The organism is Candidatus Villigracilis vicinus (genome assembly GCF_016702885.1).
GTDB lineage: Bacteria > Chloroflexota > Anaerolineae > Anaerolineales > Villigracilaceae > Villigracilis > Villigracilis vicinus.
The window spans coordinates 160001-217671 of record NZ_JADJDD010000006.1; the positions used below are offsets into that span (position 1 = coordinate 160001).

At 50.5% G+C, this 57671-nt stretch carries 44 protein-coding genes, 1 tRNA gene, 2 rRNA genes and 1 pseudogene (2 of these 48 running past the window's edge); 14 read left to right on the plus strand and 34 right to left on the minus strand.

Annotated features, from left to right (window positions below; all coding sequences use genetic code 11):
• From IPG80_RS06770 to infA, 5 genes are all read left to right on the plus strand, one after another.
• Window positions 1-2171, plus strand: a 23S ribosomal RNA gene (locus tag IPG80_RS06770); it begins 781 nt to the left of the window's first position.
• A 78-nt stretch (window positions 2172-2249) separates the two neighbouring features.
• Window positions 2250-2366 (plus strand): 5S ribosomal RNA (rrf, locus tag IPG80_RS06775).
• Window positions 2367-2456: 90 nt separating this feature from the next.
• Complete coding sequence (gene recQ / locus IPG80_RS06780; protein ID WP_345104250.1) at window positions 2457-4634, plus strand: DNA helicase RecQ; 2178 nt, start codon at window positions 2457-2459, stop codon at window positions 4632-4634.
• Between the two features lie 219 nt (window positions 4635-4853).
• Entirely contained in the window at window positions 4854-5051 is a 198-nt protein-coding gene (gene rpsU, locus IPG80_RS06785) for a 30S ribosomal protein S21 (RefSeq protein WP_345104253.1), read from the plus strand.
• A 12-nt stretch (window positions 5052-5063) separates the two neighbouring features.
• Window positions 5064-5315, plus strand: coding sequence for a translation initiation factor IF-1 (gene infA, locus IPG80_RS06790; RefSeq protein WP_345104255.1), 252 nt, complete (start codon window positions 5064-5066; stop codon window positions 5313-5315).
• A gap of 65 nt (window positions 5316-5380) precedes the next feature.
• On the opposite strand, the gene IPG80_RS06795 is transcribed toward infA, so the two are convergent.
• From IPG80_RS06795 to IPG80_RS06895, 21 genes are all read right to left on the minus strand, one after another.
• Complete coding sequence (locus IPG80_RS06795; protein ID WP_345104257.1) at window positions 5381-6382, minus strand: dihydroorotate dehydrogenase-like protein; 1002 nt, start codon at window positions 6380-6382, stop codon at window positions 5381-5383.
• A 59-nt stretch (window positions 6383-6441) separates the two neighbouring features.
• A complete protein-coding gene (gene nifJ / locus IPG80_RS06800) occupies window positions 6442-10005 on the minus strand; it encodes a pyruvate:ferredoxin (flavodoxin) oxidoreductase (protein WP_345104260.1) in 3564 nt (1187 codons plus the stop codon).
• Window positions 10006-10192: 187 nt separating this feature from the next.
• A complete protein-coding gene (locus IPG80_RS06805) occupies window positions 10193-10567 on the minus strand; it encodes a DUF4406 domain-containing protein (RefSeq protein ID WP_345104263.1) in 375 nt (124 codons plus the stop codon).
• Between the two features lie 23 nt (window positions 10568-10590).
• Window positions 10591-11502 carry a DMT family transporter gene (locus IPG80_RS06810; RefSeq protein ID WP_345104266.1) on the minus strand — a complete coding sequence of 304 codons (912 nt, stop codon included), beginning with the start codon at window positions 11500-11502 and terminating at the stop codon, window positions 10591-10593.
• Window positions 11503-11521: 19 nt separating this feature from the next.
• Complete coding sequence (locus IPG80_RS06815) at window positions 11522-12052, minus strand: NUDIX hydrolase (RefSeq protein WP_345104269.1); 531 nt, start codon at window positions 12050-12052, stop codon at window positions 11522-11524.
• A 65-nt stretch (window positions 12053-12117) separates the two neighbouring features.
• A complete protein-coding gene (locus IPG80_RS06820) occupies window positions 12118-12870 on the minus strand; it encodes a LysM peptidoglycan-binding domain-containing protein (protein WP_345104272.1) in 753 nt (250 codons plus the stop codon).
• A gap of 68 nt (window positions 12871-12938) precedes the next feature.
• Complete coding sequence (locus IPG80_RS06825; protein WP_345104275.1) at window positions 12939-14921, minus strand: hypothetical protein; 1983 nt, start codon at window positions 14919-14921, stop codon at window positions 12939-12941.
• A 164-nt stretch (window positions 14922-15085) separates the two neighbouring features.
• Window positions 15086-15292 (minus strand): hypothetical protein, encoded by a 207-nt coding sequence (locus IPG80_RS06830; RefSeq protein ID WP_345104278.1) that lies wholly within the window; start codon window positions 15290-15292, stop codon window positions 15086-15088.
• Between the two features lie 72 nt (window positions 15293-15364).
• Window positions 15365-16408, minus strand: coding sequence for an adenylate/guanylate cyclase domain-containing protein (locus IPG80_RS06835; protein ID WP_345104281.1), 1044 nt, complete (start codon window positions 16406-16408; stop codon window positions 15365-15367).
• A 7-nt stretch (window positions 16409-16415) separates the two neighbouring features.
• Window positions 16416-16748, minus strand: coding sequence for an Hpt domain-containing protein (locus tag IPG80_RS06840; protein ID WP_345104283.1), 333 nt, complete (start codon window positions 16746-16748; stop codon window positions 16416-16418).
• A gap of 42 nt (window positions 16749-16790) precedes the next feature.
• On the minus strand, window positions 16791-23195 hold the full coding sequence (locus IPG80_RS06845; protein WP_345104285.1) for a GAF domain-containing protein: 6405 nt from the start codon (window positions 23193-23195) through the stop codon (window positions 16791-16793).
• A 116-nt stretch (window positions 23196-23311) separates the two neighbouring features.
• Entirely contained in the window at window positions 23312-24466 is a 1155-nt protein-coding gene (locus IPG80_RS06850) for a SpoIIE family protein phosphatase (protein ID WP_345104289.1), read from the minus strand.
• Window positions 24467-24489: 23 nt separating this feature from the next.
• Complete coding sequence (locus IPG80_RS06855; protein WP_345104292.1) at window positions 24490-24843, minus strand: response regulator; 354 nt, start codon at window positions 24841-24843, stop codon at window positions 24490-24492.
• The gene (locus IPG80_RS06860) at window positions 24840-30476 is read right to left on the minus strand and encodes a GAF domain-containing protein (protein ID WP_345104295.1); all 5637 of its coding nucleotides are present in this window, start codon (window positions 30474-30476) and stop codon (window positions 24840-24842) included. The genes IPG80_RS06855 and IPG80_RS06860 overlap by 4 nt, the downstream gene beginning before the upstream one ends.
• Window positions 30457-30801 (minus strand): hypothetical protein, encoded by a 345-nt coding sequence (locus tag IPG80_RS06865; protein ID WP_345104299.1) that lies wholly within the window; start codon window positions 30799-30801, stop codon window positions 30457-30459. Before IPG80_RS06865 ends, IPG80_RS06860 begins: the two co-directional genes overlap by 20 nt.
• A gap of 83 nt (window positions 30802-30884) precedes the next feature.
• On the minus strand, window positions 30885-31868 hold the full coding sequence (locus tag IPG80_RS06870; protein ID WP_345104302.1) for a uroporphyrinogen decarboxylase family protein: 984 nt from the start codon (window positions 31866-31868) through the stop codon (window positions 30885-30887).
• Window positions 31869-31964: 96 nt separating this feature from the next.
• Window positions 31965-32846 carry a homocysteine S-methyltransferase family protein gene (locus tag IPG80_RS06875; protein WP_345104305.1) on the minus strand — a complete coding sequence of 294 codons (882 nt, stop codon included), beginning with the start codon at window positions 32844-32846 and terminating at the stop codon, window positions 31965-31967.
• A 78-nt stretch (window positions 32847-32924) separates the two neighbouring features.
• On the minus strand, window positions 32925-34958 hold the full coding sequence (locus tag IPG80_RS06880; protein WP_345104308.1) for an ASKHA domain-containing protein: 2034 nt from the start codon (window positions 34956-34958) through the stop codon (window positions 32925-32927).
• A 73-nt stretch (window positions 34959-35031) separates the two neighbouring features.
• Window positions 35032-35316, minus strand: coding sequence for a virulence factor (locus tag IPG80_RS06885; protein WP_345104311.1), 285 nt, complete (start codon window positions 35314-35316; stop codon window positions 35032-35034).
• Between the two features lie 78 nt (window positions 35317-35394).
• Window positions 35395-36435, minus strand: coding sequence for an ATP-binding protein (locus tag IPG80_RS06890; RefSeq protein ID WP_345104314.1), 1041 nt, complete (start codon window positions 36433-36435; stop codon window positions 35395-35397).
• On the minus strand, window positions 36432-37139 hold the full coding sequence (locus tag IPG80_RS06895; RefSeq protein ID WP_345104317.1) for a response regulator transcription factor: 708 nt from the start codon (window positions 37137-37139) through the stop codon (window positions 36432-36434). The genes IPG80_RS06890 and IPG80_RS06895 overlap by 4 nt, the downstream gene beginning before the upstream one ends.
• Window positions 37140-37443: 304 nt before the next feature.
• Between IPG80_RS06895 and IPG80_RS06900 the strand changes: the two genes are divergently transcribed.
• Window positions 37444-38382, plus strand: coding sequence for an alpha/beta hydrolase (locus IPG80_RS06900; RefSeq protein WP_345104320.1), 939 nt, complete (start codon window positions 37444-37446; stop codon window positions 38380-38382).
• 46 nt (window positions 38383-38428) lie between these two features.
• On the opposite strand, the gene IPG80_RS06905 is transcribed toward IPG80_RS06900, so the two are convergent.
• A complete protein-coding gene (locus tag IPG80_RS06905; protein WP_345104323.1) occupies window positions 38429-38542 on the minus strand; it encodes an NAD(P)/FAD-dependent oxidoreductase in 114 nt (37 codons plus the stop codon).
• Window positions 38520-39667, minus strand: a pseudogene (locus tag IPG80_RS06910) (aminoacetone oxidase family FAD-binding enzyme). The gene IPG80_RS06905 and the pseudogene IPG80_RS06910 overlap by 23 nt, the downstream one beginning before the upstream one ends.
• A 114-nt stretch (window positions 39668-39781) precedes the next feature.
• Here IPG80_RS06910 and IPG80_RS06915 point away from each other — a divergent pair.
• Window positions 39782-40636 carry a 4Fe-4S binding protein gene (locus tag IPG80_RS06915; protein WP_345104326.1) on the plus strand — a complete coding sequence of 285 codons (855 nt, stop codon included), beginning with the start codon at window positions 39782-39784 and terminating at the stop codon, window positions 40634-40636.
• Entirely contained in the window at window positions 40633-41367 is a 735-nt protein-coding gene (locus IPG80_RS06920) for a hypothetical protein (protein ID WP_345104329.1), read from the plus strand. The genes IPG80_RS06915 and IPG80_RS06920 overlap by 4 nt, the downstream gene beginning before the upstream one ends.
• Before the next feature lie 90 nt (window positions 41368-41457).
• On the opposite strand, the gene IPG80_RS06925 is transcribed toward IPG80_RS06920, so the two are convergent.
• Both IPG80_RS06925 and IPG80_RS06930 read right to left on the minus strand, forming a co-directional pair.
• On the minus strand, window positions 41458-42702 hold the full coding sequence (locus IPG80_RS06925) for a cytochrome c peroxidase (protein ID WP_345104331.1): 1245 nt from the start codon (window positions 42700-42702) through the stop codon (window positions 41458-41460).
• 2 nt (window positions 42703-42704) lie between these two features.
• On the minus strand, window positions 42705-43244 hold the full coding sequence (locus tag IPG80_RS06930) for a FixH family protein (RefSeq protein WP_345104333.1): 540 nt from the start codon (window positions 43242-43244) through the stop codon (window positions 42705-42707).
• 178 nt (window positions 43245-43422) lie between these two features.
• Here IPG80_RS06930 and IPG80_RS06935 point away from each other — a divergent pair, with 178 nt between their 5' ends.
• From IPG80_RS06935 to aceA, 4 genes are all read left to right on the plus strand, one after another.
• Window positions 43423-44106 carry a response regulator transcription factor gene (locus IPG80_RS06935; protein WP_345104335.1) on the plus strand — a complete coding sequence of 228 codons (684 nt, stop codon included), beginning with the start codon at window positions 43423-43425 and terminating at the stop codon, window positions 44104-44106.
• A gap of 15 nt (window positions 44107-44121) precedes the next feature.
• Window positions 44122-45288 carry an ATP-binding protein gene (locus IPG80_RS06940; RefSeq protein ID WP_345104337.1) on the plus strand — a complete coding sequence of 389 codons (1167 nt, stop codon included), beginning with the start codon at window positions 44122-44124 and terminating at the stop codon, window positions 45286-45288.
• 316 nt (window positions 45289-45604) lie between these two features.
• On the plus strand, window positions 45605-47182 hold the full coding sequence (aceB, locus tag IPG80_RS06945; RefSeq protein WP_345104340.1) for a malate synthase A: 1578 nt from the start codon (window positions 45605-45607) through the stop codon (window positions 47180-47182).
• A gap of 20 nt (window positions 47183-47202) precedes the next feature.
• Window positions 47203-48498 (plus strand): isocitrate lyase, encoded by a 1296-nt coding sequence (gene aceA, locus IPG80_RS06950; RefSeq protein WP_345104342.1) that lies wholly within the window; start codon window positions 47203-47205, stop codon window positions 48496-48498.
• 72 nt (window positions 48499-48570) lie between these two features.
• On the opposite strand, the gene rsfS is transcribed toward aceA, so the two are convergent.
• The 3 genes from rsfS to IPG80_RS06965 are packed head-to-tail and all read right to left on the minus strand — an operon-like array spanning window position 48571 to window position 49880.
• Entirely contained in the window at window positions 48571-48915 is a 345-nt protein-coding gene (gene rsfS, locus IPG80_RS06955) for a ribosome silencing factor (RefSeq protein ID WP_345104384.1), read from the minus strand.
• A 3-nt stretch (window positions 48916-48918) separates the two neighbouring features.
• A complete protein-coding gene (gene thpR, locus IPG80_RS06960; protein WP_345104344.1) occupies window positions 48919-49497 on the minus strand; it encodes an RNA 2',3'-cyclic phosphodiesterase in 579 nt (192 codons plus the stop codon).
• Window positions 49494-49880, minus strand: coding sequence for a response regulator (locus tag IPG80_RS06965; RefSeq protein WP_345104347.1), 387 nt, complete (start codon window positions 49878-49880; stop codon window positions 49494-49496). Before IPG80_RS06965 ends, thpR begins: the two co-directional genes overlap by 4 nt.
• A 128-nt stretch (window positions 49881-50008) precedes the next feature.
• On the opposite strand from IPG80_RS06965, the gene IPG80_RS06970 reads away from it, so the two are divergent.
• The gene (locus tag IPG80_RS06970) at window positions 50009-50515 is read left to right on the plus strand and encodes a DUF1684 domain-containing protein (protein WP_345104349.1); all 507 of its coding nucleotides are present in this window, start codon (window positions 50009-50011) and stop codon (window positions 50513-50515) included.
• A gap of 25 nt (window positions 50516-50540) precedes the next feature.
• Here IPG80_RS06970 and IPG80_RS06975 read toward each other — a convergent pair whose 3' ends face one another.
• From IPG80_RS06975 to IPG80_RS07000, 6 genes are all read right to left on the minus strand, one after another.
• On the minus strand, window positions 50541-50852 hold the full coding sequence (locus IPG80_RS06975; RefSeq protein ID WP_345104352.1) for a hypothetical protein: 312 nt from the start codon (window positions 50850-50852) through the stop codon (window positions 50541-50543).
• Window positions 50853-50888: 36 nt separating this feature from the next.
• Complete coding sequence (locus tag IPG80_RS06980; RefSeq protein ID WP_345104354.1) at window positions 50889-51527, minus strand: RNA polymerase sigma factor; 639 nt, start codon at window positions 51525-51527, stop codon at window positions 50889-50891.
• Window positions 51528-51649: 122 nt separating this feature from the next.
• Window positions 51650-51726 (minus strand) — tRNA-Val (locus IPG80_RS06985).
• 46 nt (window positions 51727-51772) lie between these two features.
• The gene (locus IPG80_RS06990; RefSeq protein WP_345104357.1) at window positions 51773-53275 is read right to left on the minus strand and encodes an LCP family protein; all 1503 of its coding nucleotides are present in this window, start codon (window positions 53273-53275) and stop codon (window positions 51773-51775) included.
• A gap of 34 nt (window positions 53276-53309) precedes the next feature.
• Complete coding sequence (locus tag IPG80_RS06995; RefSeq protein ID WP_345104360.1) at window positions 53310-54107, minus strand: LysM peptidoglycan-binding domain-containing protein; 798 nt, start codon at window positions 54105-54107, stop codon at window positions 53310-53312.
• 3 nt (window positions 54108-54110) lie between these two features.
• Window positions 54111-56453, minus strand: a complete 2343-nt coding sequence (locus IPG80_RS07000; RefSeq protein WP_345104363.1) for an ATP-binding protein — start codon at window positions 56451-56453, stop codon at window positions 54111-54113.
• 50 nt (window positions 56454-56503) lie between these two features.
• On the opposite strand from IPG80_RS07000, the gene IPG80_RS07005 reads away from it, so the two are divergent.
• Window positions 56504-57671: the 5' portion of a tetratricopeptide repeat protein gene (locus IPG80_RS07005; RefSeq protein WP_345104366.1), read on the plus strand. The gene runs 227 nt beyond the window's last position; 1168 of the gene's 1395 nt are visible here — the first part of the coding sequence; the start codon lies at window positions 56504-56506; the stop codon falls past the right edge of the window.

The following is a 57671-nucleotide window of genomic DNA, read 5'->3' on the forward strand; positions in this document are numbered from 1 at the left end:
GTGAAGCGAGTCTAATCACTCGTGGAGGCCCGAACCCACTAACGTTGCAAAGTTAGGGGATGACCTGTGGGTAGAGGTGATATGCCAATCGAACACGGAGATAGCTGGTTCTCCCCGAAATAGCTTTAGGGCTAGCGTCAAGCGTTTAGTACTGGAGGTACAGCACTGAATGGGCTAAGGGGCTTACAGCTTACTGAACCCAATCAAACTCGGAATGCCAGTACTCCATAGCTTGGCAGTCGGACTCCGGGAGATGAGTTTCGGGGTCGAAAGGGAAACAGCCCAGATCATCGGCTAAGGTCCTCAAGTCTATGCTAAGTGGTGAACGAGGTGAGATTACTTAAACAACCAGGAGGTTGGCTTAGAAGCAGCCACCCTTTAAAAAGTGCGTAACAGCTTACTGGTCTAGTGATTTTGCGCGGAAAACTTAACGGGGCTAAGCATAGCACCGAAGCCATGGGTCTCAGCGCAAGCTGGGGCAGTAGGGGAGCGTTCTGTCAGCGGTGAAGGTCGATCGTAAGGGCGACTGGAGCGGACAGAAGTGAGAATGCAGGCATGAGTAGCGTACAAATACGTGAGAACCGTATTCGCCGTATATCTAAGGTTTCCGACGCCAGGTCATTCCGCGTCGGGTTAGTCGAGTCCTTAGTCGAGGCCGAGAGGCGTAGATGATGGACATCCGGTTAATATTCCGGAACCGCTTGAAAGTGCGATGGGAGGACGCAACGAGGTAGGCCAGCCCATTATTGGATTTGGGTTCGATCCATCTAGGCGTTGAGACTGGTAGGCAAATCCGCCAGTTGAGCTGAGGTGAGAGCACACCGCAAGGTGTAGTGGCTGAGCCTTGTTGCCCAGAAAAGTCTCTAAGCATAACTTTCTAGCGCTCGTACCGCAAACCGACACCGGTAGATGGGTAGAGTATACCAAGGCGAACGGGAGAACCCTCGTTAAGGAATTAGGCAACATGACCCCGTAACTTCGGGAGAAGGGGTACCCTCTAGGGTGTTAAAGCCCCGGAGGGTCGCAGTGAAATGGCTCTGGTGACTGGTTAACAAAACCACAGGTCTCTGCTAAGCCGTAAGGCGATGTATAGGGGCTGACGCGTGCCCAGTGCCGGAAGGTTAAAGGGAGAGGTTAGCGCAAGCGAAGCTTTGAACTGAAGCCCCGGTGAACGGCGGCCGTAACTATAACGGTCCTAAGGTAGCGAAATTCCTTGTCGGGTAAGTTCCGACCCGCACGAACCGCGTAACAATTAGAGCACTGTCTCGACGAAGGACCCGGTGAAATTGAAATGGCTGTGAAGATGCGGCCTACCCGCAGCAGGACAAAAAGACCCCGTGGAGCTTTACTGCAACTTGGCATTGTATTTGGGCATAATCTGTGTAGCATAGGTGGGAGGCTTTGAAGCTGGCGCGTCAGCGTCGGTGGAGCCACCAGTGAAATACCACCCTGATTATGTTTAGATCCTAACCCCATTCCGTCATCCGGATGGGGGACCGTGCCAGGTGGGCAGTTTGACTGGGGCGGTCGCCTCCCAAAAAGTAACGGAGGCGCCCAAAGGTTCCCTCAGGTGGAATGGAAACCCACCATAGAGTGTAAAGGCATAAGGGAGCTTGACTGTAAGGCCAACGCGCCGAACAGAGACGAAAGTCGGGCTTAGTGATCCTACGGTACCGAGTGGAAGGGCCGTAGCTTACCGGATAAAAGCTACCCCGGGGATAACAGGCTGGTGAGATCCAAGAGTTCACATCGACGATCTCGCTCGGCACCTCGATGTCGGCTCATCGCATCCTGGGGCTGGACAAGGTCCCAAGGGTCGGGCTGTTCGCCCGTTAAAGCGGTACGCGAGCTGGGTTCAGACCGTCGTGAGACAGGTCGGTCTCTATCCGCTGTGGGCGTAAGGGATTTGAAGGGAGCTGCTCCTAGTACGAGAGGACCGGAGTGGACAGACCTCTAGTGTGCCAGTTGTTCCGCCAGGAGCATCGCTGGGTAGCCATGTCTGGCAGAGATAACCGCTGAAAGCATCTAAGTGGGAAACTCGCCCTAAGATTAGATCCCTGTATTCCCGTAAGGGAGTAAGACCCCAGGTAGACTACCTGGTATATAGGCAGGGTGTGTAAGCACAGCAATGTGTTCAGCTAACCTGTACTAATGGTCGAGGGCTTCATCCTGTGATGCGGAGAAATTGGTACTTTTCCAAAAAATTACATCAATTTGTTATTCAGGACAATTCACTTGTGAATTAGTCCCTTGGTGATTTGAGCGATGTGGGTACACCCGGTCCCATCCCGAACCCGGCAGTTAAGCACATCAGCGCTGATGGTACTTGGAGGGCAGCCTCCTGGGAGAGTAGGTCATTGCCAAGGGGCTTTTCTTTACTTATTTGCCGTCTGCAGAAATGTAGGCGGCTTTTTGTTTTCCTGTGCTAAAATCCTTCATCTGAAAAGGGAGGCAATATGCAGACAACCACTTCCATTCTTAAAGACACTTTTGGCTATGATTTTTTTCGGCCGCTTCAACAGGAAGTAATCGAAAATGTACTTGCACGCCGCGATACGCTGGCTGTTATGCCGACTGGTGGGGGGAAGTCGCTTTGTTATCAGATCCCATCATTGATGTTCGAGGGTTTGACGGTGGTTATCTCTCCCTTGATCTCCCTGATGAAAGATCAAGTAGAACAACTGCGTGCTTTTGGCGTACCCTCCGTTTTCCTTAATAGCTCGCTCTCCCCTCAGGAATACCAGGAGAATATGGACTACGTGAAGCGTGGTGAGGTTAAATTACTTTATGTCGCGCCGGAAACTCTCCTTACTCCACGGATACTTGCGCTTCTTTCCAGCCTGAAAGTGGATCTGATAACCATCGACGAAGCCCACTGTATCTCAGAGTGGGGGCATGACTTTCGCCCGGAATACCGCCAAATTGTAGAAGTCCGCAAAAAATTCCCGGAAGCTGTCTGTATGGCGTTGACAGCTACTGCCACCTCGCGCGTCCGTCAGGACATTCGGCATACACTTAAGTTCCCGACCACAAATGAGTTTGTGGCCAGTTTTAACCGCGAGAATTTATTTATTGAAGTTTTGCCGAAGCAGGAGCCAAATCGGCAGGTCCTTGAAATTATTGATCGCCACAAAGATCAGTCGGGTATTATTTATTGTTTTTCTCGCAAACAGGTGGACGAACTTTCTGCTTTCCTCAGTGTAAAAGGATATTCGATTCGCCCATATCATGCCGGATTGAATGATGCCGAACGCCGCCGTAATCAAGAGTTGTTCATCCGTGACGATGTACAGATCATTGTGGCTACGGTTGCTTTTGGAATGGGAATCAATAAACCAAATGTTCGCTTTGTCATTCACTATGACCTGCCAAAAAGTATTGAGGGGTATTATCAGGAAATCGGACGTGCTGGGCGTGATGGACTGCCTGCGCAGTGTACATTGCTCTATAGTTATGCGGATGTTGCTAAATTAAATTACTTTATCGATCAAAAGGAAGGCGACGAAAAGCGTGTAGCCATTGAGCATTTGAATGCCATTGTTCGATTTGCCGAGGATGAGCGTAATTGCCGCCGTAAGCCGTTACTCAACTATTTCGGCGAAGCTTACTCCGCCGAGAACTGCTCCAACTGCGATAACTGCAACTCTGCCCCGACCCCGCTGACCGATATTACGATCCCTGCGCAAAAGTTCCTTTCCTGCGTTAAGCGCGCGGACGAGAAGTTCGGTGCTGGGCATATTGTGGATATATTGCTAGGCTCAAAGAATGAGAAGGTGTTGCGTTGGGAGCATGAAAAACTCTCCACATATGGGATCGGTAAGGAGTGGGACAGGAAACAGTGGATGCATCTTGCCCGTCAACTACTTTCTCTGGGATATCTAAAGCAGGATGGGGAGTTTCATACGCTCAGCCTGACGGTAAAGGCGTTGGAGTCGCTGCGGAAGCGCGAACCCATTTTCGGTGTTATGCAAGAGGCGATGGAACGCGTCAAGAATGATGGAAAGAAAAAAGAAGCAGAGTTGGAGTATCATCGCGGGCTTTTTGCCATTTTGCGCCAGAAGCGCAAGGAGTTGGCGGACGAGGCTGGGGTGCCACCGTATGTGATCTTTCCGGATCGGACTTTGATAGAAATGGCGGCGTATTTTCCGCAATCACAAGATAGTTTGCTGGCGATTTCGGGGGTAGGGCAGGTAAAGGCACGCCAATATGGTGAGGCATTTTTGCGTGTTATTCAAGATTTTTCTGGAAAGCATGGGCTGAGCGAAAGGAAAAAGGAGGCTCGTCGGGATAAAAGTGATGCAGGGCGCAGGTATGTGCTGATCGGTGAGTTGTATAACGGCGGTGAGACGGTACCAGGGCTGATGGACCGTTATAAGGTGACCAACGCGACTATTTTGGATCATCTGACGCGTTTTGTTTTGGCTGGCAATGAATTGCGTAAAGGCAATGATCTTGAGACTTTGACGACTGCCACCCCAGACCAAAAGCAGGCTGTGTTTAAGGTATTTGATGAGGTTGGGACGGCAATGCTGAAACCAGTCTTTGACAGGCTGGATGGGGCTTTAAGCTACGATGACTTGAAGGTTTTGAGGCTTATGTATCAGGTTTTGGGGCGGGGGGACGTTGGGAAATGAGAGGCTAATCGTCTTCTCATCTTTGGACGAATCGTGTATAATCCTGTCCGCAGGTTCGGCAGTGGATCTATTCCGCTTGGTGTCACAAGGAGAATTGAAGCGCAATTATTGATCGTAGGATCATGGAGTTCGTTTCAGGTTTTTTGAAGGACGCTTTCGGCTGAGTCTGTGAATGACAGCCGATTTTTTATTTCCATAACGGAAAGGAGGTGACAACCAGTGGCAAGTGTCAATTTAAGAAATGGTGAATCTCAGGATTCACTGCTCAAGCGTTTCCGCAAAAAGGTCGTGAAGAGCGGTGTTCTCAGCACGGTTCGCCGCAAACGCTGGTTCGTTTCCAAGAGCGAAACCCGCCGTATGGAGAAGAAGAAGGCAATCCGCCGCATTAAGCGTCGCTCCTTCAAGGACAATGAATAGGAAGAGGCATGTATGACTAAAGAAGAAGGCAAAATCAGAGTGGACGGTGTTGTGATTGAAGCATTGCCCGGCACCCAGTTCCGCGTGAAGCTCGATAATGGTCACGAGGTTCTGGCGTACCTTTCGGGTAAGATGCGCAAGCACTACATCCGTATTTTGTTGGGCGACCGTGTTGCCCTCGAAATGTCCCCTTATGATATGGCTCGCGGACGCATCACGTTCCGCCAGCGCAAGCAAGCTGCCGCCGCTCCTGTTGAAGAATAGTCCTTGCAAATAGAATAAAAAAAGCTCTCCGTTCGGAGAGCTTTTTTGTTGCTTATTCATGTTTACTAAGGAAGATCGCGCCAAGAACTGAGTACTTTCATGTAGTTTGCGCGTTCAAATGCTGCTGGTTCTTTGACGTTTTTCTGGCTCATGCTGCCCTGCATCTGTTCGATGGAGGTGTATTCATGCGATTCCATCCACCAGCTTAATTCATTCAGCATTTCGGGCAGGATCTTTTCGCCGTTATGGAGGAGGTTGGATGCCATCATGGCGACCTTGGCGCCTGCCATCATGGCTTTGAGCACATCGGTATGGGTGTGGATGCCGCTGGTTAGGGCATAGTCTGTGTTGACCTTGCCGTACAAGATCGAGATCCAGCGTAGGGGGAGGCGCAGGTCGGCGGATGTGCTCAGGTCGAGGCTGTGAACGATATCCAGTTCTTCGAGATCAAAGTCAGGTTGGTAGAAGCGGTTGAAGAGGACGAGTCCGCTTGCGCCTGCATCCACGATGCGTTTGGCAAAATTGGGCAGGGATGTTACGAACGGACTGAGTTTCACAGCCAGGGGAATCTTGATGGAAGATTTTACTTCTGCTACCAGTTCTACTTGTGCATTTTCCAGGTCGATTGCGGTCAGGTTCGGGTCGGTGGAGAGGAAGTACAAGTTCAGTTCGAGTGCATCGGCTCCGGCTTCTTCGATGCGTTTGGCATAGCTGGTCCAGCCGCCTTTGGAGACGCCGTTCAGGCTGCCAATCACCGGAATGTTCACGGCTTTTTTCAAGGCGGCGAGCTGATTAAGGTATTTTTCCGGGCTGACGCTGTACATGCCGCCGTCCGGCAGGTAGGTGAGGGCTTCGGCAAAGGAGTCGGTGCCGCGTGACAGAAAATGGTCCAGTTCTAGGCTTTCGTGGATGATCTGTTCTTCGAAGAGTGAGTACATCACAATGGCAGAAATGCCCGCTTCTTCCAATTTTTTGGCTGTATCTAATTTCTTTGAGAGCGGCGAAGCCGAAGCAACGAGCGGATTCTTTAATTTTAGTCCGAGATAAGAGGTGGATAGTTCAGTCATAAGAGTGTCCTTTGTTAGGGGTAAAAATGGGCGAGAGGTTATCTCGCCCATTGTAAAACCTATTCTTTTTTATCGCTGTCTTTTTCGTAGTGCATCGAAGCCATCTGTTGGTATAGCGTCCAGCGAGACTTGGCGTCATGCTGGGCTTCCTTCATCAATTCCTCGGCACGCTCTTCGTTCATTTGAGTCAGCATCTTGTAACGGGTTTCATTGTATGCATATTGTGTGAATGGGATGCTCGGTTCTTTCGATTCCATCACGAGCGGATTTTGTCCGTTCAGTGCGAGGCGCGGATCGTAGCGGAACATGGGCCAGTGACCGGATTGTACTGCAAGTTTTGTCTGATCTAGGCTGCGCGCCATATCATAGCCGTGTGCGATACAGGGGCTGTATGCAATGACCAGAGAGGGACCATCATAGGCTTCGGCTTCAAGCAGAGCTTTTAGCGTTTGCTGGTCGTTGGCGCCCATCGCCACTTTGGCGACGTACACATACCCGTACGACATGGCGATCAGCCCAAGGTCTTTCTTTGGCATGCCTTTTCCGCTCATGGCGAATTTGGCAACTGCCGCCCGCGGCGTGGATTTGCTGGATTGACCGCCGGTGTTTGAATACACTTCGGTATCGAGCACGAGAATGTTCACATTGCGTCCACTGGCAAGGACATGGTCCAAACCACCGTAGCCGATGTCGTATGCCCAACCATCGCCGCCAATGATCCAAACGGATTTCTTGACGAGGTTGTCGGCAAGACTAATGAGATCTTTCGCGCGGGTGTCACTGGATTTACTGAGTTTATCCTTCAATTGGGCAACTCGTTCACGTTGAGCGCCAATTCCTGTTTCGTCTTCCTGATTGGCATTCAAAATGGCGGTTACCAACTCGGTGCCCACGGTCTGTTCGAAAGATTTGAGCAATTCCTGAGCATATTCATGTTGTTTGTCGATGGTCAGGCGCATGCCCAAACCAAACTCGGCGTTATCTTCAAAGAGCGAGTTCGACCAGGCAGGTCCGCGACCTTCGGCATTCTTCGCCCACGGGGTGGTGGGCAGGTTGCCGCCATAGATGGACGAACAGCCAGTGGCATTCGCGATCACGGCGCGGTCGCCGAATAACTGCGAAACGAGCTTCACATACGGAGTCTCACCACAACCTGCACAAGCGCCGCTGAACTCGAACAACGGGCGCAGCAACTGCGCATTTTTGATGGTGGACGGATTGATCAACTTGCGGTCAAGGTCGGGGATGTTCATGAAGAAATCCCAATTCTTGGCTTCAGCTTCGCGTAACGCTGGCTGCGGTTCCATGTTGATCGCCTTGCGTCCCACCGCAGTCTTATCCTTCACCGGGCAGACTTCCACACACAGCGTACAGCCGGTGCAGTCCTCGGGGGCAACCTGCAAGGTGTAGGCATAGCCTTCGCCAAATTCCTTGAACTTTGACTTGACGTGTTTGAACGTCTCTGGTGCACCGCTAAGTGCGTTCTCTTCATATACCTTGTGGCGGATGACCGCATGCGGACAGATCATGACGCACTTCCCGCATTGGATACAAATATCTTCGTTCCAAACTGGAATTTCCAGCGCGAGGTTGCGTTTTTCCCATTGGGTGGTGCCGGTGGGGAAGGTGCCATCGACAGGGAAGGCAGAGACGGGTATGTTGTCGCCGTCTGAGTCGATGATCTGACCGAGTACATTCCTGACGAAGTCAGGCGCTTCAGCCGGGACCGGGAGCCTGCGAGTCGTCTTTGAGCTAACCTTTGCCGGAACCTTGACCTCATAAAGATTTGCCACAGTTGCATCCACAGCTTCAAAGTTCTTTGCAACCACGGCTTCACCGCGTTTGCCATAGGTCTTTTTGATGGCGTATTTGATCTGTTCGATGGCTTGTTCTCTCGGCAGGATGCCGCTGATGGCGAAGAATGCAGTCTGCATGATGGTGTTCATGCGTCCGCCCATGCCGGTTCTTTCCGCTACGTCATAGCCATTGATAACGTAGAACTTGAGTTTCTTCTCAATGATGTCTTTCTGGACTTCCTGCTGAAGTTGATCCCAGATCTCTTCAGGACCATATAAGCTGTTGAGCAGGAAAATACCGCCCTCTTTGGCATACTTGAGCATATCCACACGTTCAAGGAAGGAATACTGGTGGCAGGCGACGAAATTTGCCTGATTGGCTTCGATGAGATACGGTGCGCGGATGAACTTAGGTCCAAAGCGCAGGTGAGACATGGTCACCGTGCCGGATTTCTTTGAGTCGTAATAGAAGTAGCCTTGGGCAAAGTTCTCGGTTTCTTCGCCGATGATCTTGATCGAGTTCTTGTTCGCACCCACAGTCCCATCTGAGCCGAGACCGAAGAAGACACAGCTGACCATTCCTTCGGATTCGATGAAGAATGAGGTGTCTATGGTGAGGGAGGTGTGAGATACATCGTCGTTGATACCAACGGTGAAGTGATTTTTTGGCTCGGGCTTGCTCAGCTCATCGAAGACGGCTTTAGCCATTGCCGGGGTGAATTCTTTGGAAGATAAACCATATCGTCCGCCGATAACCTTGATGGTGGATCGTTGACCTTCGACCAACGAACTGATCACGTCCATGTAGAGGGGTTCGCCCATGGAACCGGGTTCTTTGGTGCGGTCTAGCACGGCAAGGGATTTGACGCTCTTGGGCAGTGCCTTGATGAAATGTTCTACAGAGAAGGGGCGGTAAAGGCGTACTTGCAATACACCCACTTTTTCGCCTTTTTTGGTGAGGTAATTTGCTGTCTCTTCAGCAACTTCGCCGCCGGAACCCATGATGATAATGACGCGCTCGGCATTGGGGTCGCCGGTGTAATCGAACAGGTTGTAATGGCGTCCGGTAATCTTGGCGAACTTATCCATCATCTCTTGTGTGATGGCAGGAACAGCCGCGTAATATGGATTCGAGGCTTCGCGCATCTGGAAGTAGACATCCGGGTTCTGGGCGGTGCCGCGCAGGGTGGGGTGCTCGGGGGTGAGTCCACGGGCTCGATGGGCGCGGACTAGATCTTCGTCTAGCATGAGGCGCAGTTCTTCATCCGATAATTGGATGATCTTGTTGACTTCGTGTGAGGTCCTGAAGCCATCAAAAAAATGTAGAAAGGGGACGCGTGCTTTGAGGGTTGCGGCTTGAGAGATGGCTGCGAAGTCTTGCGCTTCCTGCACGGAGGCGGAGGAGAGCATTGCCCAACCGGTCTGGCGGACGGCCATCACGTCTTGGTGGTCACCGTAAATGGAAAGGGCGTGGGCGGCGATGGCGCGCGCGGCAACATGGAAGACGGTGCTGGTAAGTTCACCAGCGATCTTGTACATGTTTGGGATCATCAACAATAAGCCCTGAGACGCGGTGAAGGTCGTAGTTAGTGCGCCGGTCTGGAGGGCGCCATGCACGGTTCCGGCTGCGCCGCCTTCAGATTGCATTTCAACCACGAGCGGGACGGTGCCCCAAATGTTCTTCTTGCCCTTGGCAGACCATTCGTCTGAGAATTCGCCCATCGCGGAGGATGGGGTGATCGGGTAAATGGCGATCACTTCGTTGAGACGGTGGGCAACGCTTGCGGTTGCTTCGTTTCCGTCGATCATAATGACATTCTTGTTCATTCTTTGGCTCCTGTAAAAGGCGATTTGCCTTGTATTTCCTCAATGGACAAGTGTATTCCCACGGGATGAATTACGTTAGTTATATATGACTTAAATCCCCCTGCCTGATGTCATATATTGGATAGGATTGGTGGAAATAAAAACACCTCGATGTTTTCGAGGTGTTTTGACGGATTTTGAACGATTGTCATTTTGAGATATCGGCGATCTCATCCAATGAATAGAATATTTTTGCACCTTTTTCTTTGGCTGTACTGACCATTAAATCAGCGCCTGATGATGCGCCGCCAACACGCAGGACGGCATCACATTTTTCAAGTAGACGTACAGCCACAGGGTGGAAGATTTCATTGAATATTTCATCGCCGGTTTCTTTGGACCCTGCCAACGCCAGTAATGGCAATGCGAACCATTCGCCGAGAACTGGGATATGTCCCTTGCGGAAGATTGGCACGGCAAATGACTCCATGAAATGGACGTTGGCTGCGATCTTTTCCGGGTCGTCGTTTGTGCCAGAGCGGTAAGGTCCGGCGATCAGGATCATCATTGGTTTTTGTGACATTGTATTCTCCTAGTTCTACGATTTTATCGTTCTGAAGTGGGTAGATATCGCCACAATTGGACGATCAGTGTACCAATAAGCACGAAAATTAGCCCCAGTATCTCTTTTCCACCAAGTGGTTCGCCAAGAAATATCCATGCGAGGATGGCGATCTGGGGGAGCATCGTTCCATTGATGATGCTGGATTCCACGGCGGTGAGAGTTTGCAGGGACTTGTTCCATAGCGTAAAAGCAATTGCAGTGTTGATTATTGCCAGCCAACCAATGATCGCCCACTGGGTGAGGTTCAGTCTGCCCATGCCCTGGGTAAGGTTGCCAATAATCAGCATGATAATTCCGCCAATCCCCATACTGACACTAGTAACTACGAGTGGATTTAATTTCTCTTGAGTGTTGATGTAACGTCCAAAAATGGATGATGCCGCATTTGCAGACAAGGCAACCAACCCGGCAAGCAAGCCAATGATCTGACCTTCTTCGATGGAAAGGGGAGCAAAATAGATAAGCGCTCCAATGACTGTAACTAAAATCCCGCCCCATTGCGTGAGCGATGTACTTTCACTATGAGAGATCATTCCGTAAATGGCAATGAAGATGGGTGAGAAATTCAATAACAGTGAAAGAGTGGCAGAAGGTAAAAAAGACAAGCTGACGAATTGAGCTCCCTGAGTGAGTGTGTAAAATATGATGCCAAGCCCGGTAAGTTCCCACCAGGTTCGGGCTGGGAGTTCGCGCAGTGTTTGGCGGTGAGTTGGATTAAGTATGGCAAACGGCAATAGGCAAAATGCTGCAAGGGTGTAGCGCAGTCCGGCAAAGGTAACAGCAGGCAATTCAGATTCCAGCCCGATCTTTATAAAAACCCACGAGGTTGACCATAAAAACGTTACCAATAAAGCTTGCGATACGGCAATAAGATGTGTTTTGTTGGTTTTCACTTTGGATTTCGTTTTGGTGTTATTCCAAATAGGATCTAGCCATTAGCAATGCCGCCAATGATTTGGCATCGGGCATTTCGCCTTTTTCTGCCATTCTTAATGCTTCTTTGATGGGAAGCTTTTCTACTGATAAGAATTCATCATCATCTGCTTCGAGGGGGTTGTGTTTGAGGTCTGTGGCTAAAAAGACGCCCATGTATTCAGTGGAGTAGCCCGGCGCAAGGTAGAACGAACCGACATGGATTAATTTGCCAGCCTCCATGCCCGTCTCTTCGCGGATCTCGCGCGCAGCACAATCTTCAAAGGGCTCATCCCCATCGCGGGTTCCGGCGGGCAGTTCAAGCATGTCCATGCCTGCGGCGTGGCGGTATTGCCGGACAAAAAGCAAGTTGCCGTCTCCATCCATTGGCACGATGACGACGGAGCCGCCATGCTCCACGATATCGAATTTTGTGTCACGCCCATCGGGAGTTTTCAATGTGTCACGGCGAATTTTAAATGCACGTCCTTGTAGAATGGTTTCAGATTTGAGTAATTCAAAAGCTGGCATGGGGATATCCTTGTGAAAAATAAAAAGCCCAGGTGTCTTCGACCTGGGCTTTTGGTGGTTCAACGTTATGGGATCTGTAGAACCTGCCCAACCGTTAAACTGGCGGAGGCAGAAATGCCGTTTGCAGAAGCAATTGCGTTCGGGTCTGCATCTCCGTAAAGACAGGCGATGCTGTAAACCGTTTCACTTGATGAAGCAACCGTATATGAAGCCGGATGCGCCTTAAGCGAACGCGCACCGGGGAAAGGACCATTCTGTGGAATGACCAATTTCAGACCTGCATAATAAATATCCGGGCTGGTAAGTCCACTGGCTTGCAGGAGAGCTTCAGGGTCAACGTTGTAACGGCGGGCGATACAGTAGGGATATTCGCCATCGTGTAGGACGTACTCAGAGCCAGATGCAATCACAGGCGGTACAGATGTGGCTGCAGCAGATGTGGATGCCGGTACCGGCGTTGCGACGGAATTGGCATTGGTGGGGGTTCCAACATTTGGAGCAACTGTGCTTGTAACAGTTGCAACTGAGGCTTCTGGAGTGCCTGTGGTGGTCGTAGAAATTGCCTGCGGCGTGCCCGGAGTCCCCGGGGTGCCACCGCCTGCGGCGGCGGTTTGGGCGGCTTCGGTCTGTTTCGCAAATTGTTCGATCATTGCCATGGGGTTCTCAACCGAGGCGATCGGCGAAACAAAGAGCCCGGTTGGGATGAGCGTTGGCGTTTCAACCGGGGCGGACGAAAGGGATTGTGTGCAAGCAGATAATACTACTGCGGCGATGATTAAAAACAAGATCACCTGCACACTACGATGTTTCTGGGTCATATCTTCTCCTGAATCCTTATATTAAAAAAAGATGGTAGCACATGAAGATTAAAGCGTCAAGCCGTGCATTATGGATTGCAACCAAGCTTCAACCGAGCGGAATTAATGGCATTTTCGCTTCCTGCGGGAGCCTTTGCCTGAATCTGCTCCCAAACCGTGCAGACCGCCTTGAGCGTTTTTTCATCCATTTCCAGGGCGGATTCGGAGGCTTTCGAGGCTTGATCAAATTCACCATTCATGGCGTAGGCTTCTACAAATACCAGCCATTCACGCGCATCTTCTGGCTTGAAGCCAGAGGCAAAAACTTCATCGCCCAGCCTGGCAGATGTTTCAAAATCGCCTTGTTGGTTGGCTAGCCCGGCTTTGGCGTAGAAATAACACCATTCCGGCTTCGGTTCGGCGAAGAACATAGGTTGCGCAGGTTGGGGGGCATCTGTAATGATGCGTGCAGGGTCAGAAATGGGAATTGCATTGGTGATCTCTTCCGGCAAATGCGAGTAAATGGTGAGATCGCCACGTGCCGGGTCGAAGACCCGCAAACAGCCATGTTCCGGCATGTATAAAGTCAGCGCATTGGATGTGCTGCTGCTGAAGTTTACTGTGCGGTAGGGGTAGTTGATCTGAACATCTTTTTCGAGAGAGGGTATTGTAAAACCGCCCAGCCGCCGTTTAGTATAAAGAAGGATGTAGGGCAGGTCAGAGCGGGTATAGTCGGGGGCATACATCCAGTTGATGGGGGCGGTGAAGGAGAGATCGGTTTCGTAGTCGATGGGGATCTCGTAGGCAAGCAAGACGGTGTTCTTTTCCAATGCGGGGATGCGCCATGCCATTTGCCAGTAGATGTCACCTTGTCTTTGCCAATCTCGGCGGAAGATGTTGGCGTTGAAGAATTGCTGACCAATGCCAAGTGCGATGAGCGCTGAAAAGATAATGACGCGCGTGCGATGGTTCTTTACGAGCAACTCCAGCAAGCCAATGACAAACATGCATGCACCAAACATCATGGAGATCATGAAGCGGTCGAATGAGGATTGCAGGGTGAGCGGAAGCCCTGCCGCTAAGGAGGGCAGGCGACCAAGCAGGATGGCGAAGATACTGCTGATAAGCAGGGATATGGCAAAGGTGTTATCCGTGACTTCAGGGGGGGCGGAGTGGAGCAGGATGCGGATGAGAAAAATGAACGAGAGTGCAATCAGCCCCAAGGTTAAGAGCGAGGCGGGCGCGGGTAGGGTGGAAAAAGTCAGGACAAGGATTTGTGTCCAGATGTAGAACCCGGCTTTCCATAGAGCATCCAGCGCTTGAACAAGGAAATACATGAAGTCTGGCGATTGTGTGGCAGTGACTTCGTAGGATTCGTATGGACCGAACTTGTAATAATAGAAAAGCCATGCGGCGTTGAGGATCCAAATGAATAAGTAAGGCAGCCAGAGTTTGAACGATCTCGCGAAGCGTTCGGTGAGACTGCCCTGCAGGATGGTGAACAGCAGTAGAAAGCGAATGCCTTCGATACCGAAGAAATATTCAGTGGGGAAGATACCGCAAATTTGCAGCAATAGGGCGATGACGGTGTCTGTGCGTGTTTGTGTACGCAGGGCTTTGAAGGTGTACCCAAAGGATAGCAAGTAAAAAAGGAAAGGGATGAGTTCCTGATTGATATGAGTGTATGCCACCCAATGTTGACTGTACCCCGGGAAGACGAGCATGAGCAAGGCAGCGAAGAAGGCGAGCGTTTTGCGGGTGGGGAGGATCTGGTTGAACATCCACCATGCGGCGATGCCGATGAGGAAGCGGATGATGAGTGCGAATATTTGCCAGTAAAGCGGAACCGGTGGGACGAGGCTGGTGGTGAAATAGAAGATCGGTCCGAGGAATGGTCGGAACGGCATAAAGGCGGGAATAAACTCAGCCGGACCGAGAAATTTTGCGATCCATGCGAAGGGCCAGTCGTCCCAATAGAAACCAGTGAGGGGCAGGAGTAAGCCGTAGGCGATGACTGTAATGATGGCGATCAGAAAGGTTTGACGTGCAGTGGGGGAAAGGCGAAATTGCATTGCGTAATTATAAGGGATTGTTTTGGATGATTTTTAGCAGTGGGAGAAGCAGTTACAGTTTTCAATACTGTGGAAAGCGGGTACGAATTTTTTCGAGAATCTGTTTTGCTTCCACGAGATGTTTGATCAAGAAACCCCGGCAGAACTCTAAAGTGCGGTTGTAATTATACCGATAATCGCAGTAGTATTCCAAAACTTTGAATTTTTGTAACTTTGTCTCTCAGAAAAATGACAGACAGCCGATTGTGTGACCAAAATAGAGACTTGAAAGCCCCGATCTGTTTGGCGAAGATGCCGCCTAAAAAGTCATATATCTTCCAGCCGAACATGCCGCCAATTCCTACTACTGTACTTAAGATGGTTGTGTTCATTTCCTGTTTAGTGATATGGAGTACGGCGCGCAGTTTTGGTGCAGCCTGAACTCGCGTTTTCCATATTGCATTTCATGCTCCCAGCACTGCAAATACATTTACTGCCTGGTTTTTTCCTTTGAAAATGATTCTGCCTAAATCTTCCACCTTTACATCGGCGGATAATCCGTCGCGGGTGTACTCATCTACGATCAGCGGACGCAGGGCTTCCTTTGTATACTCCTCGATCCGGTTGGATAAATTGACCGTATCCCCAATGCAGGTATAGATCGCGCGGTTCTGTGTGCCGGTATACCCCACCGTCATCTTGCCCGATGCAATACCAATGCCAATATGCAGCTGCGTTTTCCCCTGTTCAAGTTGATTACGATTAAACTCCTTTAACCGTTCAAGCATTTTCAACGCAGAACGCACAGCCTTTTCACGATGGTCTTCAAAAAAAATCGGCGCGCCAAAAATAGCCAGCAGACCATCACCCATCATCTGATTTACTGTTCCGCTGTTATCGGTGATCGCATCGAACATCATGCTGAAATACTGGTTGAGCAGGTCAATGGTTTCCACCGGGTTCTGATTTTCGGCAATGGTCGTGAAGGAACGAATATCCGCGAACAGTACACTGGCAGTCACTTGTTTGCCGCCCAGTGAAAATCCTGTACGTAATAGTTCTTCCGCTACTTCCCTGGTTGCAAATGTTCGGAATAATTTTCGCTGTTCATCACGCAGTCGTTTCTTTTCAAGGCTGGCGTTCACCCGCGCGCGCAAAAGGATCGGGTTGACCGGCTTCGTTAAATAATCTTCTGCGCCGAGTTCCACACATTTCACCACTGCGTCCAACTCTTCCATTGCCGAAGTCATAATGATGGGAATTTGACGCAGGTCGAAATCGTTCAGGCAGGCTTCCAATACTTCAAAGCCATTCATCACAGGCATTTCAATATCTAACAGCATCAGGTCGAATAGCCCTGAACGGAATTTTTCCAAACCTTCCTGTCCGTTCTCGGCAGTCTCCACTTGATGTCCTTGTAATTCCAGACTGCGCGAAAGTGCCATACGGTTAACGCGGTTGTCATCCACTACGAGCAGACGGGCGGGTTCAAGAGATGGTATCGTCATTATTGGATTACCTCAACCTATTTAATTGGATTTTTACCTGCTCAAACGCCTCTTGCAAAATCTCAATCTTATTACCCGTTTCAAGGTTTCTTTCACGTCCAAGCATTTCCAACTCTCGTGCCAGTACTGCAAGGTCACCCGCGCCAAAGGTAGCCGCATTCGATTTCAAGCTGTGTGCCGCGCGTCGAAAGGTCTCAGAATCCTGCGCGGCAAGTGCGGACTTCATTTCCGCAATTTGCGTAACGGCGTCTTCAAGGAAGGCGTCGATCAGTTCCTCAATGAAATCTGCGCCGGTGCTTTCTTTTAGTGCATTGAATGTGATCAGATCTAAAACAGACATGGGTCTCCAATAAATAGGCTGATTAAATCGCCCTGAATAGGCTTACGGATTTGCCTTGAATAACGCATCCACCAGTTCCGTCACGCGGATGGGTTTGGGGATGTAGTGGTCCATGCCTGCGTTCAGGCACATTTCACGGTCACCTTGCATGGCATTGGCAGTTAAACCAATAATGAAAGGATGATCATTCACCCAGCGTGCAACGATCTCACGTGTGGCTTCCAGCCCATCCATTTCCGGCATTTGTACATCCATCAAAATGACATCATACCTTTGACGTTCCACCGCCTGGATCGTTTCCCGCCCGTTCGCTGCCACATCGGCGCGATAGCCCATCTGTTCGAGCAAACGCAAGGCGAGCTTCTGATTGACAGCATTATCTTCTGCAAGGAGGATTTTCAATGGATGACGCGTTGCCATTTGCGGGTCGGGTTTGAAGCGGTCTGTATGCACTTTGCGGGCATCATCTTCAGTCTGCACGAAAAGTCCTACCAAGGTATCAAACAACTGCGATTGTTTGATCGGTTTGGAAAGGTAGGCCGAGAAGATATTGTTCTCATCGCCTGCTTCACGCCTGCCAAGCGAACTGAATAGAACCAGGGGGAAATTCGCACTCGTGCGTAATCGCTTTGCCAACTCCAACCCATCCATATCCGGCATGTGCATATCCAAAATCGCAACATCGAAGATTTCACCGTTATCAATCCATTGCAGGGCAATCGTAGGGGACTCCGTGTCGCGTGGTACCATGCCCCACTTGCTGGTCTGCATGTTGAGGATGTAGCGGTTGGTGGCATTATCATCAACGATCAATACACGTTTGTTCTGCAGGGCGGGTTGAATGCCAATGTGAACAGATTTTTTCATGGGCATCAGGTCTGCGATCTCAGCCTTGATATTGAAGGTGAACGTAGAGCCATGCCCCAGCCCATCACTCATTGCCCATAAACTGCCGCCCATCATTTCGGTGAGGCGTTTACTGATGGCGAGACCCAAACCAGTGCCGCCATATTTACGTGTAGTGGATGAATCTGCCTGCGAAAAAGACTGGAACAAGCGGCTCATGCCTTCTGCTGAAAGACCGATGCCGGTATCACGCACAGCGAAGGTTAGCAGTACTTTCTCTTTTGCGCCTCCGTTCTTATAGCGTTGGCTGGATACTGTCAGCACGACTTCCCCTTTGTCTGTGAATTTAACTGCATTACTGAGCAGGTTGGTGATCACCTGCCGCAGGCGTGTTACATCGCCGACGATGGCGGGGGGGATGTCGCCCTCGAAGATGTAGGCAATGTCGATGCTCTTTTCAACTGCGCGTGTTGTCACCAGATCGAGCGAGGCTTCCACGCAGTCCCGCAGATCGAAGGGTTGGTGCTCCATCTCCATACGCCCAGCTTCGATCTTTGAGAAATCGAGGATGTCATTGATGATGGCGAGCAAGGCGTCACTCGAGCCGCGGATGGTCTCGACATAATCGCGTTGTTCATCGTTAAGACTGGTATCCAACAGCAGTCCGCTCATGCCGATCACCGCGTTCATGGGGGTGCGGATCTCATGGCTCATGGTGGCAAGGAAGGCACTCTTGGCTTCGTTGGCTTGTTCGGCGGCGGCGCGAGCCGAACGGGCTTCTTCGAACAAGCGCGCATTTTGAATGGCAGTTGCTGTGCTGGAGGCGATCGATTCCATCAGAGTGATAATGGATTCATCGTAAGCATTTTCATGGTCAAAATTTTGGATCGTGAACCCGCCAATTAGTTCCCTGCCGACGATCATAGGGATCATTACGACCGATTTGGGAATGTCATTCTCAACCGTCATTTTCGAGCCGAGCTTTTTCCACAGGATGGGAGAACGTCGGTTGATGACTAGCGTCTTCCCTTGCATGGATGCTTTGCGTGTAAAGTCATTGACAGGGAAGGGCGGGAATTGCACTCGCTCATTGCCTTTGGTGACATAATGCGCCGTGACGGTTTGGGTTTCCTTATCGAACAACCCAATGCCAATATTATCTTCATTGACCAGTTCGCGAACCTTATCTCCGACCATTTCGATGATTGTGTTGACATCCAACTGCTGGGTGAGCACTTGACCGATGTCGTTTAGGATCTCAAGCTCGGCGGCGCGGCGTTTTGTTTCATCGAAGAGGCGTGCGTTTTCAAGTGCAACACCGGTGGCGCTGGCAATCGTCTCCAATAGACGCAGCGATGAATCAGAAAAATAATCTTCGAAATCCAGGTTTTGCAACGAAATGCCCGTGATCGAATTCTTACGGATCAAGATCGGAATGGCACTCAATGATTTGGGCACTCGAGAACGCGAGGTTCTAAAATCGGGGAAGTTCGCTGCAAATGCTTCAAAATCTTTGTTGATCACAAAACTTTTCCGGGTCGAAACCACCTGTTCCGTGATATAGGTGTGCAGGGACGTTGCCTTTTTGGGTGAAATTTCCCATTCTTTTCCCTGCTCATAAGCAAACTCATAGGTCATGATTTGGGTTTCCAAGTCCACGGTATAAATGACCGCAGAATGGACATTGAATATTTCGGGCAGTTTTCTGCCCACCGATTGGTAAATGGATTTAATGTCAATATTGGAAACCAGTGTCTGTTGAACAGAGTTGATCATACCCAGTTCTGTGTTCTGCTGTTCGGTTTCTTTTAATAGACGTTGGGTTTCGTTGAAGAGGTGGGCGTTTTGAATGGCAACGCCCATATTGGCAGAGAGGGTCTGCAAAATGCGTAGATTATCTTCACTAAAGGCTTCAGCTTTATAGCTTTGCACATCCACAACCCCGAGCACTTGATCGCCGACCATGATGGGGACGCCCATGTAAGATTTTATGTCATCATCATCTTCTGGTGCGGTGATATATGAGGCTGCCCCGTTATCTTCGATCTCTGTGGTTGTGTTCAATAACAAAGGCTGTTTTGTGATGATGATCTTGGAGGTAAGTCCTTCTCCCAGTTCCCAGGGCGGTTCGTTTTCGTAATAAATATTGTCGCTAAAGCTGAAGACCAACCGCACTATGTTTGTCGCGGCGTCGTAGAGCAGGATATCTACGATTTCAGCATTGAAGATTTCATGGATTTTATTGCCTACATTGCTGGTCACGGCATTTACATCGAGAGCGCGGGACATTGAATCGCTTACGTTGTTCAAAATGGCAAGTTCGGCGGCGCGTTGTTCAGTTTCTTTAAGAAGGCGCTGGGTCTCGTCGAATAGGCGTGCATTTTCGATGGCGACCCCGACAGAGTTTGCAATTGTCGTCAACAGACGTACATCTGATTCGGTGAAGGCGTCTTCTTTCTCCAGGTTTTGCAGTGAGATCACGCCTTTGACTTCATCTCCGATCAGCATTGGCACCCATAACCCGGAATGAACGATTACGTCGTCTATCGCGTTCGTTCCAAGATTTGCAGATCGAAACTTTTGAGAATGTTCTTCGAAATCACGGTTGATCAAAATCGATTTCCCGGTACGAATGACATGTCCGCCAAAGCCGCCACCATCTTCACGTAGCGGTAATGGGTCTTGGTACAGCCTTTCACCCTTCTCAATGATATAGGGGTAGTAGGTCAGTTTTTCATTTTTATCGTAAATGCTCAGCACTACGATTTGCGCATCAAAAATTTCACGAATCCTGTCGCCTGTCTTGTCGTACACCGATTGGATGTCCATTTTCGTATCCAACCCGGCGAGAATATTGTTAATAAGCGCAAGTTCGTCTGCTCGTTGACGCGTCTCTGCGAGTAAGCTTTGAGATTCGTCAAATAATCTTGCATTTTGGATTGAGATGCCCATGCTGCCTGCCAATGTTGAGAGCAGGCGCAGGTCATTTTCATGAAAGGCGCGTTCTTGTTCAAAATTTTGGATGGAAAGTGAACCGAATATCTGGTCGCCGACAAGGATGGGCAGTGCGATCAATGATTTTGGAAATGTATCTCCGGCGAGTAATGTGGAGCCGTACTTGTGTGCCATCTCGCCAACTTTTTCATTAATGTAGAGTGTTTCTTTGTTGCGGATGACATATCCGGAAAAACCTGAAAGTGGCTGCTTTTCAGGGTAAATTCGTTCGCCATTCCAATACATGTAGGGGAAGTCGGCCGTATCGGTCTTGGGGTCATAAAGGGAGATGATCACTGCTTGTGTATTGAAAATGCCGCGCACTTTCTCGCCAACAAGATCGTAGATAGACTGAACATCCAATTTTGTAGAAAGCCCCTGCTGTACGCTGTTGATGATCTCAAGTTCGTGCGCGCGCTGCTCTACTTCATTGACGAAATTCGCATTCTGGATGGCAATGACCGCCTGCAAGGATAACTCTTCCTGAAAACGTAGGTCGGCATTTGAGAAAGGTTCGCCGCCTTTGCGCCAGACCGCCATCATGCCATTGACTTTATCTCCTGAAAGCAGCGGAGTGACCATTAAACGTTCGTTCGTGACCGCGGGGGTGCCGGGTATCTGCAAGGTTCGCGGGTCGTGATTGGTGTCGTTGATGTATTCCGGTTTTCCTAATTTGGCAAGCGACCCAATAATGCCTTCCCCAATGGCGATCGAGTCTGCCAGGATCTCATCAGCAATGTCACCTTTCGCGACCAGGGCGCGCATTAGATTTCCGCTTGGTTCTGGTAGATAAATGGCGCTGCTGGAACCGTTCAACAGGTCGCGCGCATGTGCTGCGATTTTGTCTAATACGGACGAGAGGTTCAAAGTAGCTGAGATATCGCGACCAACTTCGTTTAGCGCCTCAGATTCACGTGCATGTCGCACTGTCTCTTCGAAGAGCCTGGCATTGTTGAGTGCTGCACTTAAACTGGTGGCGATGGTATCAAGAAGTTTAATATCAGACTCTTGAAAAGCATTTTCGCGATCCAGGTTTTGAAGGCTCAAGATCCCTGTCACTTGATTACCAACGATCATTGGTGCAAATAGCAGGGATTTCGGGGCTTCTCCTGCCGAAGCGGGTTCTTCGCCCAGCTCGGCAGCCATCTTCAGATAATCTTGATTGATGAGCAGAGTGTTCTTTGAATCGATCACCCGCCTGCGAAAACCGTCTATAGATGAGGGTTGTTCCAGGCGCATGCGTTCACCACGCTCATTAATATATCGGTGATGAACTTCATTTGTAGCCGGGTAATAAAGAGAGATCAGTGTTACCTGAGCGTCGAATATCTCTCCAACCTTATCTCCAATTAAATCAATGATGGATTGAAAATCTAATTTGGATACCAAGACCTGTTGCAGACTGTTGATCATGCCCAATTCGGCATTTCGCCCGGCAGTTTCTTTTAGCAGCCTTTCGGTTTGATTGAAGAGGCGTGAGTTTTCGATGGCAACGGCAGCCTGATCGGCAAATAACCTTAATAGCCGCAGTTCTGACTCTGAGAAGGTGCGCGCATCAGCGAAATGGATATTCATGACGCCGACAACTTTTTGCCGAAACAGAAGCGGGATCCCGATCAGTGCTCCCATCCAGTTCGAATCCTTGTACAGCGGGTGGGTACTCATATCTTCCACCAGCAATGCTTTTCCTGTCTTTGAAACAATATCCGTCATGCCGCCGGGGCGCGGATTGGCAACTGGGGCGTGCGTGATCTCACCATGAGCGATGGCTGTGCCGAATTGCAATTTACCGTCTTCATATAGAAAAAGGTTGATGTTTTCGATGCTGGACATCAACGCAGAAGTATTTTGAAGGAGTGAATTCAGAACGGTGGTAAATTCAAGATTGGAGGAAAGGTCAATGGTGGCGTTACGGATCGCTTCCAATTCTGCATTCCGTTGTTCTGCCTCCGTGAGCAGCCGTTGTGTCTCATTAAGCAAGTGTGCATTTTCCAGCGCAACACTCAACGATCCAGCAAGAGTTTCCAACAGACGCACATCGGAACTTCTGAACGAATTTTCCTGCTCCATGTTCTGCAGAGAGATCACTCCGCGCACTTCATCGTTTGTAATGAGAGGGACATACAAAGCCGATTTTGGAATGGCGGGTCCTAAAATAAGCTGTGCGCCATATTCCTGCATGCGCTGCCCGACGTTATCGTTAAAAAGGAAGGTCTTTTTTAAACGGATCAGTGTCTTGACCAACCCACTCATGGGGCGGGGGGCAAGGTGTTCGCTGCCGCGACGGTCTACATAATAGTTGAATATCTGGGTTTCGGTCTTATGGTCAAATGTGGCGATAATAGTGGTTTGCGAGCCGAAAAGGTCACGGATCTTATCTCCGACAAGATCGTAGATCGCCTGCATCTCCAATTTGGAGGCAAGCCCTTCCTGCACGCTTTGGATGATGGCAATCTCTGCCTCGCGCTGCGCCAACTCTCTTTTGAGCTTGATAGGTGAAACCGGTTTGGTGCTGGTTTTCTTTTGATTAGCGGCAGAAGCGCGTGCAGGCGCTTTTTTAGACGTTTTGGCGGGTGTGGCGTTCTTTTTCTGACCGGGTTTAGGCATGCAATCCTCTGAGCATGATGCAGTTTACATAGCAGGGTAAGAATCGTCAATAGCAATCGAAAAAAAACAGACGCTGAGCGCCTGTCTGTCATTATCTTGTCATGTTTACAAACTTGTTAAAGCCTTCTTAATGCCAGAATGGTGATATCGTCAAATTGGTCTTCGCTGCCGATGAACATTTCAAGCTCACTGCCGAGGCGTTTAACACATTCGGCACAGGTGGCATCCTTTTTTGTCGAGACTTCCACCAACCGTTCATGCCCGAAGAATTCATCCTGTGCATTTTTGCTGTCGGGAATGCCGTCAGTGAATATAAGCAGGCGGTCACCGGTTTCCAGGCGGCTCTCCTTGACTTCGAATTTGGCTTCGGGGCTGAACCCGATCACAGGACCGGTAGGGTGGAGTTCTTCGAGTGAGTCGTCTGCACGTAATAAGTGCGGTGCCTCATTACCAGCATTTACATAGGTGAGTGTTCCATCTGCGATATTCAGGATCCCAATGAAGAGAGTGGAAAATACAAGCGCTTCTTCATGAGTTCTGGCAACATAGTTATTCGTAATGGTTATGGATTGCCTAATGCGCAGCGCAGGTGAAATGACATCGTTGTTCGATGTGCCTGAAAAATAAGCGGCTGTGGATGTGGCACGAAGCAGGCTGCGAAAAAGGGTCATGAATAAAGCGGCTCCCACACCTTTACCGCATACATCACCTACCATGAAGACGAGATTGCCATCCGACAGGGTGAAAGCATCGTAATAGTCGCCCGCTACGAATTTGGCAGCTTTGAAGTATGCACTGATCTCCCAGCCCGGCACATTGGGCATTTCTTGCGGCAGGAACTGCTGCTGAATATCCCTCGCGATATTCAATTCCTTTTCAAGGCTTTGCAGATACTGCTGTTCCTGATCGCGCAGGCGTTTACGTTCGAGGCTGGCGGTAATGCGCGCATGAAGGATGACCGGCTCGAAAGGCTTGGGCAGATAATCTTCCGCACCTTTTTGTATCCCTGTTACCACGCTCTTCAAGTCGCTGTTTGCAGAGATGATGATAATGGGAATATCACGCACAGCAGAGTCTGCTTTGACCTGCTCAAGCACGGAAAACCCATCCATGACGGGCATCATAATATCAAGCAGAACTAGGTCTGGCGAAGCATTGCGGATCTGGTCCAGCGCCTCCTGCCCGTTACTGGCAGTAAGCAATTCATAGCCCGATTCTTCAAGTTCCTGCTCGAGATAATCTACATTAAAGGGTTCGTCATCGACGATCAAAATACGCGGGGGTGTTCATACAATTATCCCAGAAATCTTTTGAGCATATCGAGCAGCAGCACGTCATTGACCGGCTTGGTCAGATATTCATCGCAACCTGCGTCCTGCGCTTTTTGCTTGTGCCCATCCATAGCATGTGCTGAAAGACCAATGATCGGCGTATGTGGAAGCGACTTTCGGATCTGACGTGTGGCTTCATACCCATCCAGAATCGGCAGTGAAACATCCATGAGGATTAAATCAGGCTTTTTGCTTAATGCCATGTTCACACCCTGGCTGCCATCTTTGGCGATCAATAATTTGTAATCATCCTCAAGCAATTGGGTGAGTAAATCAATGTTCAGGTCTGTATCTTCTACGATCAAAATAGTTTTCATGCATTCTCCAAATAATTTCCGTACTGCACAGTATGTTTGATTTCTTGTGCCAGCTTCTCACCATTAAAACCTTGCTTGCGCATAATAAAGACAACACTTTCGCGCAGCCGGGTGATCTCATCATCGCTTAACTCTTTGGCACTGATGACGATAATGGGTAGTTCGCGTGTCTCGGGTTTTTCTCGTAGACGTTCGATGACGCTGAAGCCATCTAATTTGGGCATCATAATATCGAGCAATATAACGTCAGGACGCTCCGCCTCAATTGCCGCCAGACCGGCTTCACCGTCTAGAGCAGACTCTAACCTGAATTCTGATTCTAGCAGCAGTTGACTTAGCATCTCGACAATCTGCGGGTCGTCATCCACCGTGAGAACATGAATGCGAGCATTCTCTTTGGGCTTGATCACTTTTCGCAGTGTGGATAATACTTCTACCGGGTTGAGTGGTTTGAGCAAATAGGCGGCGGCACCCAAGCGCATACCCAGCGCCTTTTTATCCACGATCGTAAGCAGGATGATTGGAATATTAGTCGTTGCCGGGTCGCTTTTTAGGTCGTGCAGCACCTGCCAGCCGTCTTTGTCAGGCATGAGAATATCGAGCAGAATGGCATCGGGTTTTAACTCGCGGGCTTTTTCCTGCCCAGTAATGCCATTTTGTGCGCCAACAATCTCAAATTCTTCCGGTCCAAGATTTTCGCGCAAAAGATAGGTGGCATCTGGGTCATCATCAATCACGAGGATAAGCTTTTTGGAAGTATCTGTTTTGGTTGTGGTGCCAAGTTGCTGGAGGAGAGCCGTCTCGGGATTAAGGGATGAGGCGGGTTTTGTCCCATATTGAATTGGAACGCTGAGGGTGAAGGTTGAGCCTTTGCCTGCCTGGCTGGCTGCCGTCAGATCGCCGCCAAGCAGACGGGCAAGGTTGCGGCTGATGGTGAGCCCCAATCCCGTGCCGCCGTATTGACGCGTGGTGCTGGTATCGGCTTGCTGGAATTCTTCGAAGATGCGCCCGAGAGCTTCTTCGCTGATGCCGATACCTGTATCGCTGACGTGGACTGTGAGCATCTCGTTTTCACGGCTGGCTTGCAGGGTGACCTTGCCAGCGCTGGTGAACTTTGCGGCGTTGCTCAGCAGGTTGAGGACGATCTGTTTGATCTTATCCTGGTCGGAATGGATGATCCCCAGCTCGCCTTCCATTTGTTTGACGAGGCGCACGGTGGGTTTGAGAAGCGGGGTTGCGGTGGCCGTGCAGGCGTCGATCAGCGAATTGATGTTGAAGTTGGCGGCTTGCACATCCATGCGCCCGGCTTCGATCTTGGCAATATCGAGTACGGTATTGATCAGGTTGAGTAAATGCTCTGAACTACTGAGAACCTTATCGAGATTCTCCAGTTGTTTTTCTGGTAGTGCCTCTTCGCCTTTTCTGCGGACGATGCGCGTGAAACCGATGATGGCGTTGAGCGGCGTGCGCAGTTCATGGCTCATGTTGGCAAGGAAGGCGCTCTTTGCCTGGTTGGCATGTTCTGCTGCTTTGCGGGCTTCCTGGGCTTCGTCGAAGAGACGTTGGGTTTCATTGAAGAGGCGCGCGTTCTCGATGGCAACACCCATGTTTGCCGAGAGGGTTTGCAGGAGGCGCAGGTTGCCTTCATTGAAGGCGCTGGCTTGATAGCTTTGAACATCCACCACGCCCAACACCCGGTCGCCGACCATGATGGGCACACCCATGTAGGATTTTATTTCTTCCTCGTCCACTGGGGCGGTGATGTATGCCGCCGCGCCGTTTTCGTTTATTTCTTCGGCGGTGTTCAACAGGAGCGGCTGTTTGGTAATGATGATCTTCGAGGTGAGCCCTTCGCCCAACTCCCACGGCGGTTCCTCTTCGTAATACTCATTGTCGCTGTAACTGTAGGTTAATTGAACGATGTTTGTGGCGGGGTTGTAGAGCAGGATGTCTACGATCTCGGCGTTGAAGATCTCCTGCACTTTGTTGCCTACATTGCGGGTGACCGCGCGGACATCGAGGGTGCGGGTCATCGATTCGCTGACGTTGTTGAGAATGGCAAGCTCGGCGGCGCGCTGTTCGGTCTGTTTGAGCAGGCTTTGCGACTCTTCGAATAGCTGGGTATTTTGAATGGCAATGACTGCCTGCCGCGCAAGGTTGTTCATGAATTCCATTTCAGCTTCGCTGAATTCATTATCTTTGCCGTGCCGCCAAACCGCCATGAGACCTTTGAGTTCGTCATTGGCAAGCAAAGGGATCGCAAGCATGTGCTCATCTGGTGAAGAATCGGTTCCGGCGATGATTAGGGCGCGTGGGTCATTGTTGGTATCGTTGACGATCTCGGCTTTCTTCGTCAGGGCGATATTGCCCAACAGACCTTCGCCGGTGGTGATCGTATCGTTCTTGAGTTCTTCGGCTTCGTCGCCCACGGCTGCAATGGCACGGAAGATGCGCCCGTTTTCTTCGGGCAGGAAGAGCGCGCTCAGATCTCCATCGAGCAGTTCCCTGGCATGAGTGGCGATGCTTTCCAATACAGTGGCGGCATCGAGGCTGGCAGAGATGTCGCGCCCTACATCTGTAAGGATCGACATTTCTCGTGCGCGGCGCTGGGTTTCAACATGCAGGCGTGCGGTTTTGATCGCCGTCCCGGCGTTCGCAGCGACGGTGGAAAGCAGCCGCAAGGCGTCTTCATCGAAAACACCTTCTTTTTGTGTGCTTTGCACGCTCAAAACACCGATGGTCTCACGCCCGGCTATGATAGGCACGCCCAGATATGAACGTGCTTTACGCCCAAGCCTTTGAATGCCAAGGGCGCTGCTTTGCTCTTCCACATTGCGGTTGAAGATCAGCGGCAGCCCATCACGGATGATGCGGCTGGTCATGCCATCGCCATAGGGGATGGGGTCGATGATATCGCCGTATTGATACGGGAATTGGATCGTATTGCTTTGTGGATCGAGCAAAGCGACATAGGCGATATCGGCATTGAACGTTTCGCGTATCTGACTCCCGATGAGCTGGATCATGTTATCCAGATCTGACTCTGCTACCAATGCCTGAGTGACGGTACTGATCGCCGAGAGTTCGGCGGCGCGTTCCTCGGTCTCTTTTAGCAGGCGCTGGGTCTCATCGAAGAGGCGTGCATTTTCGAGCGACACGCCCATGCTGGCTGCTACAGTCTGCAGCAAGCGCACCTGCGCGTCGCTGAAGGCATATTCTCTTTCATGTTCTTGCACAATAATGAGACCGATCACGCGGTCACTGCCGATGATGGGCACGTTGACGCTCGATTTGGCGGCTTCGGTGTTCGGCAACAGACTCAATACCAGCGTTTCGCGTTCGGCAAGGGTGTTGCGCACAAAAGGCTGGCGGGTCTTTGATATCTTCTCGAAGGTGCCGCCTTGCAGGGGCGGTTTGGAGGGGTACTCTCGGCGTTCACCCTGGATGTATTCATACACGTAATGCATGAGGTTGTTTTGGGCGTCGTACAAGCGAATGCCCAGGTTTTCGGTGCGGAGCACTTCGCGCAGTTTGTCTCCGGTCAACTCGATAATGGCTTGCGGGTCTAATTCGGCTGCCAAGCCTTGTTGAATGCTGTTGATCACGGATAGTTCTGTGGCGCGGTCTTCGGTGATCTTTAAGAGGCGCTGGGTTTCATCAAAGAGACGGGCGTTTTCGAGCGCCACGCTCATGGCGTTGACCACGGTTTGCAGCAGGCGCACATCTGAGTCATCAAATGCGTTTTCTTTTTCGTAATTACTGACGCTGACCATTCCCAAGGCAGCGCCGTCCACTAGAATAGGCACTGCCATGAAAGACTTTTCCATTTGTGTGCCGGGCACCAGCACCGAGCCAAACTCTGTCATACGCTCTGGAAGGTTTTCGTTAATTACAAGGGTCTGACGGGTTTCGTAAATTTTCCTCGCAAACCCGCGCATGGGAATGGGGGATATTTCCAACCGTTTGCCGTGTTCACGCAGGTAGGGGAAGAAGACTTGGTTGGTCTCCGGCGAAAAGATGCGGATGTCGATATCGAGGGTGTTCATCACCTCGGCTAATTTATCGCCGACCAGGTCGTAAATGGACTGCATGTCCAGTTTGGATGCCAGACCTTCCTGCACCGAGTTGATGATGGCAAGCTCGGCGGCGCGGTCTTCGGTGATCTTTAAGAGGCGCTGGGTTTCATCAAAGAGACGGGCGTTTTGCAATGCCACGCCCAAGTTGGCGGATAAGGTTGTGAGCAGGCTGACACTAGACTCTGGGAAGGCATTTGGCTCATTCGAGTAAAGCGTGATGACGCCGATGACCTTGCCTGTTGACCAAATCGGCGCACTGACGACGCTTTGGGTGAGATCTTCTTCATCGTCATCGCCGATCAAAATTGCCGTGTCCATCCCCATTTCGGCTTTTCGCTGGACAATATTTTCATTGATGACCAGTGTGGTGCGGTTTGTAATTGTCCAACCTGCATACCCAGGTCTAAGTGTCATCGGTTCGATCGGGAAACGGTCACCATGTTCGATGTAATAGGGAGTGGACATGATATTGCTCGCCTCATCATGCATGGCGATATACATGTCATTGACCTTGAAGTCCTGGCGTATCTTTTCGCCGACCAGCTCGATGATGGCTTGGAAGTCCAGTTCGCGTACCAAGCCTTCGCTGACACTGTTGATAATGGCAAGCTCGGCAGCGCGGTCTTCGGTGATCTTGAGCAGGCGCTGGGTTTCGTCGAAGAGACGCGCGTTCTCGAGCGCCACACTCATGCTGTTGGCGAGAGTTTGCAGCAGGCGCACGTCGCTTTCGCTGAAGGCGTGTTCTTCGAAGCTGGCAAGGTTGATCAGCCCACGTGCTTGTTCACCCGTCACTAAAGGAACAAAGACAACAGATTTTTCCGATTCAGTGCCAGGGATAGTGAAGCTACCGTATTTTTTTTCTTCTTCCAACAAGTTTTCATTGATGACCACCGTTTCGCGGGTGCTTAGAACATAATGGGTAAAGCCTTGCACTCTGTAGGGTTGTGGCTCAAGGAAGAGACGTTCCCCATTCTCATACATGTATGGATAATGGGTCATGTTTGTTTGCGGGTCTTGAATGCGGATGTTCATATCCGTGTTGTGGAAAATCTCGCGGATCTTGTCGCCGACCGCATCATAGATGCCCTGAATGTTGAGTTCGGCGGCGAGGGCGGCTTGCACGCTGTTGATGATGGCAAGTTCCGCGTTACGCTCTTCGGTGATCTTGAGCAGGCGCTGGGTCTCGTCGAAGAGACGCGCGTTCTCGAGCGCGGTTCCCAACGAGGCGGCAATGGTAGACAGCAGGCGCAGTTCAGATTCGCCGTACGCATTCTCGTGCTCATAGTTTTCGATTGTGATCAAACCAAGAACGCGGTCATTGCTAATGATTGGCACGGTAATGCCTGATTTGCTTTCGTCTGTTCCGGGCAGGATAGGTGAAATGGCACTACCTTCTATACTTGTGTTCCAAATAATAGGCTGGCGTGTCTTAACTATTTTTTCAAACATCCCGCCTTTTAGAGGTGGAGTGGATGCTATTTCAAGTCGTTCCCCATGTTCATATTCATAAAGGTAGTGAATGAGGTTGGTTTTCTCGTCATACCAACGAGATCCCAAGATTGTCTGTGCTGAGCACTTCGCTTAATTTGTCGCCGACCAGGTTCACGATGGACTGGAAATCCAATTCGGCGGCGAGTCCCTGCTGGATGGAGTTGATGATCTGCAACTCGGCAACGCGTTCCTGCTCGGCTTTGAAGAGCCGAGCATTTTCCTCCAAAAGCCGCGCGTTTTCGAGTGCAAGATCTTCAGATATTGGTCTTGATGTTGAACGGGGAGATTTCGCTTTTTGTGAAGAACCGCCAACGGCAGTCCGCTTTTTATCAGCGGACACTTGGCGGTCTTTTTTAACAGCTTTCCGTACGGACGATGACTTTCCTGCCATTCCGTTGCTCCTCGCTCGAATATGCCTGCAAGTTTACATTTTTATATATCTTTAGTCAACGCAATTCCCTGAAAGAGGTTGAATTAGGGGAGAATTTTTTTGATATTCTGGACTGGCGTTTGGATGACCATGTCACAGCCGGGCCAGACCGCATCCACGCCCGCCTCTTTTGACCTTTGAACTGTCTCTACAACCATGCTTTCATCACCCTGCCACAACACACTAACCGGATCCAAATTACCGAAGAGTAGCATGTCTTTTAATGCTGCTCGTGCAGTGTTTAAATCGGTTAGTTGATCTACTGAGATGGCATTGGCTCCTGCTTGTGCCAACAGATGCATGGCTGGGTCTGTTTTTCCACATACCGAAAGTACGCGTACCCCGTTCAATTTTTTGTGCAACGTCTGTAAAGGTGGTAATACGAACTGCTCGAACTTTGCCGGTCCGATGAACCCGGGTGAGCCGCCCATTTCGTGAATGGTAATAAAATCTGCACCGGCTTGCAGGTATGCATTGCCGATCTCTGCCAGAAAAGATGAAAGTTGAGAGAGTGCATCCAAAACCAATTGCGGCTCTTTTTTCATTTCACCAAATAAGTTTTGCACCTTGCAGATATAGATCATGAGCGTGTAGGGTCCGGGGATGATGCCAGAAATAACGGTGCGATCTCCAATATCTTTTTTCACCAGCCTGATCGCATCGCAAATTAACTCGATCCTTCCCTTTTTCCAATCGCTACTCTCTAATGCTCTGATCTCTTTTGTGCTCTGGAACAGTAGTTTTTTGACCTGTGGAAATTGCATCTCTTCGTCATCGTAAAAGATCAAGTCTGCGCCTAAGGCTTCAGCTGGAGAGCACAGATCCAGCGGCAGTGCCGCAGAGGGCATACCCGTCAACTTGAAAGTACTTGCGGCTGCCTTTGCCATCTTATGTGCATCATGATGAACTTCTTTAAGAGATAGTCCCTCGCTTTTCAACCCCTCTGCTGTAACATGGATCAACCCGCTAAATGCAGGTGTTGAACTACTCTTCTCGCCGTTCAATAATTTCAAAATCTCAGCACGCATCACAACCTCCACTTACGAATTACGGATTACGAACCGCGCAAAACGCAATTCGTAATCCGTAACTGACTGTTATCCACAGAGTATTTTTACTGGCAACTAGTTCTTCACTGCTTTTGCGATCGCGGCAATATGCTCCGGTGTGTTGCCGCAGCACCCACCGACCACTTTCGCGCCCATGGCGACATACTTTTTGGCGTAATTGCCCATGTCTTCAGGGGTCATATCGTACACGCCTTGTTCGGTCTCCAGGTCCATATGTGGGACGCCCGCATTCGGTTTGACCCATAATGGGAAATCCGGTTTGGTGGTTTGATATTCTTTAATAACGGCTTCCATATTATCGAGAGTTGTGCCGCAGTTTGCACCGACAAGCACCGCGCCCATCTCGGAGTAGCGCTTCATCACGTCCTTGGGCTTGACGCCCATCATGGTGCGTGTGCCGCGGTCATAGCTGAACGATACCACGATGGGCAGGTCGGTCACCGAGCGTGCGCCTTCAAAGGCAGCTGTCGTTTCTTCGAACGCGAACATCGTTTCGATCAACAGCAAATCCACACCGCCTTCGGCAAGCGCTTTTGCCTGTTCTGCAAACGTCGCACGGACATCATCTACTTCAAGTGGACCATACGGTTTGATGATACCGCCCACCGGTCCCATGGAACCGGCAACCAGTCCATTGTTCAATGAAGCGGCTTTACGGGCGATTTCCACTGCGCGCATGTTCACTTCAGGAGTACGATCCTGATACTTCGAGTCTTTCATGCGCATGCGAGTCCCGCCGAAAGTGCAGGTCAGGATGATGTCTGACCCAGCCTGAGCGAAGGAAGAAGCGAGCTTCAACAGCGTATCCGGGTCATCAATGATGAGATCTTCCGGCGGCTTGCCGGGTTTGAGTCCCATCTTCTGTAGATTTGATCCCGTTGCTCCATCCGCAACCAGAATTTCCCCACTGTTTAATCGTTCCAAAAACTTATTCATACCTGCTCTCCAATTCTTTGACGATAGACGATTGACGACAGACCATGGTCTGCGGTCTATGGTCTGTCGTCGTAAAAATTATTTCATGAAATTTTTCGCCAATGGATCCGTTTTTCGATTTGGGATCAAGTGCGCGATATGTTCGAACGGTTCGCTCATATGGGGGAAACTTGTCGCCAGCATGAACTGGTTTTGGAATTCCGGGTCGGTAGGTAATTCAAAGCGCTCCACTTTGCGAGTGACTGCATCGATCTCATTGCGCTTTTCGATATTCAATAACGCAATTCTCGCGCCATCGCCCGCGGCATTTCCAACCGCATACACATTATCCAACTCGCAATCAGGGATTAGCCCGATCAACATGGCTTTTTCTTTATCAATATAACTTCCAAAGCCGCCAGCAAGGATGATTTTATCAGGGCTTTGCAAATCCATGCGCTTTAATAATGTACGTGCGGCGGTGAAGAGTGCCGCCTTCGCCAATTGAATTTGGCGTACATCCTGCTGGGTGATCGGAATGTCGCGCCCGATGGATGTCTCTTCTTTCCAGGCGATTACATATTCCCAGCCAGATTCTCCCTGACGAACGCGCTTCGAGTCCAGGTCTTTCTTGAACTTGCCTCGGGAATCTACGATGCCCGCCCGGAACAATTCTGCCACCGAGTCGATGATCGCCGAGCCGCAGATGCCTTTGACCTGACCGGTAAACTCCGCATGGTCGGTGTTCCAACCTTCCACGCCGATGACCTTATACTTCGGTTCGAGGGTTGTCTCATCTATATGAACCCGTTCCATTGCGCCCGGTGCAGCCCGCATGCCATATTCCACATGCGCACCTTCGAGGGCAGGTCCCGTCGGTGTGGATGTACACACCAGCCGTTTACGATTGCCCAAGACCAACTCCGCGTTGGTGCCGACATCGATCAGCAGCCAGTTCTCATCCTGCTTGTGCGGCTCTTCTGCAAGGATGACTGCACTTGTATCCGCGCCTACGAATGAAGCGATGGTGGGGAGTACATGGATGTTGCCCGAGGCGTTGATGTGCAAGCCCAACTCTCTCGCCTTTATATCCACCGATTTGTGAATGGTTGGTACGAAAGGAGCCAGCCCCAGGTCTTTGGGGTGTAAATTCAAGAGCACATGGTGCATGGTGGAGTTACCCACCAGAACCATCTCAAGGATCTCGTCCATCTTAATATGAGCTGTCTTTGCCGCTTGTTTCAGCAGTTTGTTCAATGTGCTTATGATTGCTTTGTGTAATTTTTCCAAACCGTCGGGCTGGTCGATCGCGTACTGAATGCGCGACATGACATCTTCGCCATACACGATCTGCGGATTCATTTCTGACTCGGCAGCGAGCATTTCGCCTGTACGCAGATTGCACAAATACAAAGCGACCGTTGTCGAGCCGATATCCACTGCCGCGCCGTAGCTATCTTCGTGATAACCCGGCTGGACGGAGATGATCTCCTTGTCGTTCCAAACCGAAACAGTTACGCTCCATTTGGCATCGCGGAGGGTCTTCGATAACGTTCGCATGCATTGATAATCGATCTGGAGATCATACCAGCGCGGAAGGTTCTCTTCACCATTGCGTACCAGTCCCATGGAGGTTTCCAGTCCTTTTGCAAGACGCTCCCAATCTGCTATGGGACGTTCCAGCGTGGGCGGACTCATCGTCACCAGATATTTGCGGATCGCAGGCTTAACTTCAATCGCCCGGTCACGCGCACTCTTGCGGACGATCTGCTTATTGCCGCGGCTTTCTTCGGGCACATTGATGAGTACGTCACCGCAAATTTTTGCCTGGCACGAGAGGCGCACTTGCCCGATCTCCCAGCCTTTATCTTTTAATAACTTGGGTCTGCGTTCGAGGTAGGCGCGTTCTTCGTTGCCAACAGGGGAGAGATTTTCGCGGCTCGACTCGATGTTGTACTTCTCGAAGCGACCCGCCTCCACCAAGACCATGCACTTGCCGCAGGTGGCATTCTCGGCGCAAATGGACTCGATCTCCACACCCAATTCACGCGCCGCAGAACGAATGGACATGCCTTCGTCTGCCTGTCCGCGCCGACCGGAAGGTTGCAGGATGATGTTATGTTTTTTTGTCATATTATTTACCACAGAGAACACCGAGGACACGGAGAAGAATAAAAAAAGCTCCGTGTCCTCGGCGGTGAAATCTCTAAACTTGTTCCCGTCTTGGAATTTCGACTCGTGCGCCTTCTGTTTCCAACTCGGCGATTAACGCCTCAGCGATCTCTTCCGGTGTGCCTTCGCGCTCGATCCACTGCCCGCGTTTGTATTGTTTTGCGTAATCCGTTGTAGATGTTGCTCCAATTGCCATCGCATATGCGTCGATCTTGTTCTGGATCTTTTGCGAAAGTTCCTTCTTTATTGTTCGTCCGTCTCCTTCAACCGTGAAGGATTGCGGAATTTCTTTCCAATACATCACTCGATATTTTGCCATTGCGTGTAACCTCGTTAAATTATATATAATTTATGAGAGGGATTTTACGGGATGATAGGCTGTCGGTCAATGGAAAAATCAACAAGGAATTAAGAAGGAAAATGTGCTGCCAAATCCCTTTCCTTTGCTTTCAGCATGTACGCTACCGCCATGTGCCTCCACGATCGCTTTTACGATGGAGAGTCCCAGCCCAGTGCCTCCGGTTTCGCGTGAGCGAGACCGGTCGGCTCGGTAAAACCTGTCGAAGACCGAAAAAAGTTCTTCCTGAGTCAGACCGTTACCCGAATCCTGAACACGAATATGTATCCCCGCTGCATCTTGTTTTGCTTGAACAACGATTCTCCCGTTTGACGGCGTATAACGGATGGCATTCCCGATGAGATTGAACAACACCTGCCGAATGCGGATCGAGTCCGCGGTTCCTTCCAACGGGTGAGTTGATTCATAGACCATTTGAATTTGCTTTTCAGCGGAGAGCGGTTCGAGAGCCTGCACGGTTTCGTTAATAAGCAAATTGAAATCAGTGAAAGTTTTTTCCAATATCATCTGCCCGGATTCAGCCAATGAGATTTCACGCAGGTCATTCACCAGGCGGATTAAGTGCCGGGTCTGTTCGTAAAGATTTGCCACCTCAGTTTCATCGAGCGTGTAGACGTGGTCGAGCACGGCACGTAAGTTGCCTTCCAATACAGTGAGCGGTGTACGAAGTTCATGCGAAACATCCGCAACCAGGTTGCGGCGTGCGGTTTGTGAGCGTTGCAGGTCTTCTGCCATTTTATTGAATGCCTGAGCCAGTTCTACGATCTCTTGACTCCCTTTTTCAGGTACACGAATATCCAGCTCGCCTTTGCCAATATGCTGTGCCGCTTGGGACAAGTTGCTGATCGGGTTACTGACAATCCGCGCGATCACGACCCCGCCTGTTGTGCCGACGGCTAATGAGAGCAGCATAAATTCAATAAGACGTCCTTGAATTTCCTTGGGAGGAGCATTTGTTGGAGATGAATGGTCATCGTCTATTCTGTTGCCGTCCAATGAAATCGACAGGAATTGGAGGAAGAACATAAAGAACAACACTCCGCTGATCATCAGGCTGAGGCGTACCCAGAGTCTGTTCATGAAATTTCTCCTGTCAGCTTGTAGCCAACGCCGTACATGGTTTGAATATAAATTGGGTGATCAGGGTCGGGTTCGATCTTGCGCCTTAAGTTGCGGATGTGGGTATCAAGGGCGCGCCCCATGCCTTCATAGGCATAGCCCAACGCCTTCTCCAAAAGTTCATCACGAGTCAGGGTGTAACCAGGGTTGGACATGAACGTCTCTAACAGGCTGAACTCGGTGCGAGTCAGGTCGATAGCCTGCGAATCAATAAATAGGATGCGCTGGTCAATGTCTAGTTTCAATGAGCCGTGCACGAGGATGCGCGGCAAGGCTTGCGGTGATTGGTCCAACTTAACGCGGCGTAACAGCGACTTGACCCGCGCCACGACTTCCTGCGCGTTGAATGGTTTAGTGATGTAATCATCTGCACCGAGTTCCAGCCCTACGATCTTGTCTGTATCTTCCACACGCGCCGTGAGCATGATGATGGGAGTAGCGGCTAGTGAGTGATCTGCACGGACGATCTTCGTCACCTCCCAGCCATCACGGTTGGGCATCATAAGATCTAAAATGACCAAGTCAGGTCGTTCGCGTCTTAATTGATGAAGTGCCATTTCACCGTCATACGCAGATAACGCCTGATAACCAGATTTCTCAAGATACGAAGTCAACACTTTTACGATCGACCGGTCATCATCTACGACCAAAATACGTTGCGCCATATAAACCTCTACAAGATTTCATTCTTCACATCGTACCATGTCATTCTCAAGGAAATCTCAAGAATACAAACAGGTCTTCTTGAGATTTCCTTGAGATTTTTTTGCGATACTAAAGCTATCAATAAAATATAACTGCTCAGGTATCTTGAACTTGCGGGGATAAATCCCCTGCTCAGCACATGAAAGCCTTTTAGGCTAGTCCGCTTCAGCGGACTTTCACGAACTGAGGCAGGACTTCAGTCCGCCGAATATGGCGTAAAACAAAATGCCTGAGCAGTTACATAAAAAAAATATGGAGATTAAGATGAATTACAAACTGTTTTCTTTTGTTGTCCTGTCGGTGGTACTTGCCCTCAGCCTATCTGCTTGTGGGGGCGGCTTGTCCGTTATGCCTGGCGGCTCCGGCACGTTTACTTCCGTTTCACCGACCCATGCGGATCTTGCCTACGCCTCGGTTTCAGAAACGCAAAAGTTGGACTTATATATCCCCGAAGGCACAGGACCTTTCCCGGTTGTGATCATGGTGCACGGCGGCGGATTCATGTTTGGCGACAAGGCAGATGGAGCGGGTCTCACCGGAGTGGATCAGCTTCTCGCTGCTGGTTATGCTGTGGCGAGTATCAACTATCGGCTGAGCGGTGAAGCCCAATATCCCGCACAAATTCACGACGCCAAAGCGGCAGTCCGCTTCCTGCGCGCGAATGCAGCAACATATAATCTTAACGCTGATAAATTCGGCGCATGGGGTGCTTCGGCGGGTGGAAACCTTGTCTCTCTGTTGGGAACAACTTGCGGGGTGGAAGAACTTGAAGGCGACCTTGGGAATAACGATCAATCCAGTTGTGTGCAAGCCGTGGTGGATTGGTTTGGACCGATCGACTTCCTGAAGATGCAGGAACAATTGACCGAAGCAGGCTGTTCAGCGAGCACCGATGATGCCAGCTCACCTGAATCTACACTGATTGGTGCAGCGATCCAGACAGTGCCCGAAAAAGTTGCCCTGACCAACCCGATGAACTACATCACCCCTGACGATGCACCTTTCTTTATTCAGAACGGCACGGCAGATTGCAATATCCCTCCTGTTCAAAACAAAAACCTGGCTGATGCTCTCACGGCTGTCATCGGTGCGGATAATGTCACCTATAGCTCCCTTGATGGTGCAGGGCATGGTGGTTCACAGTTTGAAACTGAAGAGAACGTTCAACTTGTGATTTCCTTCCTTGATAAATACTTGAAGTAATATAATAAATCAAAGAGGCGATTGCGAAAGCAATCGCCTCTTTGATTTATCCACTCATCGCACTACCTGCCAGCCAACCCGTTGTCCATGCCGCTTGAAAATTAAACCCGCCGGTGATGCCGTCAATATCCAACACTTCACCGCCGAAAAAACAGACCATTTACTACGCGGCTTTGCATGGTCTTGAAGTCGACTTCTTTTAAACTTACGCCGCCGCAGGTGACGAACTCATCTTTGAACTGTCCCTTGCCTTGAATTTTATATTCGCCCGCAGTCAACTCTTGCGCCAGTTTTTGAATCTCCGTTTTGGAAACATCCCCCAATTTTTCTCGCCGATGAAATAGACCAATTGTTTCCATAGTCGGATCGGGATTTGTGAGAATGCAGAGTGTGCTGCAATTTTTTTACGTGCATTCTCCTGCCAATCTTTGTTGCGCTGTAACACTTCCAACGTTGTATCCAGCTTATAGTCGTCGAGCCAATTCACGGTTAAGGTCGAAGCGTAGTTCTTGTCAAACAAAATGCGCGCACCCCAGGCAGAGAGTCTCAATACGGCGGGTCCACTCATGCCCCAGTGGGTGATAAGCAGCGGACCGCGCGCAGTGAGCCCATCCATTTTCACGGTTACGTCTTCCACTGCCACACCTGCGAGATCGTTGATGCGTTTGTCTTTGATATTGAACGTGAACAGTGACGGCACTTGCGGGACGATCGTGTGCCCAATTTTCTGGATGAGGCTTTGCGACTTACGATCGCCGCCCGTAGCGAACATTATTTTTTTGGTTTGAAGAAGAAAAATTTTCGCCTCCATCTGGGCCTCAAGCTTGAAACCGCCCTGCGGATTTTTCTCCACGCTCAAAACGGATGCACCCAACTCGACCCGCACCCCTGCTTGCTTGGCAGAGTCGCGCAGACAGTCGGCAATGGTATTTGAGTCATCGGTGACGGGAAACATACGCCCGTCACTTTCTGTTTTTAGTTTTACGTTGCGTGCCTCGAACCACTCGACTGTGTCTTTGGGTTGAAAACGAGTGAACGCGCCGCGCAATTCATTGCCCCCGCGTGGATAGTAGCTGATGAGTTTGGCTGGCTCGAAGCAGGCATGCGTTACATTGCAGCGCCCGCCGCCGGAGATGAGTACCTTGCCAAGCGTTTGACTGGCTTTTTCAAGGATGAGTACGCGTAGGTCGGGGTTTTGTTCGGCGCAACGAATGGCGGCGAAGAAACCTGCCGCTCCGCCGCCGATGATGATCACGTCCCAGATGGGTGAAAGTTTGGATGACATAGATGGGCGTCATTATAGCCGTCATTTCTTCTTTACCGAACCTTTACAAAGACTTTGAAGACTCTGTAAGAACAAAAACTACACTACGAACAGTTCAATTTTTGGAGGCTCATTATGGTTACACTGTTCGGTAAACGCATTCGGTTGTTTCGCCCACACACGATCTGGATCCGGCGTGTGGTGCAATGGTTCTTCTTTCTTTTGATCGCACTCATCGTTTTCAATCATTCTCTGGTTGAAAGCGGCGGAGGACTTCCCTTTTTGGCGTCGGCTTCTCTACATGGCGTCTGTCCTTTTGGCGGGGTGGAAACGCTTTACACCTACCTGGCAAGCGGGTTGTTCGTTCAGAAGATCCATGACTCTTCATTAGTTCTGGCTGGCATCGTGTTGATCCTGTCCATTCTGTTCGGACCGGTCTTCTGCGGCTGGGTCTGCCCTTTGGGCACAGTGCAGGAATGGGTGAGCAAGATCGGCAAGAAGTTTTTCAAGCGCCGTTTCAATCACTTTGTCCCAACCAAGTTGGATAACGTTTTACGTTATATGCGTTATGTTGTTTTGATCTGGGTGTTGTACGTCACTGCCACAAGCGGCAGCCTGATCTTTGAAGCATACGACCCATACTTTGCCCTCTTCAATTTTTGGAGCACAGAGGTTGCCTGGAGTGCGCACGCCATTCTGGGTGTGACACTGGTCCTTTCGGTCTTTGTCGAACGACCCTGGTGTAAGTATGCCTGTCCGTACGGAGCGGTGTTGGGAATTACAAACCTCTTCCGCGTGTTCTCCATCAAACGCGCTGAAGCGACTTGTAAGGCTGATGGCGCCTGTTCGATCATGTGCCCGATGAATATTCCTGTGGATACGGTCAAGACCGTACGCGATCATCAATGTATCTCCTGTTTGGAATGTACATCCGAAGCCATTTGCCCGGTTGCCAAGACCGTCCTGTTCACCAGCGGAGGTGTGAAATGATACTGACTTCTAAACCATTGGCTGTGTTTTTGTTCGTGTTCTTGTTCGGTGGAATTGCAATTTCATCTGTTATGGGGTGGTGGGCAACAGAGTCCACCAAGGAACCGGCGACTTTCACCGAAGGTGAATTTGCAGGGCTGGCAAATCCGGCAGACATTCGCGGCTCATATACCTTTGGCGATATCGCCAACTCGTTTGATGTGACCCCTGAGATCCTTGCACAAGCTTTCGGCATTGCAACGGATACCCCCGCGGCATTTGCAGTGAAGGAACTCGAAGCCCTATACCTGGATAGCGGATTTGAGATCGGTACCAACTCTGTACGCATGTTCGTCGCGTTTTATACCGGACTGCCCTTCGACTTGACCGCCGAAGAAACGGTCTTGCCGCAAGCTGCCACAGATATTCTGCTGGCTGAAGGCAACCTCACGCCGGAGCAGGTCACCTATCTGGAAACTCACACTGTGACCGTAAATGAAACTGCTGTTGTTGCAGAACCTGCGGTGGTGGAAACTCCGGTCTCTGAAGAATCTGAATATGTTGTCAAAGGTAAAACCACTTTTGGTGATCTGATGACCTGGGGCGTTCCCAAAGAAACCGTCGAAACGCTCATTGGCACATCCATGCCTGACCCCGCTATGAAGGTCAAAGACTATGCCTCCGCCAACGGGTTGGACTTTGAAACGCTCAAGACCGCCCTACAAGCCGAGGTGGATAAGGTCAAACCATAGGGAATTTCAAATTCATCATAGAAAGCACGAAGAACACAGAGGAAAAATCGAAAGCCTCTGTGTTCTTCGTTTACTCTGTAGTGAATTCGCTTATGGTGCAGAGATGTCGCTGTTTAATGTGTACAAAAAGGCAATGATGGATTTGATCTGTCTTTCGCTTAGATTTAATACTTCCAATTCACTGTGACCCGTCGGTGCGGCGGGGGCGGTGTTGTAGTGATTGAGAACCGCCTCCAGCGTAGTGAATTGACCGGCATGCATGTACGGCGCGCGCGATGTCACATTTCGCAGGCTTGGCACTTTGAAGGCGCGTTCCAGCTCTTCGCCTTCTGCGACCATGAAGTTCAATTCGGAGCATTGGTCAGGTTTGGCGTCACTGTACGAACTTAGACAGTTGAATTCATCTGTAAGAACTTTTTGTGCGCCTTGTGTGCGTCCGGTATCTTCCGGCAAATTTTCTACAGCGGGGACGCCCGTATTATGAAACGAGTTATCAGTAAAAAGCGGGTCATTATGACAGCGTGTGCAGTTTGCCTCGCCGATGAAAAGCCTTAAGCCCTCAAGCTCCTCCGTGGTCAACGTGCTGTTCATGGTCTTTTTGTCATTCTCAAGTGCGGCTTGCACATAGATGTCGAAACGAGATTCGCCCGGCATAATTAGACGTTCGTATGCGGCGATCGCTTTGCCCATGTTGACATAGATCTGTGTGACCGTTTTCTGGTCTGCAGGACTCATCGCCTCCCACGCCGCACGGACAGTTGGATCATCCACCGGACCGGCTGCCTCGGGGAAGCGGGTTCTGTCTGAAAGATCGGGCAGTTCACCGAAGATCGCTTCATATTCGCTGCGATAATTCTCATCGATCAAGTGGGCATATTGCGTTCGGCTGCCGCCATGTTCCACCGGGCTTTCCAAGGGACCTAAAGCCTGTGCCCATTGGCTGTCCTTGCGCCCGTCCCAGAACATCCACGGGCTGTACGCGGTACCTGCAATCGGCATGGCGCGGCGGTTGGTGGTGCCAACACCTTGCGCAAGGGGCAGCCCATCTTGAAATCCTTTTTCAGGGATGTGGCAGGTGGCGCATGCAACTTCTCCGTTCGAGCTGAAGCGGGTATCGAAGAAAAGTTGCTTGCCAAACTCAGCTGCCCGGGCATCATCGCCGTATTGATTGGATGGGTCAGGAGTAAGTGGAGGCAGACTTCCGATCCACAGTGTGCGTAGTGTGGTGAGTTCGGTGTCTGTCCATGTGGGGCGGGAAAGAATATATGAAAGACCGCCAATGATAAGAACGGCAAGAAGAGCGAACCCCGCCAGAATTTTATTTCGCTCAGACATGCTTATCCTTCCAACGTTAAGTTGAAGGTAACGGTGTCATTTAGGTTACCAGCAGTGATATCGAAGCGGACTTCCCACCAGCCGCCCATTTGAAACTTCATGCCTTCGACCCGATAGTCGCCATTTCCGAGGTACTCTGTTACTTGAGGAGCAGTCGGCAAGCCATGACCATGTTGCGGCATTCCACCATCTACGAGGATGGTGGCATTTTCAACTGGTTGACCGTCTGCAGTTTCAACGTGCAGGGTCCAGGAGTGCATTTTGTTGATGACGATGGGTGTTTCACTGGTAAATGAGACCTTGAATTGTCCATTTTCTGAGGCGTGTTCGGTGGAATAATCCAGCCCGCTGGGAGCCGCATTATTGCTGTGCATGGGCATATTGCCAGACATGAGCGGGTGCATAAAGCGTGGTCCAATGACCGGCATTAGCAGAATGAAAACAATGATCGTGATGACCACTGTCAGTGCAATGGTAAGAACGGTTTTTAGATATTTTTGCATGAGCTGCCTCTTTTCAAATAGATAGGTGACAATTGCCATGGAATTTGGAAATTATCACCTTGCGTGGCGAGATGTTACTCATTGAAAACAGGGGCGTCAATGCGAAAGCGGCTTTCTTTATCAAATCTTTACAAAAGGTTTAATTGAAATTATTGCACCCCCGGTACCATATTGCCTGTAAATATTTATTGTAAATATATAAAGGTAAAATTACCCAATGACAAAAATTCTCGTAATTGACGATGAACCCTCTATTACCAATCTGGTGAGCGCTTATCTCAAGCCCGAAGGTTATGAAGTGTTTATCGCTGCCGACGGCAACGCCGGGCTGAAAGCCGCCCGTGCATTCAAACCAGATCTGATCATCTTGGATCTGATGCTTCCAGGCATGGATGGAATTGAACTGCTCTCGCGTTTACGCCGTGAATCGGAAGTGTATGTCATCATGCTGACCGCCCGAACCGAAGAGACGGATAAGATCGTTGGGTTGTCTGTTGGTGCAGATGATTATGTCACCAAGCCTTTCAGCCCGCGTGAGTTGGTGGCAAGGGTCAAGGCGGCGCTGAGGCGTCTGCAAATTGGGGCAGGCTCCGGCGGCGAAAGAGGCGTGCTCTCTTTTAAGCATGTCCATTTGGATCTTGGCGCGCACACTGTTCATGTGAATAATGAACCGGTCGAATTAACATCGATAGAATTTGAATTATTGCACGCGCTTGCCGAGAATCACGGGCGGGTCCTTTCTCGTGAGCAGCTGTTGGAGAAGGTTTGGGGCGGCGAATATTTCGGCGAAATGCGTGTGGTGGATGTTCACCTCGGGCATGTGCGCCAGAAACTTGGCAGTGAAGAATTCATCACCACTGTCCGTGGTGTTGGTTATCGTTTTGACGATGAACCGTTATAAATCATTGAGGACTTTATGAACTACATCCGCTCCCGCCTTGGGTTGAAGCTTTTCCTTTCCTATCTGGCTGTATTGCTGGTGGGGGTCTCTGTGATCTGGGTTACAACCCGGCTGGCAACACCGCGCGCCTATGCGCGGCACCTGGCATATATGGAAGAGCAAATGGGCTCTTCCGGTTTTGGCACAATGATGGGGCAAGGACAAGGTCAGGGGCAAGGACAAGGTCAGGGGCGCGGCATGATGGCAGATTTTTACGAAAACTTCCAGGCGTCCTTCAACGAAGCCCTGTTCGTTGCTGTGGTTGCTGCAGCAATTGTGGCAGTGATCGTCAGTTGGTTGCTCACTCGCAATATTGTTTCGCCGGTGCAAGCCATGATGTCTGCCAGTCAACGTATCTCAGCAGGGCATTACGATGAACGCGTGCATTCCTCCGGTTCTGATGAGATCGCCCAACTGGCAGCGCGCTTTAACCAAATGGCTTCACAGCTCGAACAAGTTGAAACCATGCGTCGCCAGCTTATTGGCGATGTGACCCATGAATTGCGCACACCGCTTACTTCCATAAAAGGGTACATGGAAGGGCTTGTTGATGGCGTGTTGCCCGCAAGTGCCGAAACGTTTGACCAGATCCACCACGAAGCCGACCGGCTTTCACGCCTGGTGGATGACTTGCAAGAGTTAAGCCGTGTCGAATCCAAAGCCTATTCCTTGGATGTCCGCCCAATTACCGTTTCTTCACTTGTGCAGACCCTTCTCAAGCGACTTTCTCCACAAGCGACGGCGAAGCGCATCAGCCTGCGCTCAGACCTGCCCGCTGACCTTGAGCCTGTCCTTGCTGATGAAGACCGCATCACACAGGTGCTGGTTAACCTGGCAGCGAATGCCATTCAATACACCCCCGAAGGGGGGGAGGTTGTCGTCTCGGCTGTGCGTCGCGAAAATGAAATTCAAATCTCAGTGAAAGATAGCGGGATAGGAATTCCCGCCGAGCACCTTACGAATCTGTTCACACGTTTTTATCGGGTGGATAAATCCCGTTCGCGTAATGCAGGCGGCGGCTCTGGCATTGGGTTGACCATCGCCAGGCACCTTGTCGAAGCACATGGCGGGCGCATCTGGGCAGAGTCTGTGGGAGAGGGGCAGGGAAGTACCTTTACATTTAGTTTGAAGACCGCAAGCTAAGCGACTTAATTGGCTTCATATAGAAACTTTGCATCAATCCATACTCTGATGACAATGAAGCAGGTGTATCCTAGTTAAAGTTGGGAGGAATGTTATTCAACTCGAATTTTGCGAACATTTCAAGTTAAATCATCCACGAAGATTTGTAAGACAAATCTTCGTGGATGATTTTTAAATTTGTCAGTCAACTCAAGTATGCAGTGAAGGATGATTGTCAGGGAGAATTTGTGAATTTTGTAACTGTATTGATGATTTCATTTCTATAATTATAAAGGTTCATATTTCACCGTTGATCTTGACCGTAGGAGGTTCCCGCATGGACGTTCTCGGAAAGACCACGCCTGAATTTCAGGACGTGCTGACACCTCAAGCACTTGCATTTGTCGAACAACTCGAACGCGAGTTTGGTTCACGTCGCCGTGAGTTGCTGCAAAAGCGAATAGAGCGGCAAAAAGTGTTGGATGCTGGAGTGTTGCCTATGTTTCTGGCGGAAACAGAACACATCCGCACTGGAGATTGGGTAGTTGGTTCCATCCCAGATGACCTGCAAGACCGCCGCGTGGAGATCACAGGTCCGCCAGAACGCAAGATGGCGATCAACGCACTCAATTCAGGGGCAAAAGTTTTCATGGCGGATTTTGAAGACGCCAACGCACCCACCTGGGAAAATCTCATTCAGGGGCACCTCAACTTGCGCGATGCCATTGAGCGCAACATTTCCCTCACCACTCCCGAAAAAACCTATAAATTAAATGAAACCCCTGCGACGTTGTTTGTACGTCCGCGTGGCTGGCATTTGGAAGAAAAGCATGTAGTTCTGGATGGAAAGCCCATTTCCGCATCGCTTTTCGACTTTGGACTATATCTGTTTCTCAATGCCGAACGTCTCCGAATGCGCGGCACGGGTCCATATTTCTACCTGCCCAAATTGGAGAGTCATCTCGAGGCACGATTATGGAACGATGTTTTTAACTTCGCGCAAGATAAGCTTGGCATCCCGCGCGGCACCATCAAAGTGACCGTTCTCATCGAAACCATCCTCGCCTCCTTCGAGATGGACGAAATTTTGTACGAACTGCGGGAACACATCGTTGCGCTCAACGCCGGTCGTTGGGACTACATCTTTAGCACCATCAAAAAATTCAGCAAACGCCCCGATTTTCTCCTGCCTGACCGAGCTCAAGTGACTATGACCGTTCCTTTTATGAGGGCGTATACCGAGTTATTGGTCAAAACCTGCCACAAACGAGGGGCGCACGCCATCGGCGGTATGGCAGCCTTCATCCCCAGTCGTAAAGACAAGGAAGTGAACGACATCGCGCTTGCCAAAGTCCGTGAGGATAAATTACGCGAATCGGATGATGGTTTCGACGGTACCTGGGTTGCCCACCCCGACCTTGTACCAACCGCCAAAGAGGTTTTCGATAGTGTGCTGAACGATAAGCCGCACCAAAAAGAAAAGATGCGAGCCGAAGTCACTACCACCGCTGCAGACCTGGTCAACTTCAACATCCCCAACGGGCAGATCACCGAAGCAGGCATGCGCCTTAACATCAATGTTGCCTTGCAATATGTAGAAGCCTGGCTGCGCGGCTCCGGTGCAGTCGCCATCCATAACCTGATGGAAGATGCTGCCACTGCCGAGATCTGTCGTGCCCAACTTTGGCAGTGGATTCATCATCCTACTGCCACCTTGTCAGACGGACGCAAAATTTCAATAGATCTGTATTGCCAGTTTTTGGCAGAAGAGATCGAAAAGATCAAATCCCAATATGGGCTGCAAACATATGCAAACAGCAGAATGGAAGACGCGATCAACTTATTCGACGGATTGGTCACCGCCGACACGTTCTCCGAATTCCTCACGCTGCCCGCCTATGAAAAATTAGATTGATCACCGAGGAGAAAAGAATCATGTTTCACAAATACCAACCCAAGTCCGTCGATGAGTTAAAGAAAGAATGGGCAGATGACCCCCGTTGGAAAGGCGTATACCGACCCTATACCGCCGAAGAAGTGGATAGCCTGCGCGGCACCTTCCAACATGACCACACCCTGGCACGTATGGGAGCCGAACGCCTTTGGCAATTACTGCATGAGGAAAAATTCATCCGCGCTCTGGGTGCATTGACCGGCAACCAGGCGGTGGAAATGGTCCAGGCAGGTTTGAAGTCCATCTACCTCAGCGGCTGGCAAGTGGCGGGCGACGCCAATGATGCCCTCACCATGTACCCCGATCAAAGCCTGTACCCGGTCACCAGTGTTCCCACCGTTTTGAAGAAGATCAATAACGCGCTCATCCGTGCCGATCAGATCCAACATATGGAAGGTCGTGATGGTGAGGTTCAATACTTTGCTCCCATTGTGGCAGATGCAGAAGCAGGTTTTGGCGGCGCACTCAATACATTTGAGTTGATCAAAGCCATGATCGAAGCCGGAGCCGCGGGCATCCACCTTGAAGACCAACTTTCATCTTTGAAGAAGTGTGGACACATGGGTGGGAAGGTTCTTGTGCCTGTGCATGACTTCATCCAAAAATTGATCTCCGCTCGTCTCGCCGCCGACGTGATGGGGGTTCCCACCATTTTCATCGGGCGCACCGATGCCTTGTCTGCCACTCTCATTCGCGGCGATATTGACCGTGTAGACCATGAACACCTCACTGGTGAACGTACTGCCGATGGTTTTCTCGTTGTGAAGAATGGACTGGAATATGCAGTGGCACGTGCGCTTGAATTCGCCCCGTATGTCGACCTGATCTGGTGCGAAACCTCCACGCCCGATCTGGGAGAGGCGCGTGAGTTTGCCCAAGCCATTCATGCCAAATATCCCGGTAAGATGCTGGCATATAACTGCTCGCCTTCTTTCAACTGGAAGCGCAAACTCGATGACAAACAGATTGCTGATTTCCAGGATCAATTAGGCGAGGCTGGCTATAAATTCCAGTTCATTACCCTGGCGGGGTTCCATACCCTCAATGCCAGCATGTTCGATCTGGCACATGGCTATGCCCGCAACGGGATGACAGCCTTCGTCAAAGTGCAGGAACGCGAATTTGAAATGGAAAAGACCATGGGCTTCCGTGCTGTCAAACACCAGGCATTCGTGGGCGCAGGTTATTTTGATGCAGTCCAGACCACCGTCAGTGGCGGCGAAGTTTCTACAGGAGCGATCAAAGGCTCCACCGAAGAGGAACAATTCAAGCATTAATTTGACTTCTTGAAATAAATAGAACGCGTGCCCAGGCACGCGTTCTATTTATTTCAAGCTAAGTGATGTTTTTTATTGCAATCTCACCAGAACTTTCCCCTCTTCCCAAAGTTCTTCGATCTGGTAGTAGCCGCGTTGATCTGGCGAGAATAAGTGGACGACCACGTCGCCAAAATCCACTACAACCCAGCCGTCACGCGAATTACCTTGTTTCTTTCCTTTTCTTTTGTGTTTCTTACGAATGTCGTCAATGGCGCTGTTGGCAAGCGCGTCAAGCATGCGGTCACTGGTACCGGTGCAAATGACGAAGTAATCGGTAAAGGATGCTATTTCTTTTATATCCATCAGGACGATGTCTTCGCCCTTCTTGTCTTCCAGGGCGTCAACGATGTCACGAGCAAGATTTAGTGCATTCAGGGTTCACCTCAAAGGGGCGGAGAATAGTTTCGTATAGACAGACCCGTCCGCGTGCAGGTCGCTTTGGTAAAGATGAATAGAGTCTACTCTGGCTATGCCAATATTGCCAAGTTGAATTGACATTAGAGTATTGCTGATTTTTTGAAGATCTTGGGAGGGAATTCCCTGACGGACACGCCCCAGAGTGAGATGCGGTGAGAAAGGGCGTTCTTCTTTTTCATATCCGAGGCGGACCGCACTTTCTTCGATCTTCTGCTGCATGGAGTTTAACCCGGCTGGGGCGTGGAGCCCAACCCAGATCACACGTGGTCGTTTGGGGGTAGGGAAGGAGCCGAGCCCGCCGATCTGAAGGTCAAACTGTGAGCAGGTTGCAGCGGCTTGAGTAAGAGTTTGCTTTAGGAATTCTAGATGAGAAGTGGGCGTAACCCCAAGGAATCTTAATGTCAAATGTAAATTATGAATGGGAACCCAACGGATGACATCGTCCCCCAAAGTCTGGCGCAGGTGTTTGGTTTGTTTTTCTATCGACTCTTGGACGGCTGGCGGCAGGTCAAGGGCAATAAAGGTACGAATCTGGTTCATTCCTTGGTGGTATGAAGGACTTGCTCCACAGCCTGTTTGAGATCGAGAAAGCCAACCGGTTTGGTGAGATACATGGATGCGCCAGCTTCGAAACCGGTCTTGATATCGCCTGGCATGCTTTTAGCAGAGAGGATAATGACTGGAATGGAAGCAAGCTCAGGTTCGCGGCGGATATATCGCAAGACCTCAAGCCCTGAAATATCAGGCATCATGACATCCAACAGGATCACATCCGGTTTTTCCTGGGAAATGATCGGGATGGCGGGCGCGCTTGAAAACATTTTGATGACGCGAAACCCATTAATGCGCATCATTTCCGAAAATAATTCGGCAGCATCTGCTTCGTCTTCAATGATCATGACTGTTTTTTGTTTGGGGTTCATTCGTCCTCTATGTGCTAAAAATAGCATAAAGGATGGGAATTTGCAAGGGCGTATAAATTTTATGATGCCTTTGTAAGAAATCGTTTCAGCTGCCTGTCTATGCAGTAGAACCGATTATTGGAGGTACTATGACCGAATTAGATGCGTTTCGAGCAGAGAAGGATGGGTTCTTTGGCAGCCATCCGCAAAGTCCTTTAACTCGCGAGCAGAAGAAGCAATTTCATGGGTTGAAATATTTCCCTGAAAATGATGCCTTGCGTTTTGAAGCCCTGGTGGAGGAATTTCCCATCAAAGAAGGTTTCGACATGCAGACATCCACTGGCGGCGTACAGCATTACGAGAAGTTCGGCAGGTTTTCTTTCCCTGTTGAAGGGCAGACAGTGGAACTGACCATTTACCGTAGTGAGCATGGGTTCTTCCTGCCTTTTGTGGATTCTTTATCCGGAACGGAGACCTACCCGGCGGGTCGTTATCTCGAGCCGGATCCTTTACCGGGCGGGCGCTTCTTTATTGACTTCAACCTTGCCTACAACCCCTACTGTGCCTACAATGAAATGTGGTCCTGCCCGATCACACCGGCTGAGAACAGGCTTAAAGCGGCGATTCGTGCTGGAGAGAAATTATTCCACGAATAAAAAAAAATTGACGGGCATATGCCCGTCAATTTTTTTTATCTTCTATATCGTCCTGCGTATTTTCCACCGCTGAAAGCAGCGCCTCGTATTCATCACAACAATCGGAGCACATGTCTAGATGCTCATGAATGAGAGGCGTTATCTTGGAGGTATCCTTGCCTTCCCGGATCTCAGCTTCCACGAATTCATCCAGCCGGGCATACAGGTCACTGCAAGACAGGTCTTCTTCACGTACCTGTTCGAGGACTTGAAGGAAGCGCAGCACCATTTCATCGCTGATCTGCTGGGCAGCGATGGGTTGATCTTCGGAGGGGTTGGGGAATTTTTCTAGGCTCATTCTAAAATTGTGACGATTAATATAAAGTTAATCTTACTATTTTTGTTCGAAGGCGAGCAGCACATCTTGTGGAGAGAGTTCTTCGAGCGCAAGGCGTTTTTTGAGGCGCAACCGGGCATCATGCAATAACTTGTATAGCGCATTACGGTTGGTCTTCATGCGCTTGGCGGCTTCTTCCATCGGAACATCCTGCAAGCCGAGCATGACGAGCGCTTCCCGCTGCTTGGGAGTCAACTCTTCCTCTAAAATGCGGCGGACGCGGGTGATCATATCCTTGCGCTCTGCCGAGGTTTCGGGGGACGCATGGGGGTCGGCAAGTAAGCCGGGTGGCGGGGGGGCGTCTTCGTTCTCGGTCAATTCGTCGAGTGAGGCGTCGCGCCAGCGTTTGCGACGAAGTTCGGTCAGGGCAATACGAATGGCGATCTTGTGTACCCAGGTAGTGAAGAGACTTCTTCCTTCAAAGGTATCCAACTGGTCTAAAACACGCAGCAGGGTTTCCTGAGTGACTTCTTCCACCAAGGGCGGAAAAAGTGGGTCATCTGAGGATAACCAGCGGGAAAGGGCATACGGCAGACCCTTTTGGATGATCGTGCGAAGGTCGGCGAGGGCTTCCTCATGGATAGCGCCAGTGCTGCGTAAGTCGTTGAGCCAAGTTTCGTTGGTGCGGGATGTCATACTCATTCATTATAAAAGAGTGTTGCAGATTTTTCGGCTTCTTTGAGAGATTCTGATAGTTCTATTATCTTTTATGCTTGTTGCTAAAGAATAAAAAAACCGCCTTTTAAAAGGCGGTTTGCTGGTGGGCGCACAGGGACTCGAACCCCGGACCCCTACTGTGTGATAGTAGTGCTCTAACCAACTGAGCTATGCACCCAACGAAGCGACGGGATTATAGCCGAGCCTCGTTTCTTTTGCAAGGATTAATGCGTTAGGTCTTCGGGTTGGAAGCAGGCTTCATAGTTCGCGCCAATAATGACACGGTATTGCACCTTGCTGTTTGGGTCAGGGAGGGCAAGGACGTTGGCGTTGTAGGTTCCCAGCACATTGATGATCGTCTGTCTCTGGTTGGGGTCCTGGCTGGTGGTGTAATCGACGAGGACTGTATTAGTGTAGTCGCGTTTATCTGCCGGGCTGGTGACAGTTTCGTATCCGGCGTAGTTCAGGCGTGAGGCAGCCAGAGTTTCCATTGTGTCAAAGTATGAGCCGTTTTGCACTTCCACTGTGATGCTCTCACGTGCTACAGCATAAGTTGAAAGCGTGGTGGCTTCTACAAGCATTTGTTGCAGTACATCTTCCTGGGGGAGCAGCACAGCAGCGCCGCCGGGGGTCGTCCATGGGAGGACGTAAGGCGGGCGGATGTAATAACTGCGAATATTCGCGTTGGTGAAGTTGACTGTGTACGGTGTCAGGCTGAGCATATCACCCAGTCCCATGTCGGTAATGACGGTGCTGGAGAAATCGTTATACAGTTGGGGAACTTTGCCAAAGGTGCCGGTTTGCAGGGCTTTTTGGAAGATGGTACGGATGACTTCCTGCTGGCGGCGTCCGCGGTCAAAATCGCTGGATTTGGAACGTGAGCGGGCGTACCAAAGTGCCAGATCGCCGTCCATATGAACTTGACCAGGTCCAACAGTGTATAGCCACCAGTTGTTCTCGTCGTTCTCGTCGAGACCAGGAGAGATCAACCGCCAGTCGGTATATGGGCAGGAGATGGGAACATCGATTCCGCCCAATGTGTCTACCATGCGGCGGAAGCCGTCGAATTCGACCATGGCAGTATGATCGATACGGATGCCGAAATTTTGCAGAATGGTGTCTTTCAATAATCCCATACCGCCGCCAGCATACCCGCCGGCTTCTCCGCTTTGGTAGGCTGTGTTGATACGCTGCATCCCGACAGTTGGGATGTAAAGCCAGGTATCACGTGGAATGGAAATGAGCGAAACCTGCCCTTCGCGGTACCAGACGATGGCGATCAGGATCGTATCGGTGCGGTGTGATGTGCCCGCAGGTCTGCGGTCTGAGCCGACAAGCAGAAAATTTACCGTCTCGTTACTGGTTAGCAGAGGCGGAGGGGTGATGTCACTTGCGTTGGCGGGTTCGGGCGGGGGGGCTGCCTGGTTTGGGAATAACTGTTCAATGAGGGCTGTCGCTGTCGGCGAGGCTTGAGGCGAAGCGGTTGGGATGGGCGTTTCCGTCGGCAGAAAAAGCTGAGCTGTGGGGTTTGAGTTGTTTTGGTAAATTAAGGGCTGAGTTGGGGTTGCCAGCGAAGGTTGAAATGGGGTTGGCGTAGGTGAAGCATTTGGTGCTGAAGTGATGAGGATGAAGGGCAACGGGGCTTGTGGCGGGGTGGCTGGCGCCCCGCACGCAGTAATTAAAACTGCCAGATTGGCGCTGAAAGCAAAGAGGCGGGATATTTTCATCTATGGATCTGGATTATGCCGGGGGCTGACGCGCTTAAGGCGTAGAAGTTTGTATTGCCGTCGGACTGCCGGTTTGGGTTGGGATGGCGGTGGCGGTGGGAGGCACCAACGTTTGAGTTGGAAGGTAGGTGGCAGTGAAAGGCAGCACGGTTTGTGTGAATGGTTCGGTTAGGTTGGGGACAACTGTATAGGTAATACCGGGCTGCGGTGTAAAGGTGGGCGTCAATGTAGGGATGTTTGGCACCCAAAGAATATCGCCGGGGTAGATCAGGTCGCTTGGGTGGCAATTTACAGATTGAATGGTCTTTGCCTGTATGCCATAGCGCGGCGCGATGTTAAAGAAGGTATCTCCCCGTTGAACAGTATAGTTATTGATCCAGCCAGAGGCGCCTTTCACACAGACAGGGATGGTGGCAGTGGGTGCGGGGGGGACGTAGAAGTTCTTACCTGCAACAAGGCTTTCCACTACAAGGCAGTTCCCGCCTTTCAAAATATCTTTGCTTGTGCCATAACGTATGGCCAGGCTGTCTAATGTTTCGCCAATTTGCACAACGATGGCAACCCATCCGGCGGGCGGCGGGCAGTTGGTAGGCGGGACAATAGTATTGGTTGCGGTTGGAGTAAGGGTATCCACCTGAATGAGAGGTGTGATGGTTGGCAGAAAGGTTTGTGTGGCAGTGACCGGGATTGGCGATTCTAAAACAATTTGAGTAGGTATCGGCGCTTCTTCCGGGATAAAGCCAACAAGGGAAATGGATAGCGCACCAAGCGTCAACCCGATCGAAAGGGTCGCCGCAATAAGCGCGTTCCCAAGTTCGCGCACGTCTCGCATCCCCTACTTCCTTTTTTGTTTCTCTGCCAGCTTGTCGGCGGAGATGGGCAAAAGTACGCTAAAGGTCGCGCCAACCCCCATTTCACTCTCGACCCAAATACGTCCATGCTGTGCTTCGGTCAATGACCTTGCGATGGAGAGCCCTACGCCTGTGTCTCCCACGCCCTGAATAAGCACATTATCTGCACGGTACAGGCGGGTAAAGACGCGCGGCAGATCTTCGGATGCAATTCCGCCGCCCCGGTCTGTGACTTGGATCAGGATGTATTCCATCCCATCTTCGCTGCGTGTCTGAACCTTGAGCTTGATCGCCCCTTCGAATGGAGTGGCAGCCCCGGCATTTTGCAGTAAATGAATGACAATCTGTTGAAGCGCCTCACGATCGGCTTGAATGGACGAAAGTGATTTTGGCAGTTCAAGATGAATGGAGATGTTCTTTTCGCGGATCTGTGAACTGGTGTACGACATGGCATTGTCGATGATCGAATTTATATCAATGGATTCAGGTTTGAGATCATTTAGGTCGGTTGCCAGAGTTGTGATTTGGATCATGTCATCTGTCAGGCTGCGGATGCGCTCCGTGGAGACCTTGATACGGTCTACGAACTTTCTTTGCAATGCGCCAAGTATCCCCACTGACTCACCAAGCAACAGGTCTGTGTAGCCAACAATGGATGAAAGCGGCTGGCGTAGTTCTTGTGAAATCGAAGCGATCACTTCTGCCTGTTCCGTGCTCTTGGTGGCGATCTGCCCCTTTTCTGATTCGAGCAGTTTCATCCGGGATTCTGCCAACTGGGTTTGAAGGATCACCACTTCTTGCAGGGTCGCTTTTAATTCATTTTCTGCCTGTGCAGAAGGCAGGTTCTTGGTTGAACGCAGTTCGGCATTTTCTTGTTGCAGTTGTGTGATGATGCTTTGTGATTCTTCCTGTGCGGCTCTTAAGGAAGCTACATCACCAGACTTGTTCTTTTCCACCTCGGTGCGCGCCGCTTCCACCTGGCTGTTCAAGTCGCGGATACGTCCTTCCAAGTCTGCCACTTGGGCACGTGCCATATCATTTTGAGTTTCCAACTTGGTGATTCTTTGATTGCGTTGAATGATCGGCACCAAAGATGAAGCGATATTCGAAAGGAACGCTTGATCTTCGGCGCTCCATGTTCGGTCGGAGTAGGGGGAAAGCAGGAGAATGCCGCCCAGCGTTTCTTTCTCCTGTGTGAGGATAGGGACATAGAGCAAGTGACCAGGGTTGGTCAGCCCCAGAATATCGCCCAAGCCTTTAATATCGGCAGAAGTACTGCTGGAAGGCAGGCGCAAGGGACGCCCGCGTTGGATCGAATTTGCCAGCATGGGGATGGCATTCTTTGAAAGCGACCCGCCCTCCAGGCTGTCTTCGCGAATCAAGTCGTAGCCGCCAGCAAAGACCATCTGGTTATTGTTATCGGTTAGATAGATCATGAAACACAGGTCGGCAAGCATTGTCTGTGCAATGGCGCGGGTGATTGCCTGACTCATTTTAGTGGAGTTGTTTTCGGCTGCCACTGCCAGCAAGGCATGGAATGTTTTCGGGTCTGTGCTGTACCTTCTTCGTTCAGGACGCCCAACCGTGTCCTGTTTCAGAATGGTTGGCTTGACCGGTATCGCCGGTTCATTAATGGAAATAGTTGAGAAGCGTTGGGGTAGGGTCAGCAGAATGGGATATGCCGCAATATATGCGAGGCGCACGATGCCTGAAAAATCGCCTTCCAACTGCGTTAACAATTGACCGGCATGTCCGAGAAAACCCAGAAACATCAGGATAATGCCATACCACATCCCATCCGGCTTGCGGATGAAGAGTACTGCCATGCCAAGCAAAGCCATAACCAGCGAAACAGACTGCCAAATCAGGTCATCAACGGTCAGGTTGTAGCTGAGGGTTGCCGCAGAAGGGTCAGCAATCTGCTGTTGCCAGGAGATTAAGCTCAAACCTAATGCGGTGATAATGAACATACTAAGCAGAGTCGCGGCGGCATCTGCTTTGCGGTTTGGCTCAGGAAAGGCATAGAGCCAGGTGATCCAAATGATACTGAACACCATAAAAGCGCGGTCGGTCGGTGGCAGAACTGCTTTGGGATCCACTATTTCCTGCCACCCCAACCCGCTGAATAGAAACATGAAAATTTGTGCGCCCAACAGTACGATCAGACCGATGAAAGCCCGACGTGCCTGTGGAAACTCGCTTGCCCGCCAATGATTAAACGCCGATTGCAACGCGCTGGCTATTACGAACACCAACACGATGTAATAGATGAGGTCTCCAGGTGGGACAGTGAGTTGAGTCAGCACTAATTGAATGAAATCGTTCATGCGGTCGTGATTATACTGCCAGTTCTGTAATATAGCGTAGAATTGAAATTATGTTGCGACAAAAGGCAAATCTGTATTGGGTTGGCGCGATTCTTGCCATTTTCATTATCTTTCCGATACTTTTTACCGGCTATTCCAATCTGAAACGGGCTGAAGATGCAAAAAAAGAAGGCGATTTCGCGGCGGCATCTCAAGCATATGCCCAAACGGCGAAATTTTTCTTCTGGCAGCAGGGGTTATATGAGCAGGCAGGGATCAATGCTGTCAAAGCCGGTAATTTTTCAGAGGCAATCCCATATTTTCAGAAACAGGCAACTCTCTCGGAAGAAGGCTGGTATTGGTTTTGCAGCGCCCATCTGCAACTCGGTGAGTTGGATTCCGCCTTATCGGTATGCGGCGAAGGCGTAAATCAATATGACTCTGCCGAGTTGTACAGCCTGCTTGCCTTCACCTATCGTACTCAAAAAAAGTGGGACTCGGAAATGCGCGCCCTTACGGAACAAGCCCGCTTGGATCCGTCGGATGCTTTCACTGCATATCGACTGGGTTTGCTGTTGACCTTGTATGCTCCTGATGCTGCCTTGCCCGAATTGACGCGCGCCTCGGCACTTAACCCCGAAGTTGACTCTGCCGCCCAAGCCCTTCGCACCGCTCTGGCGGTTTCCAGTCAGTTAAGTGACCCATCCATGAAATTGGTTGTTGTTGGTCAGACATTTGGATTGGTTCAAGACTGGGAGCTGGCACAGGCAGCATTTGAACAGGCGCTTCAACTCGATGAAAAAAATGCCGAGGCGTGGGCATGGCTTGGAGAGGCAAAGCAACAAACCGGTGGGGATGGAAGCGTGGAACTCGACAAAGCCTTGTCGCTTGACCGTAGCTCTGTCAATGTGCGCGCGTTGCGCGGTCTGTATTGGAGTCGTCAGGGAAAATATGAACAAATGCTCGCGGAATATCTGCTCGCGGCGCGGAACGAACCACAGAATCCGCGCTGGCAGGCAAGCATTGGCGAAGCGTATATGAAGCTTGGCGACCTGGTGGAGGCGCTGATGGCATATCAACGTGCGGTGGAGCTTGCCCCAACCGAAGCAGAATATTGGCGGCTGTTGGCGCTGTTTTGCGTGGACAATAATGTACAGGTGGAAACGTTGGGAATGCAAGCAGCGCAACAAGCGCTGGTGCTTGCCCCGAACGACCCTGCTGCATTGGATGTGTTGGGGT

Bases quoted from the DNA above. Each gene is read 5' to 3' on its own strand.
- recQ (WP_345104250.1), top strand. From the start codon at position 2,457: ATGCAGACAACCACTTCCATTCTTAAAGACACTTTTGGCTATGATTTT.
- infA (WP_345104255.1), top strand. From the start codon at position 5,064: ATGACTAAAGAAGAAGGCAAAATCAGAGTGGACGGTGTTGTGATTGAA.
- IPG80_RS06795 (WP_345104257.1), bottom strand. From the start codon at position 6,382: ATGACTGAACTATCCACCTCTTATCTCGGACTAAAATTAAAGAATCCG.
- nifJ (WP_345104260.1), bottom strand. From the start codon at position 10,005: ATGAACAAGAATGTCATTATGATCGACGGAAACGAAGCAACCGCAAGC.
- IPG80_RS06805 (WP_345104263.1), bottom strand. From the start codon at position 10,567: ATGTCACAAAAACCAATGATGATCCTGATCGCCGGACCTTACCGCTCT.
- IPG80_RS06815 (WP_345104269.1), bottom strand. From the start codon at position 12,052: ATGCCAGCTTTTGAATTACTCAAATCTGAAACCATTCTACAAGGACGT.
- IPG80_RS06820 (WP_345104272.1), bottom strand. From the start codon at position 12,870: ATGACCCAGAAACATCGTAGTGTGCAGGTGATCTTGTTTTTAATCATC.
- IPG80_RS06825 (WP_345104275.1), bottom strand. From the start codon at position 14,921: ATGCAATTTCGCCTTTCCCCCACTGCACGTCAAACCTTTCTGATCGCC.
- IPG80_RS06830 (WP_345104278.1), bottom strand. From the start codon at position 15,292: ATGAACACAACCATCTTAAGTACAGTAGTAGGAATTGGCGGCATGTTC.
- IPG80_RS06835 (WP_345104281.1), bottom strand. From the start codon at position 16,408: ATGACGATACCATCTCTTGAACCCGCCCGTCTGCTCGTAGTGGATGAC.
- IPG80_RS06840 (WP_345104283.1), bottom strand. From the start codon at position 16,748: ATGTCTGTTTTAGATCTGATCACATTCAATGCACTAAAAGAAAGCACC.
- IPG80_RS06845 (WP_345104285.1), bottom strand. From the start codon at position 23,195: ATGCCTAAACCCGGTCAGAAAAAGAACGCCACACCCGCCAAAACGTCT.
- IPG80_RS06855 (WP_345104292.1), bottom strand. From the start codon at position 24,843: ATGAAAACTATTTTGATCGTAGAAGATACAGACCTGAACATTGATTTA.
- IPG80_RS06865 (WP_345104299.1), bottom strand. From the start codon at position 30,801: ATGGCAGGAAAGTCATCGTCCGTACGGAAAGCTGTTAAAAAAGACCGC.
- IPG80_RS06870 (WP_345104302.1), bottom strand. From the start codon at position 31,868: ATGCGTGCTGAGATTTTGAAATTATTGAACGGCGAGAAGAGTAGTTCA.
- IPG80_RS06875 (WP_345104305.1), bottom strand. From the start codon at position 32,846: ATGAATAAGTTTTTGGAACGATTAAACAGTGGGGAAATTCTGGTTGCG.
- IPG80_RS06880 (WP_345104308.1), bottom strand. From the start codon at position 34,958: ATGACAAAAAAACATAACATCATCCTGCAACCTTCCGGTCGGCGCGGA.
- IPG80_RS06885 (WP_345104311.1), bottom strand. From the start codon at position 35,316: ATGGCAAAATATCGAGTGATGTATTGGAAAGAAATTCCGCAATCCTTC.
- IPG80_RS06890 (WP_345104314.1), bottom strand. From the start codon at position 36,435: ATGAACAGACTCTGGGTACGCCTCAGCCTGATGATCAGCGGAGTGTTG.
- IPG80_RS06895 (WP_345104317.1), bottom strand. From the start codon at position 37,139: ATGGCGCAACGTATTTTGGTCGTAGATGATGACCGGTCGATCGTAAAA.
- IPG80_RS06900 (WP_345104320.1), top strand. From the start codon at position 37,444: ATGAATTACAAACTGTTTTCTTTTGTTGTCCTGTCGGTGGTACTTGCC.
- IPG80_RS06905 (WP_345104323.1), bottom strand. From the start codon at position 38,542: ATGGTCTGTTTTTTCGGCGGTGAAGTGTTGGATATTGACGGCATCACC.
- IPG80_RS06915 (WP_345104326.1), top strand. From the start codon at position 39,782: ATGGTTACACTGTTCGGTAAACGCATTCGGTTGTTTCGCCCACACACG.
- IPG80_RS06920 (WP_345104329.1), top strand. From the start codon at position 40,633: ATGATACTGACTTCTAAACCATTGGCTGTGTTTTTGTTCGTGTTCTTG.
- IPG80_RS06925 (WP_345104331.1), bottom strand. From the start codon at position 42,702: ATGTCTGAGCGAAATAAAATTCTGGCGGGGTTCGCTCTTCTTGCCGTT.
- IPG80_RS06930 (WP_345104333.1), bottom strand. From the start codon at position 43,244: ATGGCAATTGTCACCTATCTATTTGAAAAGAGGCAGCTCATGCAAAAA.
- IPG80_RS06935 (WP_345104335.1), top strand. From the start codon at position 43,423: ATGACAAAAATTCTCGTAATTGACGATGAACCCTCTATTACCAATCTG.
- IPG80_RS06940 (WP_345104337.1), top strand. From the start codon at position 44,122: ATGAACTACATCCGCTCCCGCCTTGGGTTGAAGCTTTTCCTTTCCTAT.
- aceB (WP_345104340.1), top strand. From the start codon at position 45,605: ATGGACGTTCTCGGAAAGACCACGCCTGAATTTCAGGACGTGCTGACA.
- aceA (WP_345104342.1), top strand. From the start codon at position 47,203: ATGTTTCACAAATACCAACCCAAGTCCGTCGATGAGTTAAAGAAAGAA.
- thpR (WP_345104344.1), bottom strand. From the start codon at position 49,497: ATGAACCAGATTCGTACCTTTATTGCCCTTGACCTGCCGCCAGCCGTC.
- IPG80_RS06965 (WP_345104347.1), bottom strand. From the start codon at position 49,880: ATGAACCCCAAACAAAAAACAGTCATGATCATTGAAGACGAAGCAGAT.
- IPG80_RS06970 (WP_345104349.1), top strand. From the start codon at position 50,009: ATGACCGAATTAGATGCGTTTCGAGCAGAGAAGGATGGGTTCTTTGGC.
- IPG80_RS06975 (WP_345104352.1), bottom strand. From the start codon at position 50,852: ATGAGCCTAGAAAAATTCCCCAACCCCTCCGAAGATCAACCCATCGCT.
- IPG80_RS06980 (WP_345104354.1), bottom strand. From the start codon at position 51,527: ATGACATCCCGCACCAACGAAACTTGGCTCAACGACTTACGCAGCACT.
- IPG80_RS06990 (WP_345104357.1), bottom strand. From the start codon at position 53,275: ATGAAAATATCCCGCCTCTTTGCTTTCAGCGCCAATCTGGCAGTTTTA.
- IPG80_RS06995 (WP_345104360.1), bottom strand. From the start codon at position 54,107: ATGCGAGACGTGCGCGAACTTGGGAACGCGCTTATTGCGGCGACCCTT.
- IPG80_RS07000 (WP_345104363.1), bottom strand. From the start codon at position 56,453: ATGAACGATTTCATTCAATTAGTGCTGACTCAACTCACTGTCCCACCT.